This window comes from Thioalkalivibrio sp. ALE17, from assembly GCF_000425605.1.
Taxonomy (GTDB): Bacteria; Pseudomonadota; Gammaproteobacteria; order Ectothiorhodospirales; family Ectothiorhodospiraceae; genus Thioalkalivibrio.
This window is the reverse complement of the sequence record NZ_AUDT01000002.1, coordinates 226605-284275: the sequence shown is the minus strand read 5'-3', so window position 1 is coordinate 284275 and position 57671 is coordinate 226605. Positions and strand designations below refer to the sequence as shown.

Here is a 57671-nt window from a genome sequence, read left to right as displayed (position 1 = left end):
CGTGGAGGCCGACGGTGTGCGCCTGAACCTGGCGCGCGACGAACAGGGCCGCAACAACTGGGACGACCTGCTGGATCACGCCGGCGCCGCCCGCGACGAGGCCGTGGGCGCGGATGACGACGAGCGCACCGAGACCGAGACCCGTCTGGCCCTGCAGCGCATCGACGTGGCCGGGATCTCCCTGACCAACGCCCGAGTGCACTGGGATGACCGCGAGTCCGGCATGCAGGCGACCCTGGAGCCGTTCGAGCTGCAGGTCGGTCGCTTCCGCCCGGGTATCGAGACGCGCCTTGATCTGGAGGCGGTCGTGCGTGCCGAGGGCGGCGACCTGGCCGAACCGGTGGAGCTGGCCCTGGATCTGGGCGGCCTGCTCAATGTCGACCTGCTCAACGAGCGCTATTCCGTCCGCCGCCTGAACGCGACCCTGGGTCTGGATGGCGGCGGCCTGCCGCGCGCCGTCGGCATGACGCTGGAGAGCGACGTGGGGCTGGAGATGGCCGACGCCATGACCCTGCGCTTCGAACGCCTGACGCTGGGGGTTTCCGATCTGCGTCTGACCGGGTTCGCCGAGCTGTCCGATCTGGATGGCGAAGTGCCGCAGGTGCGCACCGAGATGCGTACCAACACCGTCAACCTGAAGGACGTGCTGACCGATCTGGGTCTGGAGGCGCCGCAGACCAACGACCCCGACGCCCTCGCGCGCGTCGCGTTCGATTTCTCGGCCAGCGGCAGCTTCCAGGCCCTGGAGATGTCCCCGTTCCTGGTGACCGTGGACGACACCATGCTGAGCGGATCCGCCGGCTGGGATGGCCGCGGTGAGCGCCCGAAGATCACCTTCGATGTCTCCGGCGAACGCCTGAACCTCGACCGCTACCTGCCGCCGGAGGTGGAAGAGGCGCGTACCGACAACGGCAACGGCGAACGCGATGCCGACGAGGACCTCGCCATCGAACTGCCGCTGGAGGCGCTGCGCAGCGTCGACGTGGACGGCCGCGCTGCGCTGGACCGCCTGGACGTGATGGGCATGGTCCTGCGCAACATCGAACTGCAGATCCGGGGCGAGGCGGGCGACTGGAACATCGAGCCGCTGAACGCCGCCGCCTACGACGGCGAGCTGACCAGCCGCCTGCGCCTGGACGCCCGCCACGACGCCCCGCGCTACGAACTGGCCGCCGACCTGCAGGGCCTGGATATTGGCGCCCTGCTGGAGGACTTCCAGGGCGACGACGCGCGGTTGATGGGTACCGGCAACCTGGAGCTGGACATCAGCACCCGCGGCGAGCTGCTGAGCGAGCTGAAAGGGGCCCTGAACGGCTCCGGCAACATGCGCTTCGAGGACGGCGCGGTGCGCGGTATCAACGTGGCCCAGATCATCCGCCGCGCCGAGGCGCGGCTGCGCGGCGAACAGCTGGAAGAGGACGAGCCCAACCAGACCGACTTCAGCGAACTCGCCGGCAGCTTCACCATTCGCGACGGCGTAGTCCGCAACGACGACCTCGCCGCCAGCTCGCCCCTGCTGCGGGTGCGCGGCGAAGGCCAGGCCGACCTGAACGACGACACCCTCGACTACCGCGTGAACACGACAGTGGTAGGCACGCTGGAAGGCCAGGGCGGCCGTGAACTGGACGACCTGCGCGGCGTGACCCTGCCCATCCGCATCAGCGGGACCTTCACCGACCCGAGCTTCCGTCTCGACCTGGAGGACGCCCTGCGCGGTCGCTACGAGGACGAGGCCCGCGAGCGGGTGCGCGAGGAAGAGGAACGCGTCCGCGAACGCCTGGACGAGGAAGAAGAGCGCGCCCGCGAGCGCATCGAACGGGAGTCCGACCGGCTCCTGGACCGCTTCCGCAGCCGCTGATCACCGCCGGTGCCCGCCTCCCGGGCGGGCGCCGCCATGCCCGGCCCATCCATGAACGCCTTCGCCGAGCGACTGCTGGCCTGGTTCGACCGCCACGGCCGCCAGGATCTGCCGTGGCAGCACCCGCGCACGCCGTATCGGGTGTGGGTCTCCGAGATCATGCTGCAGCAGACCCGGGTGGAGACCGTCGTCCCCTACTTCCTCCGTTTCATGGAGCGCTTCCCCGACGTGCAGAGCCTCGCGGCGGCGCCGCAGGATGCCGTGCTGCACCAGTGGTCGGGGCTTGGCTACTACGCCCGCGCGCGCAACCTGCACCGGGCCGCGCAGGTGGTGGTCGCGGAGCACGGGGGTGTCTTCCCCGCTCGCCGCGAGGGTCTGGAGGCATTGCCCGGGATCGGCCGCTCCACCGCCGCCGCGATCATCGCCCAGGCGCATGATGCCCCCGAGGCCATCCTGGACGGCAATGCCAAGCGCGTGCTCGCGCGCCACGCGGCGATCCACGGCTGGCCCGGCAGCCCGGCCGTCCAGCGCGAGCTGTGGGCCGAGGCCGAGGCGCGCACCCCGACTACGCGCTGTGCCGACTACACCCAGGCCATCATGGACCTGGGCGCCCTGCTCTGTACCCGCAGCCGGCCCGACTGCGACGCCTGCCCCGTCCATCAGGACTGTGGTGCCGCGCAGCAGGGCCTGACCGCTACGCTGCCCTCGCCCCGGCCACGCCGCGACCTGCCCACCCGCACCCGCTGGGCCGCCTGCCTGCGCGCGCCAGAGGGCATCGCCCTGGTGCAGCGCGGGCAGGACGGCATCTGGGGCGGGCTCTACAGCCTGCCCGAGGCGGAAACCCCCGAGGCCCTGGAGGACTGGGTGCTGGCCCAGTGGCCCGGCGCCGTGCCGGCCGCCACCGATCACGGCCTGCAGCACAGCTTCAGCCACTACCGCCTGGATCTGCGCATCCGCCCCTTCGACCTCCCGGCTGGCGCGTGTGGGATCATGGAAGGCGACAGGGTGATTTGGTATAAACCCGGCACATCACGGGCGGTCGGCATCCCGGCCCCCATCCAGCGTTATCTGCACGACGACAAGGATCCCGGCAATGGCACGAACCGTTAACTGCGTAAAACTCGGGCAAGAGGCCGAAGGCCTGGACTTCCCGCCCTATCCCGGCGAGATGGGCAAGAAGATCTACCTGAACGTGTCCAAGGAGGCCTGGCAGGCCTGGCTGAGCCACCAGACCATGCTGATCAACGAATACCGCCTGACCCCGGTCGATCCCAAGGCGCGCAAGTTCCTGGAAGAGGAAATGGAAAAGTTCCTGTTCGGCGAAGGCTCCGAGAAGCCGGAAGGCTTCGTCGACCCGAACGCCTCCTGATATCCGGGCTTTTCCGCGGCGACCGGCCCGGCATGCTTGACGTGGCGGCGCCGGGCCGCTTTAATACCGCCCTTCGTCCGCAGGACGAATCCCCCCGCAGTATGGCCGGGTAGCTCAGTTGGTAGAGCAGGGGATTGAAAATCCCCGTGTCGGCGGTTCGATTCCGTCCCCGGCCACCATTATCTTTCCCGTAGCACCATCCTCCCCATCAACAAGCGTTGGCCGTGTCTGCGTATGGGCCGCCCGACCTGTGTCGCGTCTGCGACCTGGTGCCCTGCTGACTTTGCGTGTTCCCGAATGGCTTGATGGCTATGCGGCCGATTCATGCTCGACATCCCAGCCGGGGAATACGAGTACGGCGGGGTGGCAGCGCAATGCCCTTGCCAGGACCTTGGCACGATCAACACCGAGACGTACACGGTCATTCTCGATGGCCGAAATGGTCGACTGGGGGATCCCGGAGGCATTCGCCAGATCGTTCTGGCTCATTTCCTGAAGCTCACGCAGGATCCGGACCGATTCGCCAACCGAAACCTCAACCCTCTTCTTGGCCTTGCGATAATTACTCATGTCACGCCCTCCCGTAATCGTGGGAGTTACCTTCTCGACTTCAACGAGCACCTTGTCTTTCTCCACCCGGTAAATGACGCGGTACTGGATATTCAGTCGAGACGATCGGAAGCCTTTCCACTTGCCGGACAAGGCTTCGTCGTTGAAGCCCCGAATATGCCGCAACCCCTGCGGACCGGAGATGGTGACGATGTCCTTCCACTTCTCGTACCGCTTCTGAACTTCTGGAGGGGCGGCCGCCAGGCTCTTTTCTACCCTCTTGTGTTCAAAGATCTCCCACATACCAAATAGAGTATGCATACTGAATATGGTATATCAAGGTCGGACTCCTGACGCGGGCGCCGAGTACGGCTAGGCGGCAGCCAGAAAGATGGGTGTCTTCCTCATCGCACAGCCGATAACCCCATCTGGGCAACGTCCTGTTTCAGCGTTCCTCTCCGGCAGGTATCCCCGTACCAACGTCAGCCTCGGCTTCGTGGCACCATCCTTCCCATGAGCGTCCGCCGTATCCTGCCCGTGGATACCGTGATCTGCGTCGTATCTGCGACGCCGCACCGTATCCGTCGCTCGCGGTCGTGGACAATCAGGGTGTTTCTTTTTGTCGGTAGTGATTGACTTCTACCGGCATAACGGAACAGCATGCCGGCATGGGCAATAGCGCAGAAGCCATCCTCGATCTCGCGCGCAAACGCGGACTGATCCGGTCGCGCGACCTGGAACCACTGGGCCTGCCAAGAGTTGCGCTGACGCGTCTCGTCCGTCAGGGCATGCTCACGCGGGTTGCGCGCGGCCTCTATGCGCTGCCGGACCGTCCTGTCTCGGAACACACCGCGCTGGCCGAGACCGCGCGCAAGCATCCGCGAGCCGTGGTGTGCCTGCTCTCGGCACTGCGTTTCCATAATCTCACCACCCAGTCGCCATTCGAGGTCTGGCTTGCCATCCCCAACAAGGCCCGCGCTCCCCGGATCGACTACCCGGCCCTGCGTATTGTCCGCTTTTCCGATCCTCTTCTTGCCGAAGGCGTCGAGGAACACTTGATCGAAGGGGTTCCGGTACGCGTCACCGGTATTGCCAGGACGGTCGCGGACTGTTTCAAGTACCGCAACAAGATTGGCCTGGATGTCGCTCTGGAGGCCCTGCGCGAGGCCTGGAGTGAGAAGCGGGTGCGCATGGACGAACTCTGGCGGTTTGCCAGGCTGTGCCGGGTCGGCAATGTCATGCGCCCTTATCTGGAGAGCCTGACGTGAGTCCCAAAAACCCCGCCGCCTCGGTGCGTGCCCGACTGCTCGAAAACGCCCGAAACCACAAGCAGGACTACAACCTCGTACCAGGGAAACCCTGGTCCATGTACACGCTCGCGCTCGAGTCGCTTTTGCGTGCGAACAAGGCGCGGCGACTGCCGTGCAGTCATTCTGCACAAGGGAGCCGCAACGCCGTTCCCGCGCAAAAGCGGCCGAGCCCCTCGGGGTTGGCACCCCAGGTTCCCCGATCCTGCATTACGCCGCTTGCGGGTAGAGCCACTACCGGCTGCGCACCGCGCCTTGTCTCGGAAAACCTGGGACACCAACGCGAGCGTGTACATGGATCAGGGTTTCCCTAACCCGCTATGCCCTTGAACGGTTCCTGTATCGCCTGAGCACCTCCTCCCATGCAGACCAGTTCCTTCTCAAGGGCGCTTTGCTGTTCGATCTGTGGTTCGACATCCCGCACCGTCCGACGCGTGATGCCGATCTCCTGGGCTTCGGGTCAGCCGAGCTGCCGCATATTGAGGCTGTGTTTCGGGATGTCTGTTCGGTGGAGCAGGACGATGGAATCCGTTTTCAGGCCGACTCGGTACGCGCGGAGGCGATTCGCAAGGAGGCCAGCTACTCCGGTGTGCGGATCACGTTGATAGGGCTGCTGGACGGTGCGCGCTGCCACACGCAGATCGACGTGGGTTTTGGCGATGCCGTGACACCAGGCCCCGACGCCGTCGAGTTCCCGGTGATATTGCCGGCCATGCCTGCCCCCCGGCTTCGCGCCTATCCCCGCGCGACCGTTGTCGCCGAAAAGCTGGAGGCACTGGTGTCGCTCGGCATCGCCAACAGTCGTATGAAGGATTACTTCGATCTCTGGGTCTTGTCGCGTTATGCCGATTTCGAAGGCGAAATTCTGTACCAGGCCATTCACGCGACATTCGAACGCCGCATGACACCGCTGCCGGAAGGTACCCCGTTCGGCCTTAGCGACGACTTCGCACAGGACCGATCGAAGCAGATCCAGTGGCACGCATTTCTGAAGAAAAACACCCTGGCACACCTCCCGCTTTCCGATGTAGTAACGGATCTGCGAGCGTTCCTGTCGCGTCCGCTGCGCGCGGTCAAACAACGTGCGGTGTTTCGGGAAACCTGGCATGCCGGGCATGGCTGGACGCCTTCCAGCTAACACGCGATTCCATCGCGCATCTCCCGCAGCAGCGGAAGATGCGGCGCCGTGGCACCATCGTTTCCATGAGCATTCGCCGTATTCTGCGCATGGGGCACCCCGATCTGCGTCGCGTCTGCGACCCGGTACCCGACTCGGACTTTGACAGCCCTGGGCTGCACGCCCTGGTGGACGACCTCGTCGATACCATGCACGCCAGCGAAGGCCTCGGCCTGGCTGCTGCCCAGATCGGCGTTCCGCTACGCGTAGCCGTGATCGAGATCCAGCCGGGCAATACCCGTTACCCCGGAGCCGTGCCGACCGGCCGCTTGGTCCTCGTCAACCCGACCGTGACCGTGCTGGACCCAACCCCGCAACGCTACTGGGAAGGCTGCCTGTCCGTACCCGGGCTGCGCGGGGAGGTTGCCCGGCCGCGCCACATCGCCGTGGACTACTACGAGCCCGACGGCACGCCCCGCCACCTGGAACCCGAAGGGTTCCTCGCCACCGTCTTCCAGCACGAGATCGACCACCTCGATGGCACCCTGTTCATCGACCGCGTCACCGACACCACCCGCCTCGCCTTCCTCGACGAATACCGCGAGTTCCACGCGGCACCCTCGTCAAAGCCCACGTAAGCCCGCCCCTGCTGGCCATCCGAATGGGCCCGACTTCCTCCGGCTACTAGGACGGTACCGTCGATCGCCGATACAGGATGCGTCGGTAGTCGACCTCGCACTTAATAGTGATATCGGCAGGAGATGATCGTGATAGACGAATCCTCCACCGCATACACAAGTCGATTGGTGTCATCAATTCGACGCGACCAGAAACCCGCCAGGTTCTCCTTGAGGGCTTCCGGCTTGCCAATGCCTTCCAATGGGGACCGTTTCGCGTCTTCTATCAACTTGTTGATCCGCTTCAGGGTCTTTTTGTCCTGGCGTTGCCAGTAGAGGTAGTCGGTCCATGCTTCGTCGGTCCAGCAAAGCAACCGACTACTCATCCCCACCTACCAGCGCACGCTCGGTTGCCTTTCCGGCCTTGTATTGCGTAATGGACCTGTTGAGGTGCTCTGCATTGGCAGGGGAACGCAAAAGATGCACCGTTTCCATCAGGCTGTTGTAGTGATCAAGCGACATGACCACTGCATCCTCCGAATCACGGCGCGTAATCACCGTGGTGTCGGCATCGTTGACCACCCCATCCAGTACGGCCTTGAGACCGTTGCGAGCCTCGGTGAATGAAACAATCTTCATGGCGCCTCCTGTACCTTGACTTGTACAAGTATAGGCCGGCCGGCCCACATGTACAACCAACTGTGCAGGTTGTGCTATCGCGTCGCCGAGTGAAATACCGGTTACCTGACAGCCACTCGCCTGACGCCGGTGGACCCCGTGTTCACCGCGCGGGGCGCGAGCCAGCTGCCTAGGGCCACCTCGACGGTACCCTGTTCATCGATCGCGTCACCGAAACTACCCGCCTCGCCTTCCTCGGCGAATACCGCGAGTTCCACGCGGAGCAGTAGTGCTCATGGCCCGTGGAGGCGCGGCCAGGCGTTGCGCACCACCTCCGCCCCCAGCGCGTCCAGCAGCGGATGGGCCGCCAGACCGAGCAGGCCATCGGTCAGGGGATTCTCCTCGCCGCAGCGCACGGCCAGTTCCAGATGCGTGCCGCGCGCGCTCGGCGTCAGCCGGTAGCAGCCCTCGCAGGAGAGCCCGGCCAGCGCGCGCCAGCCGAGCAGGCGTGGCGGGACGGCGACCAGCACTTCCACGTCGAACGTCAGCGGCACCCCGGCCACCCGCACACGCCAGCGGTAGAGTTCGGGCCCGACGCGGGTGATGGAGTCAATGGCCTCGCTGTAGGCGGCGAACGCCTCCACCCGGGCCATCAGCTCGAACACCGCCTCCGGAGCGGCGTCGATCTCCATCTCGTGGTGGATCACCGACATCGGCCACCGCTCCAGGTTGCAGGGTCGCCGCCGGTCGGGCCGGCGGCGCAGGCCCGATCAGTCGTGCACGATGCTGCGGGAGCCGGCGGCGTCGATATCCACGCGGGAGCTGGAGTAGGCGCAGGCCTGCGCGATGTCCTCCAGTCCCGGCATGTCATTAAGCTTCGCCAGCCGATGCAGCAGGCTGCCGCCTTCACAGTCGCGCGGCATACCGTTCTCGTCCAGCGTGCAGCCAAACTCGCCGCCATTCACCGACCAGTCCATGTCGGCCGGCATATTCAGCACCACCGGTTCCTCGTGCATCACCTGGAACTTCGCCCGCATGGCGTTCCTGCCGTTTTCCCAGTCCAGGGCCGGCATGTTGTCTACGCTGCGCATGGTGTGCCTCCTTCGCGATTCCGCGAGGTCGCAACGGATTTACCGGAGCCTTTCCCTGCCCCTCTCCTTTGACGCTAGACCCACCCCTCGCAACCGTCAAAGACGGGCCACCCATTCGGTGACGGCCGCCGCACCCTGCGCTCCCCGACCGGCGCCCGCGCGGGCCCGCGGGCTCAGGCCTGCGCAGCCTCCCCGATGCGGCGGAGGAAGGGGGCCTGCGGCGGGCCGGTGACGATCAGCTCGTCCATGGCCCGGGTCATGGCCACGTAGAGCAGGCGGGCCTCTTCGGCCTCGCGCTCCTCGGCGGTATCCATCTCGCCCAGGCCGGTCAGGGCCACCACCGGAAACTCCAGGCCCTTGCTGGAGTGCATGGTCACCATCTTGACCGTGTCGGCCGGGGTGGCCGACTTCTGACGATTGCGGTCCCCGAGGTTTTCCAGCGGGATGCCCGCGCGCTCGAACACCGCGCGGATCTTGCCGGCGGCGGGCACGCGGCGGTGCAGCACGGCCATCTCGCTCCAGGGGCGACCCTGTTCGTGCAGCCGCTTGAAGTGCCCGGCGATGTATTCGATCTCCTGCGGCTGGGCGGGCAGGGGGATGATCGCGGGCTCCGGGCCTTCGCGGCCCGCGCTTTCCGGCGGCACGAGTGGAATGCCGTCTTCCTCGGCCTCCTGCGGGTCCAGCAGTTCGCGGGCGAAACGGGTGGCCAGGTCCAGCACCTGGCGGGTGTTGCGGTAATTCACCCGCAGGATGGTGGTGCGCCCGCGGGCCTCCACGCCCACGCTGGAGAAGCTGAACCGGCTCTGGCTGCGGCCGTAGATCGACTGGGCGTCGTCGTACAGCACCAGCACCGAGTTGGTGTCCGGATCGACCATCTGCGTGGCCAGCCGGAACCAGTGCGGTTCGAAGTCGTGGCCCTCGTCGATCATCACCGCGCCGTACTGCCCACCGGGGATCTGCCCCTGGTCGACGCCGCCGATCACCTGCTGCACCAGCTGGTCGAAGAACGCCCGCTTGTCCGTGTTATTCGGCGGGGGCGGCACGTTGTAGGTGCGCAGCTGCGCGTGGCACCAGCGATGGAAGTTGTACACCACCACCTGGTCGCCCGCGCCCTTCTCCGCCAGGATGGCCTGCAGGCGGTCGGCCAGGGTGCGGTTGTAGCACAGCACCAGGATCGGCTTGCGCAGGGCCCGCGCCAGATGCAGGCAGCGGTAGACCAGGATCAGCGTCTTGCCCGCGCCGGCCGCGCCATGGATCACCCGGTGCCCGGTTCCCAGGCTGCGCGCCAGCTGCTCCTGCTGCAGGTCCATCACCCGCATCAGGTCCGGGAGCACATCGGCCGGGGATTCGGTGTCGTCCGCGTCGGGCGCATCGTCGAACAGACTGCCCTGGCGGATGCGGATCTCGGGGAACAGGTGACCGCGGATGCGGTCGATCTGCGGCAGCGACAACCGGTGCGGGAACTGCACGGTGAACATGTCCCACAGCCGCTTCTGGAAATCCTCCGGATCCTGGGACTCCGTCATCTCGTCGCGACAGATGACCCGATTGGCCGGAATCACCTCGCCCAGCTCCTGCTGCTCGAACTGCGCGCGGGTAATATTGGCCAGCACCACCCCGTGCCCGAACGGCAGCATCAGCCGGCCCTGCAGCGAAGACCCCGGCGGATGCACCAGCTGCGCATCGCGCTCCAGTGGCTTGATGACCTGATAGGCATACTGCCGCGCCTGCTCCAGCGGGTTGGGCACCACCTTCAGGCCCCGGTCCGTCAGGATGGTCGCCTCCTGGCGATCGATCTGCCGGATGGTCTCCAGCCGCCAGTCCTTCACCTCCAGGATCAGCAGACCCCGCTGCGGATGCAGCACGATGAAATCCGGATGCTCCGACCGCCCGCCCACCGGCACGTCGTACCAGCACAGGTAGTCATCCTCCAGGAACTGCTCCAGGCGCCGCGCAAAGCGCTTCTCGCCCGACGTCATCCGCGGCAGGCAGCTGTTCAGCGAAGGTATTAGCGTGGTCATCCTCCGAACCCTACCAGCGTGGATCACGCCGAGTTAAGCAGTGAAGCGGTTCTGGCGCGGCAATTGCGCCAGCAATTGGCGTGACAGGTTCCTTCATCCGCTTCAACGACTTGTTAGGCACCGTCTTGATAGTATGCGCGCCACCAACTCCGCTGACGGAATGCGATGCTTTTTAAAAGCGTTGCAGCGTCTGCAGGAAAGCACCAAGTTCGCAGGATCTTTTGATCCGTAGCTCAATGAAGGAACCTTCTTGCCGAATTGGCCCCGCATCCCCCGCAGTTCTTTGTTAAAAACATTCGTCTTTAGAGGTATAAGGTGATCAAACATGGGCATACGGTGCATAACGTTTAAAATCACCGGCGCTGCGCGGCTTTATCGCGCAGCGTCCGGTGCATTGCAGGGTTGGGCGTCGCCGCAAAGTCGCGCGAGCTCGCGCTCCAGCGCATCTAGTAAGCCGGCGGGAACGCATACGGACTTTCGGCCTGACAAATTAGCGAGTGATGGCGGAATATCAAGGTCGTTAGGAATTTCAGCGACAACTTCCGCTGGAATGCTAGATAGATCGTAGCTCACTTGAGGCGCGAAGCCGCTTGAACTGTTGCTGTGAATTCTTTCGATAGTAAAGAGACGGGCTAGCTCTTGAAGTCGCTTCTCGTGAGTAGCCACATATGCAATGCAAAGCTCGGCAGGCGTCTCTGAAAATAGCATCTCTGGAAAACGGAGTAGGAACATATCCCAGGCAGTCGACCGCACAGTGCCCAATGCTTTCTTGACAGAGGTGTTTGCCTGAATTCCCAGCAGCTTCCCTGTTCGATCACAGAAATAGTGCAGTGCTAAGTGAGCCTCTCGTGCAAGCATGATTCCGAGGTCCTCACGCAGAAACCTAATGAATTCCTCATGCTTTTTGGCAGGCGACGCTTTGGGCTGTTCGAACTTGTGAAGTAGAACCATCTTAATTAGCGCGATTTGCGTTGCTTCAATAATTCCAGCGAGCGCCTGCCGTTCGTAATCGTTCGCAAAGGATGTAACTCGTTGCTCTGCGACTTCCCGCAACGTTTTTGCTCCTGCTTCGCTGGTGTAATGCGCAACAGCCTCTGGATTTGGAATTACTTCTCCGGTCGCGAAAAAGTGGTCTTCATTCATGGAGTGAAGACGCAATAGTGCTTCCGTGCGTCTAATGGCATTGGGCAAAAAGTCACCCTGAGATGATTTTGCCAAGTGTTCCATGTAATAGAACATGGGGCTAAAGTCCCAGCCCTTTTCCGTCACAAAACGAAGGAAACCCTCAAGGCCGTCCGACACGCCCTTTCCGGAAACTCGCTTGTCGATGGCATCCAGAATGTTTGAGTCGAGCAATGCACTCGGATACATCCCAAACGTAATTTCCCCGTTTGACAAAAATTCGTCGTTAAGAAGCACAGGGCGTTTTCCCTCAAACTGATCGACCAAGTAGAGCGGCAATGACTCACCGAATTGACGTGTCCCCGTCAAGAATTGCGAAGGATAGGGGGAGTGCTGCACCTCCCACAAGAACGTTCCACTATGCATATTCAGAGTTCATCCAGTAGTTTGATTGCGACGCCCAACGCATAAGGTAACCGGGCGCATTGGAGCGACAGCGGAAATGCGGTCCGGTTGGCCGACTGGTTATACCGTTGAATATTGCTCGAACAACTGCTCCGGACCCAGAATATCGAACTTCAAATCAATAAACCCGTCGTCACTGATGTATAGCTTCTTCGGCCTCAGAACTAGTTTATCACCGACCTTTGCATCCGCTATCTGTGAAGCTATCTCGGCCGGGACATGGCCCACTTTCTTCTCTACGCGGCCAAAGAAAGACTTGCGAGATGCCAGTATCGCTATAGCGTTGGGGTCATGTCGGTTTCCAGGTTCTGTTTGCATCCGGAACTCCACATTGCCTTTCTTGACGGCCTTAAAGAAATTGTCTTTGTAGTGCTGAACGCCTGCAATTGAAAACTCCCGCTCAAAGATCCGGTAACCCGCTGGGATCTCGACCTTCCATCGTCCGTTGACTGGCATCTCTACATGGCCTCCTCGGCGGTATAACGCCTGAGTTCACCGGCATTTGAGGCGATGCCTGTTTTTTGCGGCAGCAAAAATGGGCAGCGGGTCAAATGTCCAGTGCAACGATTTGTTAGCCGTCATTTGCACCAGACTCCTTACGCGAATTTGGGTGCCTATAGATCGTGTCAGCTACGTTTACCGAGCCTGCGCCCGCAGGTGCTCCATAGACTAAATGCTGTAAAGGATGACCGTGTATTGCTTCTGGGGAATTTAGCGATGCCCCGGGTGTGTTGTCCTGGATCTGTTTAAGATGATGATGAACGCTATTTGCTAGGACATCCGCCGCGAGCGTCAACAAGTTGTCATCACATTCAATCTCGTATGTGATCCCAGAAAAATCACCTAAGGCGTCATGGCCTGAAACCACACTCGTTTCAATTGCCCCTCTAACTATTTCCTTTTTTTCTGTATCGAAGCCAGTTACCTCAGTGCGATCCGGCTGCCCTACATTTAAGAGCTGACCAGCTTGGGCTTCAAATTTTTTGAGAAGTGGCGCATCCACCCGATCCGTTAATACTTTCAGGTGGACCGGTGATCCTATGTAATCCATGGTCAACGCCAACCCTGACCCGAATGCGCCAAGAAATAGCTCCCCGTGAAGTGACTCCTTGGTTGGGTTCGAGGACAATTTCACAGCTGATCGACGAGCACCCAACGCTTCTTCAACAAGCTGTTTTCCTCGGCCATGAGCTTCGTGAAAGCCTTGAACGTAAACTGCCTCGTAGAACCAGAGGGCGCGACACTCAGAAAAATACTCAAACAGACGCTGACGAAGCGTTTCCTGTGCCTCTGGTTCGAGATCGGTTATGTGCAGCTTTCCGTCAGTGGCAAATGACTGGACTATGTCAGACAATCCACTGACAAAGGCCTCCGCCTTGGACTCGGGCAAAGCAAACCCCGCCATGACGCCGAATTCGCCTTGATGCTGCTCTTTGTTGTTGTCGTAGCCTTTGGCTCCCGACTCGTCCAATACCAGCAGCACCGTTTCCACAGGACTCTCCATGATGGCCAACGTCTAAGCTAAGCGGCGCGGCGTTAGCCGCGTCCGGTGGAGCGCGAAGCGCGGAACGAACTTGAGCGACTTGTTAGAGCAAATAGCACGGTACCGGGATTGGTGGTAGAGCACGACCGGACTGGAACTTGTTGCCAAGAACGTCGCATTTGGATTTCAGTGAAGCTAAGAACCTTGATTCTCATTTCAATCGCCACTCAATTCTGGATTGAGCAGGTCCTTCAAATGACGTGGCCGTGCCACTGAATTCATGGCGCAGATACTCACCAGGTTTTAATGCTTTGGGATTAGTAGCATCTACTCGCCTATAGCCTTTCGCCTTTAGCTCTCCCTCCAATCTATCAATTTCCTTTGGATCGCCTTGTTTGGCACTGGATTGCATTATTTTCTCCCTTTGCTCTAACAGTAGATTAGACAGAATCTGTGATATTGGTGATATACAGATTCTGCATATCATCCTGGCGTTCTCCTCTCGGTGGCACACCGCCACAGATAAACCATGCTTTTATCATGGTAGTGGCCGTCGCGTCGAGTGGCATGGCGGCTCACGCGCTGGGACGAGAACTTTGCGGCGCTTGTTCAAGGTCTTACAGCGGCTCACCAGCCCAAGAGAGCGGAGACGGAGGGGCCGACCTTAAAGGCTTGGGGTTGGACTGATTCGGGGCGAGAGGTGGAAGGCGGCGGCTCGGGCGTGACAGAGCGCGGTGCTATACAGAATCGGTATATCACCGTTAGCGCAGGGTGGGGTGATGGGAGGAGGCACCACGCGTGGGGCGAGAATCGGGCTTCCGGCGGGAGCCGTGGCGGCGTTCCCTGGTACGATCCGGCCAGAGGTTAACGGAGAGCCGGTGTTGGAAACGCTCATAGAAGCGAATCAGGCGGTGGTGGTCTGCGGCATTCTGGAGGACGCGCAGGGGCGGATCTTTCTGGCGCGTCGTGGGGCCGATCAGGCGCTGGCGAGGTATTGGGAATTTCCCGGTGGCAAGGCGGAACCGGGTGAGAGCCTGGAGGCCGCGTTGTGCCGCGAATTTCGCGAGGAGCTGGCGCTGGAGCTGCGGGTGGGGGAAGAGATCGGTCGTACGCCGATTCCGGGTAACGGTAGCCTTGAGTTGGTGGCGCTGCGGGCGTGGACGGATGACGAGAGCCCGGTGCTGACGGTGCACGATCGCTGGTGCTGGGTGTCGCCGGCGGAGGCGCGCGGGCTCGAACTCGCGCCCGCGGACATCCCGTTGCTCGAAGCCTTTGTTGCGGGGCGTTCCGTATGAGCCGGGATAGCGCCGCCAAGTCCCTGCCCGGGGCCGAATGGGTCGGCCTGCATGAACGGCTGGATACGCCGCGGGTGCGGCAGGCGCTGGCGGCCCTGGGGCTGGAGGACTACGCCCGCTGGAGCCAGGGGCTGGAGGGTGACGACCTGGCGATGACGCTGGCCGCCGAACTGGCCCAGCGGCTGGCGGAGCGGGCCGGGGAGCTGCGCGAGAAGGGGCATGAGGATTGGACCCGGGCCGTGCAGATCCTGGCGGATGCGCTGGCGGCGGCCGGGCATCCGCTGTCGGGCATTGAGGAGGACCTGCCCCACCCGCCGTTTCGGCAATTGTTGGAGGTGCGCTCTCCGACCGCCGACCAGGTGGGGCAACAGGAGACACCGCGGCCGGATATTCCGTTGGCGCTGTCCAGCCTGCTCACGGGGTCCGATCGCACACCGAGCCTGGTCACGCAGATCGAGAAGGAACTGGCCAGTGCGGAGCGGGCGGACTGGCTCGTTTCGTTCATCAAGTGGAGCGGCATTCGCGCCCTGCGCGAGACGCTGAAGCGCTTTACCGAGACCCCGACGGCCGATGGTTCGCCCAAGCTACGGATCGCGACGACCTCGTACCTCGGGGCCACGGATCTCAAGGCGATCGAGTTTCTGCTGGGCCTGCCGAACACCGAGATTCGGGTCTCGTACGACACGCACCGCACGCGCCTGCATGCCAAGGCTTACTTGTTCCATCGGAGCACGGGGTTCGGCAGTGCCTACATCGGCTCGGCGAATGTCTCGCGGGTGGCGATGGATGAGGGGCTGGAGTGGACGGCCAAGGTCAGCGAATACGAGCTGCCGCATATGTGGCGCCAGATCCAGACCTCGTTCGAGGCGCATTGGGCAGACCCGGCGGAGTTTGAACCGCTCACGACGGATAACCTACCCCGCCTGCAGCAGGCGCTGGAGTCGGAAGCCAGCTCGGGCCCTGGGGCGCAGAAAGACGCCACCGCGTTCTTCGATCTGCGGCCTTACGCTTTTCAGCAGGAGATCCTCGAGGACATCCAGCGCGAACGCCGTTCGGGGATCGACCGCCATCTGGTGATCGCGGCCACTGGGACCGGCAAGACCATGATCGCGGCGTTCGACTATCGGCGCTTTGCGCGCGAGCAGGCGGATAAGGGGCGGCCGTCGCTGCTGTTCATCGCCCACCGCGAGGAGATCCTGCGCCAGGCGATGATGACCTTCCGTCAGGTCCTGCACGACCGCGAGTTTGGCGAAGTGCTGGTGGGCGGGGCGCGTCCGAGTCAGGATCGCCACCTGTTTTGTACGGTGCAGAGCTGGAATGCGCGGGACCTCGACCGGCTGGCTCCGGAGCATTTCGATTACGTGGTGCTGGATGAGGCGCATCACAGTACCGCCGGCAGCTACCAGCGCATCCTGGAGCATGTGCGGCCCAAGTGCCTGCTGGGCCTGACCGCGACGCCGGAGCGCACGGATGCCGACGATATCCGCCAGCACTTCGGCCAACGCTTCACCCATGAGATCCGCCTGCCGGATGCGATTGAGCGGCGCTTGCTGGTGCCGTTCCATTACTTCGGTGTGGCCGACCATGAATCCGTGGATCTGAGCCGGGTGAGCTGGAAGCGCGGGGGCTATGACGCCGACGAACTGGAAGGGGTGTTCACCGGCAACCGGGCGCGCGCTGATTGGGTGCTGCAGCAGGCCCATGAGCACGCGACGGATCTCGGCTCGGTTCGCGGGTTGGGCTTTTGCATCAGTCGCGCCCATGCGCGGTTCATGGCCGAGCATTTCTCGGCCAAGCAGGTGCCCAGCGCGGTGCTGACTGGCGAAAGCCCGGATCACGAGCGGAAGTCGGTACAGCGCGATCTGCGCGAGGGGCGCATCCGCTTCATCTTCACGGTGGATCTCTACAACGAAGGCGTGGACCTGCCGGAGGTGGACACCGTTTTGCTGCTGCGCCCGACCGAGAGTCTCACGGTCTACCTGCAGCAGATTGGCCGCGGCCTGCGGTTGCACGAGGGCAAGCCGCACCTGACCGTGCTGGATTTCGTGGCGCCGCAGGATCGGCGTTTTCGTTATGCCGCTCGGTTCCGGGCCTTGAGCGCGCGGCCGGAGAAGCGGGTGGATCACCAGATCCAGGAAGGCTTCCCTTGGTTGCCCAGCGGCTGCCTGATCCACCTCGACCGCCTGGCTACCCAGCACGTCCTCGACAACATCCGTGCGCAGATCAACCGCCAGCGACCGCAGATCGTGGCCGAGTTGAAAGATTGTTTCCGGGAGGACATCGACTCCGCCAGCCTTGCCAAGATGCTCGACTGCCTGCATATGGATGATGCGGAAGACCTGCTGCGCAAGGACCTGCCCTCCCGGCTACGCGCGGACTGCGGAGGCGAATCGACCGAAGCGCTGGGACCCTATGCCAGAGGCCTCAAACGCGGGCTGCAGCGTTTGGCGCGGTGTGACGATCACCAGTTGCTGGAAACCCTGCAGACCCATCTGGCGCAGCCGGCCGCGAACGTGGAGCAGCTTGCCGAAGAAGATCGGCTCCGGTTGGCCCTCGTCCACAGCACCCTATGGGGCAAGACGCGGCCGGGGGACGGGGACCTAACCGCCGTGGACGCCTTCGTCCGCGAACAGCGCCCCCTTTACCGGGATCTCCAGGAAGTCGCCGCCTGGAGACACGAGCGTATCGTCCCCGCCAGCGGCATCACCTTCCCGGAGCAGACGGGGCCACTGGAACTGCACGCGTCCTACACCCGCGAGCAGATCCTGCTGGCGCTGGGACTTGGCAGCCTGGAGAAGCCGATCACCCAGCAGGAGGGTGTGCGGCACGTACCGGAGCGGCGGGTGGATGCGTTGTTCGTCACCCTGGAGAAATCCGAGCAGGAGTTCTCCCCCACCACTATGTACGAGGACTACGCCCTCAACGAGCGTCGGTTCCACTGGCAGTCACAGTCCGGCACCTCCCCCACCTCGGAAACCGGGCAGCGCTACATCCACCACGAGGCACGTGGCTACACCCCCATGCTGTTCATTCGGCGGGCTAAGCGTGATGCGACGGGCCTCAGCGAGCCATTCACCTTCTGCGGCCCGGTGCGTTACCAGCACCACGAGGGCAGCAAGCCGATGAGCATCATCTGGGCGCTGGAGTACGAACTGCCCGCCCGGCTCCTGCACCTCGCCCGCCGCACGGTCCTGTAACGCGGCTGGGGAAACGCGGGTCAGGCGGTCTGAAGCGCGGTCTTCTGTTCCCAGGCGAGGGCGTGGCGGACGATCTGGTCGAGGTCGGCGTATTGCGGTTCCCAGGCGAGGGTCTGGCGGATGCGGCGGGCGTCGGCCATCAGGGCGGGCGGGTCGCCTTCGCGGCGCGGGCCGAGGCTGACGGGGAAGTCCACGCCACTGGCGCGTTTCACGGCGTCGATCACCTCGAGCACGCTGTAGGCGTGACCGTAGCCGCAGTTGAGTACCTGGGAGTCGCCGCCGCCGTCGAGGTGTTCCAGGGCGCGGACGTGGGCGGCGGCCAGGTCTTCCACGTGGATGTAGTCGCGCTCGCAGGTGCCGTCGCGGGTGGCGTAGTCGGTGCCGAATACGGTGATGCCGTCGCGCTGGCCGGTGGCGGCCTGGCAGGCGACCTTGATCAGGTGGGTGGCGTCGGGCGTGGCCTGCCCCAGGTGGCCGTCGGGGGCGGCGCCGGCCACGTTGAAGTAACGCAGGCTGACGTAGCGCAGGTCCGAGGCGGCGCCCAGGTCCATCAGCATGCGCTCGGACATCATCTTGGAGGCGCCGTAGGGGTTGATCGGCTGCAGCGGTGCGTCCTCCGCAACCGAGACGGTGTCGGGGATGCCGTAGACCGCGGCGGTGGAGGAGAACACGAAATGGCGCACGCCGGTATCCGCACAGGCCTGCAGCAGATTGAGGGTGTTGCGGGTGTTGTTGCCGTAGTACTTGAGCGGATCGGCGACCGATTCGGGCACGACGATATGCGCGGCGAAGTGGAGCACGCCGTCGAACCCGCGTTCTAGGGTGTCGCGCAGGCCTTCGGTATCGGCCAGGTCGCCGACCACCAGCTCGGCATCCCCCACGGCCCAGGCGTGGCCGGTACTGAGGTTGTCGTAGACGGTGACCGTGTGCCCCGCCCTGCGCAGGTGCTGCAGGACATGGCTGCCGATATAGCCGGCCCCGCCCGTTACCAGCAGTTTCATCCATCGCCCCCGGTCGCTGTGGGTTGGGGCTGGCGGGGCGCGTCAGGGGTCGGGTGGTGCCGGGTGACGGCCGTATTGCCAGCGATACCACAGAATACCGAGGTACTCGTGCATGGCGAGCCAGCTCGTGCGCATGGCGTTAGCCTGGGGTTTGAAGGCGCCTAACGACAGCCGCGTGTCATGCGCGACGAACGCCCCGGTTGGCGCCGGGATGGGCTCCAGCCCGGCGCGTTCGAACGCGGCCGTGGCGCGCGGCAGGTGGTGGGCATGGGTGACCAGCAGCACGCGTTGCAGGCCGTGTTCCTGCAGCAGCGCGGCCGAGTGGCGGGCATTGCCCTGCGTGTCGCGCGCCTGAGGTTCCTGCCACACCGGCGATACCCCGAACTCCTCCAGCACCTCGGCCATCCAGCGGGCCTCCGGTTCCCGATCGTCCGGGCCGCCGCCGGTGGCGACCACCGGCAGGCCGGTGCGCCGGTGCAGGGCCGCGGCATAGCGCAGGCGCACCAGGGCCAGGTCGTTCACCGTCTCGCCGGAGAACTCGACGGCGCCGCTGCGGTAGCCGGCGCCGAGCACGACGATCGCCTCGGCGCGTTCCAGTGCCGCCGCGTCGGGGGGTGACCAGGGCGCCTGCAACGGGGCCATCAGGGCGTGGCTGACGGGTGGGAGGCTGAAGGCGTAGGTCAGCAGGAGCCCGGTGATCAGCAGCGCCTTGCCCGCGAGGGTGCGCATCAGCAGCAGGCCCGCCAGGGCCAGCAGCAGCGGCCCGCTGGGCGGGAGCAGCAGCCAGTCGGCCAGAAAACGCAGCGACAGAAAATCCACGGGGCACCCTTGTTGGCGGTAGCAGGACGGCCCGGCGGCGCCGTAACGCGAACGTTAGTCAGGAGCCGCCGGGAATGAAGGCCTTACGTGGACTCTGTTCACAACCGGGGCCTAACATCAAGTTGCTTGTGGAATCCGGTATTCCCGGTAAGCGTAGCCAGGTATCGCGGCCTTCGGGGTGCGGTGCGGGCCCGGTTCCCGGTCGGGTGAAGCCTCCAAACAACCGCCAGAAATGTCCAAGGGGGAGTCGCGATGTCCCTGATCCATGCTTCAAAGGTCGGGCCGAAGTTCGGGTTCGCCTTCCTGCTGCCGGCCCTGATCCTGGGTGGCTGCGCCACGACCGATTTTCCGGATGCCCCGACCTCCATCGAGCGCACGGTGATCGAGCAGTACATCATCGGTCCCGGGGACTCCCTGCAGGTGTCTGTGCGTGGCAATCCGGATCTCTCCACCGGCGTATCCGTACGCCCGGACGGGCAGATCACCACCCCGCTGGTCGAGGATGTCCAGGCCAGCGGCCAGACGCCCACCGAACTGGCGCGGGCGATGGAGGAGGAGCTCTCCCGGTTCCTGCGCGATCCGATCGTCACGGTGATGGTGACCGGCTTCGCCGGGCCCTACAGCCGCCAGATCCGGGTGATCGGGCAGGCTGCGGAGCCGCAGGCGCTGCAGTACCGCGAGGAGATGAGCGTGATGGACGTGATGATCGCGGTGGGCGGTATCACCGACTTCGCGGCCGGCAATCGCGCGGTGATCGTGCGCAACGAGGACGGCGAGCGCAAGCAGTACCGGGTGCGCCTGGACGACCTGGTGAATGGCGGCGACATCTCGGCCAACGTGGACATGCTGCCCGGCGACACGCTGATCATTCCGGAACGACGCTTCTGACGAGCCCGGGGCGCGACGGGCGGGTTCCGGGCGCGCGGCGCTGAGGCGCCGCCGGGGAATCGTCGCCGCCACGCTGCGGGATCGGGGACGGTAGACATGGACCCCCTGACAAGGACGCACAACCCCGCTGCGCAAGCGCCTCGGCGAGAGGGCTAGTCGTGCGCATCTTCGGCCACTACATACGCCGCCGCGTGCTGATGCTCGCGACCGCGGAACTGCTGGTGGCGTATCTGTGCCTGTACCTGGTGCTGAGCCTGCCACCCTTTCAGCCGGAGGCCCTCAGCCTGCTGGACCCGGAGCTGGTGGCGGCGACGCTGGTCGTCCTGCTGGTGCTCACCCTGGCGGGCCTGTACGAGTCGGACTATCTGGCCACCCGCAGCACGCTGCGCTCCCTGTTGCGCCTGGTGCCGGCGCTGCTGTTCGTGGGCGGGCTGCTGCTCCTGTATGGGGCCCTGGTGCCGGCGGCACTGTTTTCGCCAACGGCGGTCGGCGGCGGGGTGCTGCTGTTGCTGACCGGGCTGGTTGCCGAGCGCACCCTCTGGTGCAATTTCTCCGACGCCGACGCCTTCAAGCGCCGCATCCTGGTGCTGGGTACCGGCAGCCGGGCCCGCGCGATCGAGACGGTCCACCCGGACAAGGCCCCGGACGACCTGCCGTTCCGGGTGCTGGGCTACATCGCCACCGAGGGCGAGAAGGACTGCCCGCAGGATCCGGCGCGCCAGTTACAGCTGGGCTGCGATGCGAGCCTGCTGGAGATGGCGCGCGAGTTTCGGGCCCACGAGATCGTGGTCGCCATCCGCGACCGACGGGGCAACCTGCCCGTCCGGCAGCTGCTCGAGTGCAAGCTGAACGGGGTGGCTGTCACCGATGTGTCCAGTTTCTTCGAGCGCGAACAGCAGCGGGTGCAACTGGACTCGCTGAACGCCAGCTGGCTGATCTTCGGCGAGGGATTCCGCCAGCACTGGTCCCGCAACGCCATCAAGCGGACCTTCGACGTGCTGGCCAGTTCGATGCTACTGCTGGCCACCCTGCCGGTGATGCTGGTCACCGCCCTGGCCATCAAGCTGGAAAGCCGCGGCCCGGTGTTCTACTGGCAGACGCGCGTGGGGCTGGGGAATGTGCCATTCGAGGTCTGCAAGTTCCGCAGCATGCGCGAAGACGCCGAAGTCGATGGCGTGGCGCGCTGGGCGGTGCGCGACGACGACCGCGTGACCCGCGTGGGGCGCATCATCCGCAAGCTGCGTATCGACGAGCTGCCGCAGGTGATCAACGTATTTCAGGGCAGCATGTCGTTCGTCGGGCCGCGCCCGGAGCGGCCCGTGTTCGTCGAACAGCTGACCGAGCAGATCCCCTATTTCCCGGCGCGCCACTCGATCCGCCCCGGCATTACCGGCTGGGCGCAGGTGCGCTACCCCTACGGGGCCTCGGTCGAGGACGCGCGGCAGAAGCTGCAGTACGACCTGTACTACGTGAAGAATCACACCCTGTTCCTGGATGTCCTGATCCTGATCGAGACGGTCAAGGTCGTCCTGTTCGGCCGCGGCGCGCGCTGATCCCGTAATGACCAGTGTTCCCCTGGCCGCGATCGGCTACCTGACAGCGGCACTGGCGTTCCTGGTGCTGGCGGTGGTGACCCTGGTGCGCTGGCGCAACCGGCCCTCGGGCCTGTGGGTGGTCCTGGCCGCGTTGCTGTCGGTGGGCTGGGCGGGCTACCTCGGTTTTCTCGCCTGGCAGTACGGGACCAGCGCGGCGATCTCCGGCGGCGTGATGGAGGTGGCCCGCAATGCCGGCTGGTTCGCGCTCCTGCTGGCGTTGCTCGCGGGCAGTGGAAGCCGCCCGGGGGTCGATCCGCGCGCCCTGCGCTGGTGGGCCAGTGGTGTTGCGGCCTTTCTGCTGTTCATCCTGGTGCCGATGCTGTGGCCGCAGTTGCTGGGCGCGATCTGGCCGGGGCTGGCCACATTGCTGATGGCGATCGCCGGGCTGGTGCTGGTGGAGCAGGTCTACCGCAATACGCCGCCGCAGAACCGCTGGGAGATCAAGTTCCTGTGCCTGGGTCTGGGCGGCCTGTTCGCCTTCGACCTGTTCCTGTTCGCGGACCTGGTGCTGTTCCAGACCATCGACAGCCCGTCCTGGCAGGCCCGCGGGTTCGTGAATGCGCTGGTGGTCCCGCTACTGGCAATTTCGGTGAGCCGGCGCCTGCCGCAGCGCGAGGGGCCCACGGTTTCGCGCCACCTGCTGTTTCACACCGCGTCGCTGATCGGGGCCGGGCTGTACCTGCTGGCGGTCGGCGGCGCGGGCTACTACCTGCGCCACCACGGCGGCGACCTGGGTGCCCTGCTGCAGGTGACTCTCCTGTTCGGGGCGGTGCTGCTGCTGGCGGTGGTGCTCTTCTCCGGCAGCGTCCGCGCCCAGCTGCGGGTATGGCTGGCCAAGCACTTCTTCAACTACCGCTACGACTACCGCCAGGAATGGCTGCGCTTTACCGGAACCCTCGCGCAGACCGATGACGAGACCCCGTTCCGGCAGCGGGCGATCCAGGCCATCGGCGAGCTGGTCGAGAGCCCCGGTGGCCTGCTCTGGGTCCATCGCGACGACGGCCGCTTTGCCCTCGACGGCGTGCTGAACCTGGGCGAGCCGGAGTACCCGGCGCTGGAACCGGACGATCCCCTGGTGGCATTCCTGATGCGCTCCGGCTGGGTGATCGACATCGACGAGTTCCGCCGCGATCCGGCGTTCTATCACGGGCTGGAGCTGCCGGCCTGGCTGGTGGACAACCCGCGCCACTGGGCCGTGGTGCCGCTGCTGAAAAGCGATGGCCTGGAGGGGTTTGTCGTGCTGGCCCAGCCACGTGCGCGGCATCGCATCGACTGGGAGGAGCGCGACCTGCTGAAGACCGCGGGCCGCCAGCTCGCCGTGTACGTGGCGCTGGTCCAGACCGACGAGGCCCTGCTGGAGGCGCGCCAGTTCGAGACCTTCCATCGGCTGGCGGCGTTCCTGGTCCACGATCTCAAGAACGTCTCTGCCCAGTTGTCCCTGATCAGCGCCAACGCCGAGCGCCACCGCGACAATCCCGAGTTCGTGGCGGATGCCTTCCGCACCGTCGGCAATGCCCGTGAGCGCCTGGAGCGCACCCTGGCCCAGCTGCGCAAGGCCCAGCCGGGGGCCGACAGCCCGCGTCAGGCGATCGAGGTGGACGCCCTGCTGGAGGAGGTCGCGCACGACAGCCGCGAGGTTCGGCCGGTGCCCCGGGTCACGGTCGAGGCCAGCGCCGGAGTCCTCGGAAACCGCGACGCACTGCGGAATGTGCTGCTGCACCTGGTGCGGAATGCACAGGAGGCCACGCCGGATAACGGCGATATAACCATGACCCTGAAAACCCGGGATCAATGGGCCATCATCGAAATCGAGGACAACGGGGCGGGCATGGACGAGGACTTCGTCCGGCGGCGGCTCTTCCGCCCCTTCCAGACCACCAAGGGAAACGCCGGCATGGGCATTGGCCTGTACGAGGCCCGGGACCTGGTGGTCCGGATGGGTGGGCGGATCGATGTATCCAGCCGCGTTGGCGAGGGGACCGCCTTCACGCTGCGTCTGCCACGGTACGGCACATGAGGCGTCTTCGTGCCGTTCACCATCACGTCCTCCCGGGGCCGGGTGCAAAGTAATGGAGTCGATGCTCAAGCTGCTGATTGTCGAGGATGACGCCGGCCTGCAAAGCCAGTTGCGCTGGTGCCTGGACGGCTACGAGATCCTGCAGGCCCAGGATCGCGCGAGCGCGATGGCGCATATGCGCCGGCACGAGCCCGAGCTGGTCACCCTGGACCTCGGCCTGCCCCCCGACCCGGCCAACGCCACCGAGGGCCTCGCGCTGCTGGAGGAGATCCTGGCGTTCAACCCCGGGGTCAAGGTGATCGTGGTCACCGGCAATGACGATCGCGAGAACGCGCTGAAGGCCGTCGCCCTGGGGGCCTACGATTTCTACATCAAGCCCGTGGATGCCGAGCTCCTGCGCCTGATCGTGGACCGTGCCGCCCGGCTGTACGAACTCGAGGAGGAGAACCGCCGGCTGGCCCGCGGCAGCACCTCTTCGCTGTCCGGGATCATCACCTCGGATCCGCAAATGCTGCAGGTCTGCCGCATGGTGGAGCGCGTGGCGCCCTCCGACGCGACCGTCCTGCTGCTGGGCGACAGCGGGACCGGCAAAGAGGTCCTGGCGCGCGCCGTCCACGACCTCAGCAACCGCGCGAAGGAGCGCTTCGTCGCGATCAACTGCGCCGCGATCCCGGAGAACCTCCTGGAGAGCGAACTGTTCGGCTACGAGAAAGGTGCCTTCACCGGCGCGACGCGCCAGACCATCGGCAAGATCGAGCATGCCGACAAGGGCACGCTGTTCCTCGACGAGATTGGCGACCTGCCGCAGAGCCTGCAGGCCAAGCTGCTGCGCTTCCTGCAGGAGCGCACGGTCGAGCGCCTCGGCGGGCGCAACGAGATCCCGGTGGACGTCCGCATCATCGGCGCCACCAACCAGGACCTCCAGGCCCTGATCCGGGCGGGCGACTTCCGCGAAGACCTGTTCTATCGCATCAGCGAGATCAGTATCGACATCCCGCCGGTGCGCGAACGCCAGGGGGATGCGACCCTGCTGGCCCACGCCCTGCTGGAGCGCTTCGCGCGCGAGCAGGGCAAGCCGCGCCGCGGCTTTACCGCCGACGCGCTGCGCGCGATCGAGGGCCACCCCTGGCCCGGCAATGTGCGCGAGATGGAAAACCTGATCCGGCGCGCCGTGATCATGGCCGACGGCAACCTGGTGACCGCGGAGGACCTCGGGCTCGAGGACCACGACCAGGAAGCGCCGCCGGAGCGTCTGCGCGAGGCCCGCGACCGGGCCGAATACCAGTCCGTGATCAAGGCGATGGGCCGCTGCAACGGCAACATCGCCCAGGCGGCCGATACCCTCGGCATTACCCGTCCAACGCTCTACGGCCTGCTCGACAAGTACGGGCTCAGATGAGGCACACCATGGTGACTACCCGATACACGAAACAAGCATCCGGCCCGGCCCGGTCCCGTCACAATGGGATACTGCCGGGACGCCTGAAGCCGCTGGCACTGGCGGTGGTCCTGGCCACCGGCGTGGGCCTGGCGGGCTGTGACCAGATCGGGACGGCCAGCGAACAGGACTACCTCGACCGTGCCCAGGCCCTGCAGGAACAGGGGGACTACCGGGGCGCCCGCATCGAGTATCGCAACGCCCTGCAACTGAACACCGATGCCCCGGCCACGCGCCGCAGTCTCGGCGTGGTGTATCTGCAGCTGGACAACCCGGAGGAGGCCCGCCGCCAGCTGGAACGGGCGCAGTCGCTCGGTATCCCGGAGGCGCAGGTGGCGCTGCCGCTGGCCGAGGCGTGGTTCGCGACCGACCGCTTCGCGCGGATCCGGGCGCAGTCGGTGCCGGAGGATCTCGCCGCCGAGGAGCGGCCACGGCTGCACGCGCTGCGGGCGGTCGCCTTTGCCGCCGTGGGCGAGCGCGACGCCGCGGAGGCCGAGCTGGCACAGGTCGAAGCGTCCGAGCAGGCGCCGCTGCAGGCCCTGGCGCATGCCCATCTGGCGATGGCCGAGGGTGATGCCGAGCGGGCGATGGCGTCCCTCGAACAGGCGCTCGATCAGGACCCCGAGCTGGCGCATGCCTGGAGCCTGCTGGGCGAGTACCGCCGTATCACCGGCGATTCCGAGGGCGCGGAAGAGGCCTTCACCCGGGCCATCGAGGTGCGCCCGGCTTCCGGACGTGACTACATGGCGCGCGCGATGGTGCGCCTGAATGCCGGCGATTATGAAGGGGCGCGGGCGGACGTCGACGGCCTGATGCAGGGTGGCTCGTCGCATCCCGGCGTGCATTACCTGGACGGGATGCTCCTGATGCAGGAGGAACGCTACAGCGACGCGCGCGCGAGTTTCGAACGGGCCGTGGCCGGCAATCGCACCTACAGCCCCGCATTGCTGGGGCTTGGCCTGGCGCATCGCAGCCTGGGCAATCTGGAGCAGGCCGAGCACAACCTGAACCGGCATGTGCAGGAGAGCCCGGGATCGCTGCAGGGCATCCGTACCCTGACGGCGATCTATCTGGAACAGGATCGGGTGGAGGATGCGCTGCGGTTCGTGGACCGGGTCAGCCGCGACTACACCGGCGATCCCGCCGACATGGCGGAGCTGCGCGGGCGCCTGCTGCTGGTGGCCGGCGACTCCGAAGCCGGGATCGAAGCCTTGCGCGATGCCGTGGCCGCGAGCCCCGGCTCTCAGGGCCTGCAGGAACTCCTGGCGGTGGCGCTGCTCCGGGGTGGCGAGACCGAGGAAGGCCTGGACGTGATGCGTGCCGCCGGTGGCGGCGAGGTTACGGCGCAACAGGTCGATACCACCATGGTGCTCTACCTGTTGCAGGCGGGTCGCTATGACGAGGCGCTGGAACGCGCCCAGCGCCTGCAGGAGCTGCAGCCGGAGGCCGCCGGCCCGCTGAGTCTCCAGGGCGCCGCCCTGATGGGACTGGGCCGGACCGACGAGGCGCGCGCCGCGTTCCGCGAAGGGGTCGAACGTGACCCGGACGATATCTCCGTGGCGATGAACCTTGCCAGCCTGGAATTGCAGGCCGGCAACCGTGGCGCGGCACGGGAGGTCCTGGAAGCGATTCAGGATCGCCACCCCGGGCATGCCCGCTCCGCGCAGCGCCTGGCCAATCTGAGTCTCCAGGACGGGGACCAGCAGGGCGCCGCCCGCTGGTTTCGGGTGGCGATCGAGTCACAGCCCGAGATGCTGCCACCGCATCTCGCGCTGGCCCAGATCCAGCTCCAGGGCGGCCGCCCCGAGCAGGCCCTGGAGACGCTCGAGGCCGCGAGTGAACATCATCCGGACAATCCCGACCTGCTGTATGCGCTGGCCGATGTCCAGCAGACGCTCAATCGGCCCGATGCCGCGGTCGCCAGTCTCGAGGCGGCCGTCGAGCAGGCGCCGGACAATGTGAACCTTCGGCTTGCCCTGGCCCGCGCGCATGCGCAGGCCGGTGACGAGGCCGCCACCGAGGCCACGCTGCGCGAGCTGCTGGAACGCCAGCCGGAACATTACCGGGCCCGCGTGCTGCTGGCTCGAGGGCTGGTCAACCAGGAGCGCACGGAGGACGCCCGGCCGCATCTGCAGCGGCTGGAAGAACGCTTCGAGGATCGCAGCGAGGTCCAGGCCCTGCTGGGACGTGCGGCCCTGCAGCGGGATGATCCCGCGGCCGCCGCGCGGCATTACCGGGCCGCGCTGGCGGACCCGGGCGCCCAGCGCCGGGACTGGGTCCATGAACTGGCCCGAGCGCAACGGGAATCCGGCGAGTTCGAGGCCGGCCAGGCCACGCTGGAAGACTGGCTCGACGAGCACCCGCAGGACCTGGCCACCCGGCACATCTATGCGGCGCAGCAAATGGCAACGGGCGACGAGTCGGGCGCCGTGGCCTCGTACCGCCGCATCGTCGAGCAGGATGCGGACGACGTGATTGCCCTCAACAACCTGGCCTGGACCCTGCGTGAACGCGAGACCGAAGAGGCGCTCGGACACGCGCGCCGGGCCGCCGAACTCGCTCCGGAGGCGCCCCCGGTGCTGGACACGCTGGCCGTGGTGCTGATCCACGCGGGCGAGCCGGCCGAGGCCGCGGATATCCTGGGTCGCGCGCACGAGCTGGCTCCGGAGGATCCGGGCATCCAGTACCACCTGGCCTGGGCGGAAAGCGAACAGGGCGCACGCGACGCCGCCGCCGACCGCCTGCGGCAACTGCTGGATGCGCACGACGCCTTCCCGCAACGGGCCGACGCCGAGGCCTTGCTCGACCGCCTGTAAGCCCGAAGAGGTCCGACGTTCGAAGGGGCTGCCACAGGCAGCCCCTTTTTTCATGCCTGCCCGTACGCCTGCACGGCCGGGATGACGGTGTGTGGGGGTATGAGGCCGGGAATCTGGATGGCCTGTTCCGCCCCCTGTAGGAGCCTGCTCGCAGGCGAATGCCCCTGCCCGCGTCCGGCTCTGGCAGGAGCTTCGCCTGCAAGCAGGCTCCCACAAGGATGTTTCCACCGCGCACCCCTCTGTCGTCATCCCGGAGACCGCGCAGCGGTTATCCGGGATCTGCCGGGATCTGCCGGGATCTGCCGGGATCTGCCGGGGGCTGCCGGGGGCTGGCGCGGCGTCGGTGGCGGGGGTGGGAGATCCCGGCTCTTCGCTTCGCTACGGCCGGGATGGCGGAGTGTGGGGGAGTGCAGCGGTGGGGAATCCGGATGTCCTGATGTGACCCCTTGACCCCTGTGGGAGCCTGCTTGCAGGCGAATGCTCCTGCCCGTGCCCGACTCTGGCAGGGGCTTCGCCTGCAAGCAGGCTCCTACAAGGATGTTTCCACCGCGCACCTCCCTGTTCGTCATCCCGGAAACCGCGTAGCGGGTATCCGGGATCTTCAGGGCTGGCGCGGCGTTGGTGGCAGCGTCGGGAGATCCTGGCTCTTCGCTTTGCTGCGGCTGGGATGACGAGGTGTGGGGGAGCGCTGGACCTGGGGTGACGCGGGTGTGTGGGGGCGTGGTGTCCGGGGCGGATTGAAGGGCGTGGGGGAAGGCTCTGACTGGGGTGTGGATGATGGTGGTGCGTGATGGTTGGTATGCCCAGGGCTGGGCGTGGGTTGCCGTATGGGCCGGGGTCGGGCAGAAAAAAGGGCTCCGCGGAGGGAGCCCTTAACTCGGTGACCCCACAGGGGGGAGTGGGTCACCAAGGCTGTTGGTGGTGCGTGTTATGCGGCCTGGCGGTGGGTGCTGTTGGAGCGGCGGCGCATGCCACCGACCCCGATGAAGCCCGCCAGGATCAGCAGGGACAGGCCCATCAGCGCCAGGGTACCCGGCTCCGGCACCGCGAAGCGCAGGCTGCCGTCGTGGGTGGACTGAGTTTCGCTGAAGAGGGTTTGCCCTTCGCGGTCGTCGCCGTAGACGTTGTTGGCGTCTTGGCCGAAGAAGGTCTCGGGGGGCGGTGTTTGGATTGTGCCGGCGCTGGCGAAGGCCGAGACGATGAACGTCGGGGCGCCTTCCTCGTCCTCGAGCAGATCGGCGAAGTCGATGCCGTCAGAGGTGAACCAGAAGCCCGGCAGGACGTTCACGACCTGAAATTCGAAGGTGAAGGTCCCTTCGACGAAGGCACCGCCTGCGCTTTCAAACTCCAGGATGCTGTTCCCGGCATTCAGGGCCAGCTCCATCACCTGCTCGCCGGCGCTGTAGTGGGCCGCCGCCGCTTCATAGTTCTGACCGAAGCCGGGATTCGTATCGGAGATGAAGAGCTGGAAGTTGTCGTTGCCCACCGATGTGTAATTAGCGGTCACGCCGAAATTGCCGTTATCCAGGGTGCCAGAGCCCGTCACCACGCCGCGGAGCTCATCCCAGAGGAGCCCCATGGAGTAGTCCTCACCCAATCGGTCCCCGGTCCGAGGCGCAGCGGTATTGAGCGAGGTGCGGAACCCCGATGCATCGCCGTAGCCGCGGTCATAGAAGACATCGCCGACCTGAACCGGGCTGTCCGGGTCCTGAACGTACTGGAAGGTCTGGGTGTTCAGGTCGAACTGGATGCGGCGGACGTTTTCGACCGAACCGCTGTAGTCCGCGGTGGCGCCGAGGTTGATGTCGAAGTCGATGATCTCTGCCGCTGTCGCCGTGCTCGCGCCGGCGGCGAACATGCCGACAAAGAGCGAAGCGAGAAGTACTTTTTTCGCGTTCATGGGGCTCTCCTGATGCTCAATTTACAGCGATTCAACCATCGCCGGGGTCTGGCCTGGTGGCCGTGTCTGTTGCTTTCGGTTGAATACAAAGCAGGCTCCGTGCCAATTTCCGGTCTCGGAGTGGATGGCGCGCAGGGCATTGAAAATAAGGGAGAAAATTGGGTGGCAGCTGCTGAGCCATGGATCGATTGATCGCAGGAGGGGCTTGTGGCCGGGGAACTGTAAAGGGTGTCGACGAGCGGGCCGGCTGGATTCCGCCGTCAGGACGCCCGAAACCGGAGAAACCGGTAAAAATGTTTCAAAAACCGATGGTTGTGCGGATTGTTTGGCTTGTAAAGCATCTCGACAGGCCGGCCGCCAGAGGCGCGGCCGGGGGCTCGGTCAGGCCGCGCGGGCCCGCGCGAGCCGGTGCCCGACGACCAGCAGGGCCGGGAGGACCAGCAGGTCGAACAGCAGCGCCGCGATTAGCCCGAAGGCCGTCAGCCAGCCAAAGGCGGCCGTGGGCTGGAAGTCGGACAGGGCCAGCAGCAGGAACTGGCCCACCAGCACGATGGTGGTGGCGGTGATCGCGCGCCCGCTGCGGCGGAAGCTGCGGGCGAGCGCCCAGGCAACCGGGCTGCCCCGCCCGCGCCGCTGGCGATAGTTGTGCAGGACGTGGATGGTGTCGTCCACGGCGATCCCGATGGCGACACTGGCAATCATGGCCGTGGCCATGTCCAGCCAGATGCCGAGCAGGCCCATCAGGGCGAAGATCATCGCCACCGGTGCCAGGTTGGGGATCATGCTGAGCAGCGTCAGCGGGATCGAGCGCCACATCAGCAGCATCAGCAGCGTGATCATCGCGGCCACGGCATACAGGCTGTGCAGCTGCCCTTCGATCAGTAACCGCTCCTGGTCTGCGAACAGTCGGGCCATCCCGGCCATGTCCCATTCCAGGTCGGCCGGCGGGTTGGCTTCCAGGTGGTCGCGCAGGTCGTCCATCAGTGCGTTGATGGCCCGCGCCCCGTGGGCGTTCAGGTTGAGCAGGATGCGGCTGCGTTCGAAGTCGCGGTCTACGGCATCGAACAGGTCGCGGCCGTCGTAGATGAACAGGTACTGGGCGACCAGGTTGGGGTCGTCCGGGATGCGCCGGAAGGCCGGGTCTTCCTCGTTGAAGGCCCAGTGCATCTCGGCGACGAGATCCGGCAGGGACAGGCTGTAGTCCACCTCGGGGCGCTGGTCCAGCCAGTCCTGCACGCGCTGGATGGCCAGCATGCGATCCGGATCCTGCAGGCTGTCCCAGTCCGGCCCGTCGAACACCACCTCCAGCGCCATTACCCCGGAGAGTTCGCGCTCCACCGCGCGGGTCGCCTGGGTGATCGAGTGGTCGTCGTCGAAGAAGGCGTAGAGATCGGTCTCGACCTCGACCTGCCGGATCTGCGGGATCGCCAGGGCCACCAGGATGGCGGTGGCCAGCAGGACCCAGCCGGCCCGACGGATCGCCAGGTGTGCCGCCAGCGCGGTGAAGCGGTCGAGCAGGCGCAGGCCGCGCTGCGGGGCGAGCCAGTCGCCGCGATCCCAGCGCACCATGATCGCCGGCAGGAGCAGCAGTACGACCGCCGCGGCGAGGAGCACGCCGAAGGCCCCGATCAGACCGAAGGTCTCGATCGGCCGGATGCTGCTGACCTGCAGCGACGCCAGCCCCGCCGCGGTGGTCAGCGCCATGAACGCGGTGGGACGGGCCACGGCGGCCAGCGCCGCCTCCACGCGCGCGCGCCCCCGGTGGCCGCGCTGCGCGGCATGCAGCAGGGCGTTGAAGAAGTGCATCAGCATCGCCACCGTCAATGCGGTCAGCAGGGGCGGCAGGATGGCGGAGATCAGTGTGAACGGCCGGTCGAGCAGGATCAGCAGGGCGATCGCGGGCCCGGTGACCGCGCTGATCGTGGCAGCGGACAGCACGACCACCAGCGGGCGCCGGAACAGCCACCACAGCAGCAGGAGGCTGATGGTCATGGTGCCCGGAACCAGGAAGGCGAGGTCCTTGACCATCGCCCGGAGCTGCGCGACATCCAGGGCGATATGGCCGGCGATGGCGGTCAGATCGCCTTCCAGGTCGTGCTCGGCGATCCGGTCGCGGAGCAGGCGTTCCAGCTGCAGGCGCTGCAGGCTGTTTTCCAGCGCGTGCGGGCGCACGACCACCGCCAGCGCCTCGCCGCCGGGGCCGGCTACCAGGCCGGGGGCGAAGCGGTCACGCAAGACCCGCTCGCGCCATTCATCGGCCGTGCGTTCGTCCAGCGCGCGGCCGTCCACCAGGCGGTCCACGGTGAAGCCGTCGGTCGTGGCCCGGATGTGGTCCAGGGTGGTGACCGACAGGACCCGTTCGACGCTCGGATCGGCCTCCATGTCGCGCACCAGCGCGTCGATGCGTTGCAGGAAATCGGCCTCGAACAGCTCGCTGCCGGTAAACAGGCCGACCAGTACCTGATCCTGAGGGAAGCGTTCGCGCAGTTCGCGATCGAAGGTGACGGCCGCGGCGTCCTCGGGGAAATAGGACTCGGGGGCGTTATCCAGGTTGACCTGCAGGAGAACCGGGCCGGGCAGGAAGAGCAGCAGGGCCAGGATGCCCAGTGCCAGTCGCGGGCGCCCCAGCAGCCAGCGCATCAGAACTGCCCCCGCCAGCCGGTGACGAGCATGCGGTTATCACGATAGAAGCCCCCGGCCGTGCCCTCGGCCCCGTCCAGCCAGTGCAGGCCGATATAGAATTCCATGGGTTCGCGGGCGATCCATGCCAGTTCCGGGTTCAGGTAGACGTCGCGGCGGTTGAGCCCGATCGAATAGCGCAGGCGGGCCCGCCAGTTGTAGTCGGCAAACGGGCTCTCCAGTTCTCCGGTCAGGAAGTAGCTTTCGCGCGCATCCAGCATGTTGCCGGCGTTCAGCAGGTGCTGGCCCGCCAGCTGGGTGGTCATGCGGAAGTCCCCGTCTCCGGGGAAGCCCTCGGCGCCGACCACCCAGTCGACCCCCTCCACCGTGGTCTGGCGCAGGTCATCCGCGCGGGTCACCGGCACGTCGCTCAGCCAGGCGGCCTCGGCGCGCCAGGTCCAGGCGCCGGTGGCAAAGGCGGTGTCGCCGCCCACCACCCAGGTGCGCGGGTGGACGGCCTCCAGCGTCGGGTCCCCGGGTGGCTGGCCGGCGAGGATGGCCTGGCGGGTGTCGGTATCGAAGCGGTAGTAGGGCTGCGAATGCCGGGCCCGCTGGACGGTGACGGCGAAATCGGCGCCGCGGCCGGAGCGCCCCAGGCGCACGCCGGCGCCGCCGTTGCCGGAGACATCGTCGTCCAGCGCGGCCTGCTGGATCACCGACGCCAGCGCCGGGTCCTGTGGCAGCCCCAGCAGGCGTCCCCGGTTGCGGTCCACCGGGTGCCAGAGGCTGTCACGGTCAGGCAGCTCCGCCGGCCGGAACAGGGGCAGGAAGACCAGGTCCGCATGCCACGGCCCCTGGAAGAATTCCGCGCGGATCGCCGGGTTCGCGCGGCGCCGTTCGCCGTATGGGTCCAGGCCGAAGCGGGTCAGGTCCTTGGTGCTGAGCCGGTCGGTGGGCGGGATCTCGTCCACCCGTCCCCACAGGATGCGCTGGGTGCCCACGGTGACGCGCGTACGATCGCCCCGGTAGCGCAGGAAATTTTCGTCATAGTCGGCGCGTGTGCGGGTGGTGCTTGGGTAGTCGCCGCCCTGCTGGGCCAGGATGTCCGCGCGCGCCCCCAGGCGCAGCTCCCAGGCCTCGTTCAGGTCGCGGCGGGCACTGACCACGCCGCGACCGTGCTGCACATGGTCCACGGGACGCCCGGATGTGCCCAGCACGCCCAGTTCGATGCGGGCGTCCTCTACCCGCAGGTCCCAGGCGGCGGCGCCGGTCTGGGTGTCCGCGTTCGCATCCTCGGCCGACTCCTCGCCGAATACGAACGCGCGCTGTGCTTCGTCTTCGGCATCACCGTTTGGGGTGTCGCGCGACGGTGCCGGAGTGTCAGGCGCGGCGTCGCTCGCGGGAGCGGAGGATGCCTCAGCGACGGCGACGGGCGCAGCGGCGGGCCCAGCCGTGGGCATGTCCGGGACCTGCAGCACCGCGCCGGCGCGCAGGGTATGCACGTCGCCGTCGAAGGCGTGCGGATTGTGTTCGAACAGGCGCTGGACCATCTCCCGAGTGGGGATGCGCGGGTCCGGGCGCAGGCGCTCGGCCACGCTCCACAGGGTGTCGCTGGCGCGCACCGTGTAGTGGTTGCCGGCGCTCGGGATGGGCGCGGGTTCGGTGCGCGCAAGCTCGTCCGGCGCGGGCGGCTGGAGCGTCGCCCCGGCCTTCAGGCCCTCGGGCCCGCCGTCAAAGGCATCCGGGTTGCGGGCATACAGCGCCTGCGCCATGGCCTGGATGCGGACGGACGGGTCGGGCCGCAGATCGCGGGCGATGCTCCAGAGGGTGTCGCCCGGCTGCACGGTATAGGGGGCCGGCGCCGCGGCGGCCAGCGGCATTGGCCCCAGCACCAGCAGCCCGGCGAGCACCGTGGCGCGCCATCCCCCGGGCCGGGGCGTGGGCGCTTCATGGGCGATAGGGGCGCGCAAGGCTCGGGTCCGACAGGCCGCGGAGGGTGAATAGCTCGTCCGGGAGACCGCTGTTGTAGGTCACGTCCTCGACCTCGAGGATGGTGGTGCGACCGCTGGCAAGATCGGTCATGGAGCTGCGGGTTACCGTCCAGTAGCCCTGGATCTCCTCGATCCGCTGTACCTCCAGGCGCTTCGCGGGCTCTTCGCCCCCTTCGTACAGGTCGATACGCAGCGGCAGGAGGGTCTCCTCGTGGATCCAGCTGACCCGCTTGCTGTAGACGGAGTTGCCGCTGTCCACGGGCACGCTCTCGAGCACGGTGACCGGGGTGCCCTCGTAGGTATCCTCGCCCAGGATGCGGTGGTGGTCCTTGTGCGGTTCGCGGTCTTCCAGGTCCTCGAAGTAGAGTTCGGACTGCACGAAGCTGCCGCCCCGGTTCTCGCTGCTGATGCGGCGCTCGCGCTGGATCGCGGGCAGGTAGAGCCACTGGTCGACATCGCCGCCCGGGTGGTTGTGGACCAGGATGGCCGTGTCGGCAATGTTGCGCGGCGACGTAAAGCGAATGAGGTTGCGGCTGGCACCGGGCTCGTCGCCATCCAGGCGGTACTCGTAGCTTTCGCGTACCCGCTCGCGGCGGCCGCCGCCGGTGAGTGTCATGATCCCCCGGGTGACGGCATCGTCCCCGTCCGGGCGCTCGTGGACGGCGCGGGCCAGCTCGCGCGCCGCGGATTCCTCCGCCAGCGCCGTGGCGGGCAGGGTGGCCACCGCGAGCAGGAGGCCCGCGCCGAGGAACATGGCGGTCCGGTTCATCATGGCGTCATTGTACCTCCGGGTTCGCGGCCCGCTGGTGCGCGCGCTGGGCGCGCAGTCGCCGGCGGGCGATCCGGATCAGCAGGCGGTGGAGCGGGTTGCGATTGCCCCCGGGGCGCCAGGTGCGGGCGAGGCGCTGGCGGTAGGCGTCGAAGTGCACGCCCCGCGGGGCCCAGGTCAGCGTACCGCGCCCCAGCAGCAGTTTGAGCACCTCGGTGCCCATGACCCCGGCGCACAGGTCGCAGGCCATCGGGGTGGAGGGGCCGCGGCGCGCCGCCAGGTCGACGGCTGTCGGGTCGGCCAGGTAGCCCATCTGCAGCATCGCGGGCGCCAGGCCGATCATGAATCGCAGGGCCAGTTCCTCGTCGTCCAGGTCGTCGTGCAGGTCGAAGTAGGCGTCGAAGCTCATCCCGTCGGGGCGGAAGTTCAGCAGGGCGGCCCCCATGCCGAGCGGGGCCACCGTGACGGCGGGAATGCCGCGTTCGGCGCAGGCCCGGAAGACCTGGCGCCGGATGTCGAAGGCGAAGAAGTCGAGGCCGTCCACGTAGACATCCACGCCGTCGAGGAAGGCCGCCAGGTTGTCCGCGTGGACGCCCTGCGCAAAGGCGTCGATCTCGAGTTCCGGGTTGATGTCCCGGGCCATCTCCTCCAGCACCTCGACCTTGGGGCGGTCCAGCCGCGACAGGGCCGCGCCGACCTGGCGGTTCATGTTGTGCAGCTCGAAGATGTCGGGGTCGGCGATGCGGAAATGGCCGATCCCGAGGCGCACCAGGGTCAGCAGGTGGGCGCCGCCGACCCCGCCAAGACCGGCGATCGCGATGCGGGCGCCGCGCAGCCGTTGCAGTTCGGCCGGCGTCACCCAGCCAACCGTTCGGGCGAAGGCCGTCTGGTAGTCGAACCCGGAACTCAATGCGCCAACCCGTTGAGTCCCGGTTGCGAGCGTGCCGGTAGCGGCAGGCGTGTCCGGCCGCTCGGGTGGACGACAGGGCGCCCGGGCGCGCCCGGGAAGCGGAGCATCTTCGCGGATGTCACCGCCGGGGAAACACGCGGGGCGCGCAGCAAGGTCGACTCCACGTGCCGGCACAGCTCGCTCAGGGCGCTCGATCGCTGGATGCTTTCGTGTGCCTCGCCGGAGTCGATGTAGAACGCCGCGCGTTTGCCATGATAGTGCACGACCTCGCCGATCTGGGTGAACTCCAGCCCGGTATGCCGCAGGATGCGGGCGAGGGCCGGCTCCATCATCGCGAAGGCATGCTGCTTGCGGTAGTGCACGCAGAGCAGGGTTGCGGCCACGAACAGGCTGACCGCGAGGATCGGGAACACGCGGATCTGGTCGGGCGAGAGTTTCAGGGCCTCGATGTCCCCGATGGGGGTGGCGGCCTCGCCGTTGCGGCGGCGGAACATGCTGTGCACGGCGAGCCGGGACACCTCGCAGACGTTGTCGCGCTCCAGCCGGTCCGGGCGCCAGGGGGTGTCGAAAAAGCTGTCGTGGCAATGGCGCTCCATGGGCAGCTGTCCGATCGGGTCCCGGGTGTCGACATGCACTACGCGCACACAGCCGGCGGCCATCCCGCTGGGCTTGTGCTCCAGCAGGCAGTGCCAGGCCTGGGCGTCGTACGCGTCGACCTCCTTGTGGCCCGGGCAATCCTCCTCCCGCTCGAAGCCGAACTCCTTGCAGTACACCTGGTAGCGAAGATGCTGGATATCCTCCAGGTGTTCCCCGCTGCGCTGGGAGAGATCGAAGTACCGCTTGAAACCGCTGACGATCGAGTCGCTTTCCACGACTAGTTTCCTCCTGCTGCAAGCCCCGCCACGTCCGGTGGCGGCCCCCACGCGGCGGGCACCTCCGTCGGATGCGGCGCCCCGCCCGTGGCGGGCTCTTCCCACGCAGTGTAGTGGGGAATCTCCGCCGCTGCCGGGAGTTGCAGGCGCTCTCGCCAGGCGCGCAGGGCCGTGCCCGCGGCCTCGGTGTGCGCGAGGCACGGGATGCGGGTGCCACGATGACGGTGGGGGGCGCCGCACACCTCGATGGGCAGGCCGTGGCGTCGCAGCAGTCGCACGAGTGCCGGGCGCACCAGGAAGAACATCCGGCGGTAGCCGTGGCGCCGCGCGTACTCCTGCGAGGCCTGGCACAGGTGATAGAGCACCTCGGGCGAAGCCCCGCGCACGATCAGGCGCGACACCTCCAGTGCGGGTTCCCGGGACTGGGCTGCCACCTCGGGAAACAGCCGGCAGTTCGCCGTGGTCGGCAGGGGTTGGTTCCCCGGCAGGATCAGGCGCATGGCGCCCACCCAGCGAGCGTCCGGCGGGCGGCCTTCGTGGCTGATCAGGAAATGCTCGGCATGCTCGTCGTAGGCATCGCGCTCGATGCCTTCCGGGTGCTGTTCGGCGGGTTCGAAACCGGTTTCGCGGCAGTACACCTCGTAGCGCAGGCGGAAATGGATCCGTCGGGCGGCCTCCGAGCGTGCGAGATAGGCGCGGAACCGTCCGGCCCTATTCACGCGCAGAGCCGCATCCGGAACCGGATGCGGCGGGCGGTCGAGGGGGTGTGTCTGTACTTCGGTTGGGTGTCGAGTCCGTATTCGGATAATGCATGTTTCTGCTCCCATGGTCCGAGATTGAATGCCGCACCGTTCAGTGCGCGGCATTCGCGAACTGCAGACCGACCCCGCGCGGACTGGAAAACACCACCACGCCGTCGCGCACGCTGCCCTCCGCCACCATGACCCGGATGGGCGTTCCCGGGGGCAGTCGCGGCTGGTAGCGCAGCGGCATGACGCGTGCGCCGTAGCGCGAGATGTCCACCAGCCGGCAGCGCGCCGGTCGTCCCTGCACCCACATCTCGGTGAGTCGGTTGACGATCTCGCGCGGCCAGCGCCGCCGTTCCTCAGGCATCGGGGTGGTTGCCCCGTCGTCCTGTCCCTCGCCGAACTGCCATGCCATGGCCGCGCCCCAGTGCCGTTCCTCCGACGAGCTGGCGTAGATCTGTGCCTGCGCCGGATGCGTGATCGGGGGTGACCCCAGTCGGTCGATCAAGGCCGCCACGAAGCTGGCGGAGACCTGTTCATACTCGCCGACGGTCTCCAGATCCTGATACAGCTGGCCGTGGACTTCGTCCAGGATGCGCAGGCGTTCCTCCCAGGGTTGATCCGCGATCGCCGGGAACCAGAAGTCCGCGAGCTCCAGTGCCAACTTTTCGTGACTCATCAGCGATCCTTGAGGGTCGGTGCAGGGGCCGCTGCAGGCTTACGACTCTACCCAGTGACCCGGTAGCAAACCCTGTACCAGTTCACAGAACCGCCCGGGATTCATTCGCCTTCGTGCGATCGCCCGCGCCGTGATCTGCGCGTCAGTTCGCCGTGTGTAAACAATCCCGACATCTGTGGACAGGTGTGCGCAAACCCACTTGAATGAACCTGGGATTTCCCCAAACCCGGCGGGACCGGCACGACGGTGCCAGAGCCGGGTGGTCCCGGCGCAACGCAGGCGCGTCCGGGGGACAGGTATTCGCTGCAGATCGGCCCGCGGGCGCTCCCATGCGCCAGTGCGGTCGGCGGGAAGCTGGGCCGTATGGAAAAGATCGTTCAAGAGCTCTGGCAGCATGTGCGGGGCACCTGGCGCAAGCGCTGGTGGATCCTGCCGATTGCCTGGCTGGTCTGTATCGGTGGCTGGGCCTACGCCCACAACCTGCCGGATACCTACCAGGCGGATGCCCGGATCTACGTGAACACCCAGTCGGTGCTGGATCCGCTGCTGCGCGGGATGACGGTACGCCCGAACACCGAGCAGCGCCTGCGCATGATTACCCGTACCCTGCTCAGTCGCGACAACCTCGAGGAAATCGCCCGCGAGAGCGATCTCGATGTGCTGACCGGGAACGCCAGCCTGGATGCCCAGGTGGCATTGCTGCGTTCGCGGCTGACGCTGGAGGGGGGCGAGCGCGACAACATCTACAGCGTCCGCTTCCGCCACAGCAACCCCGAGGTCGCCTACCGTGTGGTCCGGGAGACGGTTGACCTGTTCATGGCCCGCGGCATGGGCGACTCGCGCCTCGACCTCACCACTTCGCAGCAGTTCATCGAGCGTCAGCTGGAGAACTACGAACAGCAGCTGCAGGAGAAGGAGGCCGAGATCGAGCAGTTCAAGCGCGACAACGCGCGCTTCCTCAGTGGCGATGGCAACTTCTACTCGCGGCTCGAGCGCACCCGTGACCAGCTGCAGCAGGCCCGGCTGCAGCGCCGCGAGGCCGAGAGCCGGTTGCAGACACTGGAGCGGCGGGCCCGTGAAGGCCGGGCCAGTGGCCTGGGGGGCTACGAGAACTCGGAACTGGACCGGCGCATCAGCGAATTGCAGGAGAACATCGACGCGATGCGGCTGCGCTACACCGATGAACACCCGGACGTGGTGTCGTCGCGCCGCATCCTCGTCGAGCTGGAGGAGCGCCGGGAACGGGAGGCGCAGGAGTTCGCGCGCAACCCGCAGGCCATCCAGCGCCCGGGCAGCAGCAACGAGGCGCTGCAGAACGCGATCTCCGAAACCGAAAGCGAGATCGCCTCGCTGACCACCCGCATTGCCGAGTTCGAGGAGCGGGTGGCGCGGCTGGAGGGCGATGTGGACCGCGCGCCGGCGGTGGAGTCCGAGCTGACTTCCCTGACCCGCAACTACGACGTGCTGCGCAATTCCTACCGCCAGCTGCAGGACCGTCGCGAGCAGGCGGTGATGTCCGAGGCCGTGGAGAGCCAGACCGACGCGGTCGATTTCCGGGTGCTGGAGCCACCGCGCCAGCCCACGGCGCCGGCCTCGCCGGATCGGCCCATGCTGGCCACCGCCGTCCTGCTGGTCGGCCTGGGGGCGGGCACCGGATTTGCCTTCCTGCTGTCGCAGCTGCGGCGAACCATCAGCAGCAGCCAGCAGCTGGCGGCGGTGACCGGCCGCCCGGTCCTCGGCAGTGTCTCGCGCGTGCGCACCCCGATGACCCGGCACCGGCGGTTGTCCGAGCTGGCCGTGTTTGCGGCGGCGCTGGGGACCCTGGTGCTGGTCTATGCCGTGGTCATGGGGCTCTACGCGACGGGGTCCGAGTTCCTTCTGGACGAGCTCATGGGATGGCTGCGATGAGGGTGCCGGGCGGGTTCGCCGGGCACGTTTCCGGTCATCGCCGGGCGCACCGACTATCTTTCAGGGAACGGGCCGATTCGACGCAATCGGTTGCCGGCAGGGGGCAGACAGCGCGATGAGCATTATCGAGAAGGCACTGGACAAGAACCGGGCGCGACAGCCGGTCCCCGAAGCCAGGGCGGAACAGGCGCCGGCCCCCGAAACCCCGACGCCCGAGCCCGAACTTCAACGGGCACCGGTATCACAGGAAGTCAGCATCGATTTTGCCTGGCTGCGCAAGCAGGGGCTCATCGTGCCCGGGGATCAACGCTCCAGCGTGGCGGAAGAGTTCCGCATGATGAAGCGCCCGTTGCTGAACAACGCCTTCGGGCGCCACGCGGCAATGCGCGTGCCCCGTGGTCGGCTGATCATGATCACCAGCGCCCTGCCAGGGGAAGGCAAGACCTTCACCAGCGTGAACCTGGCGCTCAGCATGGCGATGGAGCTGGAACGCACGGTGCTGCTGGTGGATGCCGACGTGGCGCGACCGGCGATCCCCCGCACGCTGGGTTTCAAGGCCGACCTTGGACTGATGGATGTCCTCAGCGAGCCGGATATCCAGATCCCCGATGTGCTGCTGCGCACCAACGTGGAGAACCTGACCGTTCTGCCCGCGGGCCGTCCGCACGGGCGTTCGACCGAGATCCTGGCGAGCGACGTGATGCGGGATCTGGTCGATGACCTGCACGATCGCTACGAGGACCGGATCATCCTGTTCGACTCCCCGCCCCTGCTGGCGACCAGCGAGCCGGGCGTGCTGGCGACTCACATGGGACAGGTGGTGATGGTGGTCGAGGCCGATCGCACGCCGGCCACCACGGTGGAGCGGGCCATGCATCAACTGGATTCCTGCGGGGTCGTGCTCACCTCTCTCAACCGCGCGACGCCCGGTATCGGCATGGGGGGGCAGTACTACGGGGGCAGCTACTATGGCAGCGAGCGTGATCATGTCGCCGGCGCCCCGTCGCGCTAGGCCCCGGGGCCCGGCGGTGGCCCGTCGGTGGTGGATCGGCGCGGCCGCGGTCGTGCTGGCGGTGCCCGGTAGTGCGCAGGCCGTCGACTGGACGTTCACCCCCCGGGTCACGGTATCCGCGGAGGTGACTGACAACGCCCGCCTGGCCCCGCGGGGGCAGGAGGAGGCCGACCTGATCGGCACGGTCGCGCCCGGGTTCACGCTGCGCGGCGAAGGCGCGCGCAGCGACACCCGCATCGACTACCGCATGAACTCGCGCTTCTATGCCGACGATACACGCCAGGACCGCACGACCCACACCCTGCGCGGCCGCACGAACTGGGAGCTGGTGGACGACACCTTTTTCGTCGACGCCGGGGCCTCGCGTACCGAGCAGGCGGCCTCGATCCTCGGGCCGGTCGGGATCGGGGGCAGTACCCCGCGCGAGAACCTGCAGGAGACCACCACCTACAGCGTCTCGCCGATGCTGCGCACCCGCTACGGCAGTTTCGCCACGCAGGAGATCCGCTACACCTACGGCGAGAACCTCTACCACCGCAGCAACCGCCAGGACAGCGACTTCCACCGGGGTGAATACGTCCTCGACAGCGGGGCCGCCTTCAACCGTCCCTTCTGGCAGCTCGCCGGGTTCTACGAGAAAGAGCGCTTCGAGGATGGCCTGGAGGGCGAGTTCGGACAGGTCAGCGGGACCCTGGGCTACCGGTTCGGGCGGTCCCTGCGCCTGTTCGGCGTGGTCGGCGAAGAGTTCAACGACTATGCGACCACCCGCGAGGACGATGACGGCGGCTTCTGGCAGGTGGGGGCGGGCTGGGCCCCGACGAGGGTCACCAACATCGAGGCCCGCTACGGCGAACGCTACTTCGGCAAGAACCGGTCGTTGGCGGTCGACCACCGCAGCCGCCGCGCCACCTATCGCCTCAGCTACAACGAGGGCGTGAGTTCGACCCGGCAGCGGCGCGACGGGCCCTTTGCCCAGCTCGCGGAGGACATCCAGTTCATGTCCGTCGATGAACTTCTGGACAACTACTCCCCGGAAGAGATCTTCCTGTTTCTGCTGAACCCGGAGCTGGGCGACGAGGCATTCGTGGAAGGCTTCTACCTGACCCGAACCTGGCGCGCCGGCTGGAGTTACGACACCGGTCGCAGTGTGTTCGGCGTCAACCTGATCCAGACCGAGCGCGAATCCGAGACTCAGACCAACGTCGGCCTGTTCGAGGACAACCGCACCCAGCGCGGGGCCAGCGCGTTCTGGCAATGGCGCTACGGTCCGCGCACGACGACCCTGCTGACCACCGGCATCAGCCGGACCGACTTCACCGACAGCGATCGCGAGGATGACCTCTGGTTCCTGCGCGCCAGCGTCAGTCGTCAGCTGACGCCGGATACCAGCGCCAGCCTGGCCTACCGGCACCAGCGCCGGGATTCGAACGCCGCGGCCAACGAGTACCGCGAGAACGCGATCATCGGCACGCTGACACGGGAGTTCTGAGGCATGTACGAGGAATTCTATGGTTTCACCGGCCGGCCCTTCGCGCTGAGCCCCGATCCGCGGTTCTTCTACGCGAGCAAGGGCCACAGCCGGGCGATGGCCTATCTCGAATACGGCGTGCAGCTGGAGGAAGGCTTCATCGTCATCACCGGCGAGGTCGGGGCCGGCAAGACCACCCTGGTGCGCAGCCTGTTCGAGACCCTGAGCGACAAGCCCCTGGTGGCGGCCCAGCTGGTGAGTACACAGCTGGACGCCGAGGACCTGCTGCGCTCGGTCTGCCTCGCCTTTGGGCTGGAGGATGCCCCGAATCACAAGGCCGGGCAGCTGCGCCGCCTGGAGTCCTTCCTGCACGACACGCGGGCCCGGGGCCAGCGCGCGCTGCTGGTGGTCGACGAGGCACAGAACCTGGGCCCCGACGCCGTGGAAGAACTGCGCATGCTGTCCAACTTCCAGGGCGAGGACGGCCCCCTGCTGCAGAGCTTTCTGCTCGGTCAGCCGGAGTTCCGGCGCCTGCTGCGCAGCGAGAACATGCAGCAGCTGCGCCAGCGGGTGATCGCGACCTACCACCTCGGCCCGATGGACGAGGACGATACGCGCGCCTACGTCGAGCACCGGCTCGCGCGGGTGGGCTGGAATGGAAGACCGCATTTCGACGACGACATCTGGCCGCGCATCCACGACTACACCAGCGGCATCCCGCGCAAGGTGAATACCTTCTGCGATCGCCTGTTGCTGATGGGTTACCTGGAGGAATGCCCGGATCTGGATGCGGCGCGCGCGCAGCAGGTGATCGACGAGATCGAGGAGGATCTGGAGGGAGTGCTGCTGGACGAGACGCCCCCCGCCGCCGGTTCATCGGGGCCGCGCCGGGAGGCGCACGCGGGCACGGACGACCAGGGCGACCCGGGCGACCCGGATCAGGCCGTCGCCAGCCAGGTCTCGATGCTGCGCATCGAACAGGACATCGAGGCGCTGGAAGAACGCCTCCAGCGGATCGAACGCAACCTCCTGGTCAACTTCCGCGTGACCCAGGAGGTGCTCAAAATCGTGCGCGACGAGGGCTACGAGCCGGAGTCCTTGTCCCCGGTTCCCAGCGCCGTACGGTCGTAGGGGCGGAGCCTCGTCATGCAGCCGAAAAACGCCCATCGGCCCAATGCTCTGACCGTCGATGTCGAAGACTACTTCCAGGTCTCCGCGCTGGCGCCGCAGATCCCGCGCGACTCCTGGGATTGTCGTGAGTGCCGTATTGAGCGGAACCTCGATCGCATCCTCGACCTGTTCGAGCGCCGTGGGGCGCACGCCACCTTCTTTACCCTGGGCTGGATTGCCGAACGTTACCCTCAGGCCATCCGGCGTATCGTCGAGGCCGGGCACGAACTCGCCAGCCATGGCTATGGCCACCAGCGGGTAACCGACCTCAGTCCCGAAGCCTTCCGCGCTGACGTTACCCGCGCGCGCGGGATACTGGAGGATCTTTCCGGTTCCCCCATCCGGGGCTATCGCGCGCCGAGCTTTTCCATTGGGGAGGGCAACCTGTGGGCGCTCAGAATTCTGGACGAGACAGGGCATGACTACAGCTCGAGCATTTATCCGGTTCGCCACGACCACTACGGCATGCCGGACGCCCCGCGCGAGCCCCATCGCCCGTTGGAAGGCGGTATCCTGGAACTGCCGCCCGCCACCCTGCGCATGGGCGGCCGAAATCTGCCGGCGGCCGGCGGCGGTTACTTTCGTCTCCTGCCCTACGCCATCTCGCGGCGCGCCCTGCGTCGGATCGAGCAGGTGGATGCGATGCCCGCGGTGTTCTATTTCCACCCCTGGGAGATCGACCCCGGCCAGCCGCGTATTCCCGGCATTACCGCCAAGACGCGTTTCCGGCACTACGTGAATCTGCACCGTATGGAGGCGCGTCTGGATCGCCTGCTGCAGGACTTCACCTGGGATCGAATGGATCGCGTATTCGCTGTCCCCCTCGATTTGCAGGCCCCCGCCCTGACGTCCTCGGAGGGCGCCCGTGTATCAGTCGCCTGAAGACCAGGAACGGATGGCGGCTACGCTGCCCATGCAAGTGTGCACACTCGACGCGACCGGGCATGGGCGCTGGGATGCCTTCGTCGATGGCTGCCCGCAGGCCACGTTCTTCCACCGCGCCGGCTGGGCAACGGTCATGCAGCGCGCCTTCGGGCATCCCGTCTGGTTTTTCTACGCGGAACAGAACGGGGTTATCCAGGGCGTGCTGCCGCTGGTGCGGGTGCGCTCGCGCCTGTTTGGCGATGCCCTGGCCTCGATCCCGTTCGGCGTTTACGGCGGCATTGCCGCGCAGACGCCCACGGCCTTCGAGGCCCTGGATCGGCGTGCCCGGGCGCTTGCCGAAGAGCTAGGGGTGGATTATCTCGAATACCGTCACCTGGAACCGCAGCACCCGGACTGGCCAACCAAGGACGATCTCTATTTCACCTTCCGCAAGGTCATGGAGCCGGAGGTCGAGGCCAACATGAATGCGATCCCCCGCAAGCAGCGCCGCATGGTGCGCAAGGGGATCAAGGCCGGGCTGACCAGTGAATTCGAGTCCGATATCGAGCGCTTCTACCCGATTTTCGCGGCCAATGTGCGCCGCATGGGGACGCCGGTCTTCAGTCGTCGCTACTTCGAGACTCTGCTCGACGTGTTCGGCGACGAATGCCGGGTGCTCACGGCGCTGCACGACGGTGATCCGGTCGCCAGCGTCGTGACCTTTTTCTTCCGCGAAGAGGTGCTGCCGTACTACGGCGCAGGTACGCCCGAGGCGCGCCAGGTCGCGGGCTATGACTTTCTCTACTGGGAGCTGATGCGCCACGCCTGCGAGGACGGTTACCGCATCTACGACTTCGGTCGCAGCAAGCGCGATACCGGCTCGTTCAGTTTCAAGAAGAACTGGGGCTTCGAGCCGCAGCCGCTGTACTACGAGTATCACCTGGTGCGAGCGCGCGAGATGCCCGACGTAAACCCGCTCAACCCCAAGTACCGCTATTTCATCAAGGCCTGGCAGCGCCTGCCACAGCCCGTCGCCAACTGGCTCGGCCCCAAACTCTCCCGCTCCCTCGGTTGAAGGGCCTTCCCGCCACCGAGGCCACAGCCAACACCGAGCAGGTCAAGGTCAAGGGCGGATTCACCACGAAGAACACGAAGACACGAAGGCATGCCAAGGCAAGTTCAAATGCAGAGCAGGGCTTGCCACCGGGGCCATGGGGCACACGGAGAGCGGCGACTGCAAGAGCGGGTTGACCGCGAAGGCACGAAGGGAAACCAGAAAGTGATTATGGGGGAGAAATGGAATTCGACCCGCTATCGAAGAAGGCCATTGGATTGGCGATCGAGGTACATCGCGAGCTTGGGCCGGGGCTCTTGGAGTCGGTTTACGAGAAATGCCTGGTGCACGAAATGCTGGAATCCGGCCTGTACTGCGTGTCCCAGGTTCCGATCCCGGTCACGTACAAAGGGCAGGAGCTGGATTGTGGCTACCGTATCGACATCCTGGTCGAGGACAGACTGATGCTGGAGCTGAAAAGCGTGGACGCCCTGCAAAGGATTCACGAGGCCCAAACCCTCACATACATGAAGCTCGCGAATGTTCCGCAAGCGCTGTTGATCAACTTCAACAATGTGCGCCTGAAAGACGGTCTCAAACGACTAGTCCTTTGAAGTGAAGGCCCTTCTTCGTGCCTTCGTGACCTTCGTGGTGAATACGCCCTATGGATGATCTTCTTTATCTGGTGCATCGGATTCCGTGGCCGCCGAACAAGGGCGACAAGATTCGTTCGCACCACATCCTGCGCTATCTGGCGCAGCACTATCGTGTGCACCTGGGTACGTTCATCGATGACCCGGCGGATGCGGCGTATCTGCCCGAGCTCAAGCGCATTTGCACGACGGTCTGTGCCCGTCCGCTGCCGCGCCGGCGGGCCCAGTTGCGCGCGCTGACCGGCTTCCTGAGCGGCGAGCCGCTGACGGTGCCGTGGTATCGCGACCGCGAACTGGCACGTTGGGTTAGGACCACGCTGACCCGCCAGCCGGTCGCCTGTGCCGTGGCCTTTTCCTCGGCGATGGCCCAGTACCTGCCGGAAGGGGGCGGGCGAACCCGGGTGGTCGACTTCGTGGACGTCGATTCCGACAAGTGGACGCAGTACGCCCCGACGCGGCGCTGGCCCATGAGCGCGGTGTATCGGCGCGAGGGCCGCCGGCTGCTGGACTACGAGCGCCAGGTCGCGCAGGCCAGCGATGCCAGTCTGTTCGTGTCGCCGGCCGAAGCAGACAGCTTCCGCCAGCGCGCCCCGGAGGCGGCGGACCGGGTGCATGCGCTGAACAATGGCGTCGATGCCGCCTTCTTCGCACCCGAGGCGGTGGCGGGTTCGAACCCCTATGTCGCCGGCGCCCGCACCATCGTGTTTTCGGGCGCGATGGATTACTGGCCCAACGTCGATGCGGTGGTGTGGTTCGCCGATCACGTCCTGCCCGGCTTGCGTGCGGAACACCCGGGTGTGGAGTTCTGCATCGTCGGCAGCCGGCCGGCGCCCGAGGTGGCGGCCCTGGCGGCCCGGCCCGGCGTGACGGTGACCGGCTTCGTGGACGACGTGCGTCCCTGGATCGCGCACGCCACGCTCGCGGTCGCGCCGCTGCGCATCGCGCGTGGCGTGCAGAACAAGGTCCTGGAGGCGATGGCGCTGGGGCGTCCGGTCGTGGCCAGCCCGCAGGCCCTGGAGGGGCTGACCGCGACCCCCGGGCACGAGGTCGTCGCGGCGGACGCCGAGCCGCTCGCGTTCCTGGAGGCCGTCTCCGGGTACCTGCGCGCCCCGGACCCGGCGCTGGGGCAGGCGGCCCGCGCCCGGGTGCTGGCGGACTACGACTGGGCGCGCAATCTCGCGCACCTGGGCGAGATCCTGCGGCGTCGCCCGGGCCGCGTGTCGGGTACGGTGTCGATCGAGGAGGCCGCACATGGTCGCTGACGCGCTGAATTCCCGAACACGCGCCCGCGGTTCCTCCTGGTGGTTTGCCGCGCCGGTCCTGGTGCTGGGCCTGGTCGTGCTGGGGTGGATGTTCTACCCGACGTTCGCCTCCATCGTTACGATCTGGAACCGCTCGGACACCTTTGCGCACGGGTTCCTGATCGTCCCCATCGTCCTGTTCCTGCTGTTTCTCAAGCGTCAGGAGGTGCTTGCGCTGGAGCCGCGCCCATCCTGGTGGGCGTTGTTGCCCTTGGTGGGGCTGTCCCTCGTCTGGGTGGCGGGGGAGCTGGTGGATGTGGTGTCGGTGCGCCAGTTCGCGGCCGTGCTGATGATTCCCGCGCTGTTCTGGCTGGTGCTGGGCAACGCGATCACCTGGCGCCTGCAGTTCCCCCTGGCGTATCTGCTGTTCGCGGTCCCGTTCGGCGAGTTCCTGGTGCCGCCGATGATGGATCTGACCGCGGATTTCACGGTGACCGCCGTGCAGCTGACCGGGATCCCGGTCTATCGCGACGGGCTGTATTTCGATCTGCCCACCGGCCGCTGGTCGGTGATCGAGGCCTGCAGTGGCGTGCGCTACCTGATCGCGTCGGTCGCGCTGGGCACGCTGTATGCCTATCTCATGTACCGCAGTCCCTGGCGGCGGATCGTGTTTGTCGGCGTGTCGATCGTGGTCCCGATCGTTGCCAACGGCCTGCGCGCCTACATGATCGTGATGATCGGCCACCTGAGCGACATGGAGCATGCGGCCGGGGTGGATCACCTGATCTATGGCTGGATCTTCTTCGGCGTGGTCATCGCGCTGATGTTCGCGATCGGTGCGTTGTGGCGCGAGGACATGGAGCCGTTGCCGACCCCGACGGTGCCTCCCGCGCAACCCGGGCGCTCCGCGCAGGCGGGTTCGTTCGTTGCCGCCGCGGTGCTGACGGTCGTCCTGGCCAGTGCGGCGCCGCTGTATGCCGAGTGGATGAACCAGCGTGATCTCGGCCCCGTGGCGGGCCTGGGTACGGGCCCGCTGGCACCAGCAGGCTGGCAGGTCCTGGAGGAACAGGATGCCGCCTGGGAGCCGGGGTATCGTGGCGCCCGCGACGGTCGCGGCGGCCTGGTGACGGCCGCCGACGGCGGCGAGCCGGTGGGTATGCATGTGCTGTTCTACCGCGAGCAGTACCGGCACGGGAACATGGTGGGCTGGAGCAATACCCTGGCCGGGCGCGATCGGGCGCTGGAATGGTCGCAGTCGCGTCGCGGCCGGGCCATGCTGGAGGGATACCCCAACCCGGAACGCTTCCTGCTGAACGGTCCCGGGCAGCAGGTGCTGGTGTGGCGCTGGTACTGGGTGGATGGCCGCCTGACCACCCGCCCGCATGAGGTCAAGGCGCGGGAGGCGCTGAACCGGTTATTCGGTGGTCGGGACGATGCCGCGCTGGTGGTGCTCTATGCGCCGCTTGAGTTCGACAACGGCACCGATGCGGCGGAGGCGGCATTGCGGACCTACGCCGCGGATGCCCTGCCCGAGCTGCTCGAACAGCTCGACCACGTCGCGCGGCAGTGACGGGCGCCTCCGTACCCGTGGCCCGGGAGGGTGATCAGCGCCCCTGTGTGGCGCACATCATCCATCGCCTGGATATCGGCGGGATGGAGAACGGGCTGGTCAACCTGATCAATCACATGCCGGCCGATCGCTTCCGCCACGCGATCATCTGCATGACGGACTACACCGACTTTCGCCGACGCCTCGAGCGGGATGATGTCAGCCTGCACGCCCTGCACAAGCGCGAAGGCAAGGATCCGCGGGTGCACCTCCGCCTGTGGCGGCTGCTGCGCCGCCTGCAACCGGACATCGTGCATACCCGCAACTTCGGCACGCTGGAGGCGCAGGTGACCGCCGCGCTCGCCGGGGTGCGGGCGCGGGTGCACGGCGAGCATGGCTGGGATGTCGGGGACCTCGACGGCACGCGTGACCGCAACCGCCGCCTGCGTCGCCTGGTGCGGCCACTGGTGGGGCATTACATCGCCCTGTCGCAGCACCAGAAGGGCTATCTGCGGGAGGCCATCGCGGTACCGGCGGCGCGTCTGTCGCACATCTTCAATGGTGTGGATACCGGCCGCTTCGCGCCGCCGCACGAGGGCTTTGTGTCCCCGTTGCCGCAGGCATTTCGGGACCCCGGCACGTTCGTGATCGGTTCGGTCATGCGCATGCAGGCGGTCAAGGCGCCACTGGATCTGGCGCGGGCCTTTGTCGCGCTGCGCGAGCTCCTGCCGGAGGCCTTTCCGCGCCTGCGCCTGGTGATGATCGGGGATGGGCCTTTGCGTGCCGAGGTCGTTCAGTTCCTGGAGCAGGCCGGGGTCGCGGACCAGGCCTGGCTCCCCGGCGCCCGGGAAGACGTCGCCGACTGCCTGCGGGCGCTGGACCTGTTCGTGTTGCCGTCGCTGGCCGAGGGCATCTGCAACACCATCCTCGAGGCGATGGCGACCGGCCTGCCGGTGGTCGCGACGGATGTCGGGGGCAACCCCGATCTGGTACAGCCCGGGGTGACCGGGGCACTGGTGCCGGCGGGGGATCCCGACGCGATGGCCCGCGCGCTGATGGCCTATCCCGCCGATCCCGCGCGGACCGCACGCGAGGGACAGGCCGCCCGCGCCCGGGCTGAGGCGGCGTTCAGCATGGAGGCGATGGTCACGGGCTACATGGCGGTATACGACCGGGTACTGGCCCGGCGTTAGTTGTGGCGCTAACGCCAGCCGCCCCACGGCGCGAATCGCGGGCGCTCGGTGGCGGGGTTGTCGTTTATTCTGGATTTTCCGTGATGGTGCGAGGGCCCGGCCCGAACCGGTGTCCGCCCGGCGGCACCGCCCAGTGTCGACCTGGCCGTGGATCGCCCGAATTCGACCGACGCCCAGGCAAGGAAGCAATCAGGACCCCTACATGTGCGGTATTACCGGCATCTTCGATCTGCGCGACCGGCGGCCGGTCAATCGGTCCCTGCTGGAGGCGATGAACGAGACCCAGTTTCACCGCGGTCCGGACGAGGGCGGCGTGCATCTGGAACCGGGTGTGGGGCTGGCGCACCGGCGCCTGTCGATCATCGATCTGGCGAGCGGGCAGCAGCCGCTGTTCAACGAGGACGAGACCGTCGTCGTGACCTACAACGGCGAGATCTACAACTTCCCCGAGTTGACCGCCGAGCTGCAGCAGGCAGGCCATCGCTTCCGCTCGCATTGCGATACCGAGGTGATCGTGCATGCCTGGGAGGAGTGGGGCGAGGCCTGCGTGCAGCGCTTTCGCGGCATGTTTGCCTTCGCCGTCTGGGACCGCAACCGGGATACCCTGTTCCTGGCCCGCGATCGCCTCGGGATCAAGCCCCTTTATTACAGCGCGCTGGCCGACGGGCACCTGATCTTCGGCTCGGAGCTCAAGGCGCTGATGGCGCATCCGGGGCTGCCCCGGCGCATGGATCCGCATGCGGTGGAGGACTACTTCGCCTTCGGCTACGTGCCGGAGCCGCGCAGCATCTTTCGCGGCGTGCACAAGCTGCCGCCCGGCCACACGCTGACCGTGCATCGCGGGCAGGGCAACCTGAACGAACCGCGCGAATACTGGGACGTGCCGTTCGCGGATAACGGCGTCACGCACCTCGACACCGCCGCCGAGGAACTCACCGCCCGCCTGCGCGAGGCGGTGGACATCCGCATGGTGGCGGACGTCCCGCTGGGTGCGTTTCTCTCCGGCGGGGTCGACTCCAGTGCGGTGGTCGCGATGATGGCGGGGCTGTCCGACGACCCGGTGCGCACCAGTTCCATCGGCTTTGCCGATCCGGCCTACGACGAGTCCCGCTACGCCCAGATGGTGGCCGAGCGCTACCACACCGATCACCACACGCAGGAGGTCGATCCCGATGACTTCGCGCTGCTGGACCGGCTGAGCGGGCTGTACGACGAACCGTTTGCCGACAGCTCCGCGCTGCCGACCTACCGCGTCTGCGAGCAGGCGCGCCGGCAGGTGGTGGTGGCCCTGTCGGGGGATGGCGGCGACGAGAACCTGGCGGGCTACCGCCGCTATCGCCACCATCTCGCCGAGGAGCGTCTGCGCGCACCGTTGCCGCTGGGGCTGCGGCGCCCGCTGTTCGGCACACTCGCGCATCTCTATCCCAAGGCGGATTGGGCCCCGCGTCCACTGCGCGCCAAGGCCACCTTTCAGGCCCTGTCCAGGGATTCGATCGAAGGCTACTTCCAGGGCGTCTCCATCCTGCGCGATGACCTCCGCGCCCACCTGTTTTCGCCGACGTTCCGGCGCTCGCTGCAGGGCTACGGCGCAGTGGAGGTCCTGCGCCGGCACGCGGAACGCGCGCCCACCGAACACCCCCTGTCCCTGGTGCAGTACCTGGACATGAAGACCTACCTGCCCGGCGACATCCTGACCAAGGTCGACCGTGCCAGCATGGCGCATGCACTGGAGGTGCGCGTCCCGATCCTCGACCACCAGCTGGTCGAGTGGATATCGGGCTTGCCGCCGGAGCTCAAGCTGCATGGGGCGGAGGGCAAGTATGTATTCAAGAAGGCCATGGAGCCCTACCTGCCGGAGGAGATTCTCTACCGCCGCAAGAAGGGGTTCTCCGTCCCGGTGGCGGAGTGGTTCCGGGGGCCGCTGCGCGAGCGCATGCAGGCTCAGGTACTGGGCCCGCGCATCGGCGACTCCGGCATCTTCGACATGGACTTCCTCAAGACCCTCGTGAACCAGCACGTCAGCGGCGCCCGCGACCACAGCCCGGCGCTGTGGTCCGTGCTGATGTTCGAGGGCTTCCTGCGCCAGCACGTCGAAACCGCCGATAAGGATGACTGAACCGTCCGTTTCAGACGCTCGTGCCGGTGGGGCGGCGCCGCTGCTACCGCAGCCCGACTGGCCGCTGCGCATGCCGCAACGGCTGGCGGGGCGGGTGCTCTGGCCGCTGCACGAGCGCCTGCGTGGTCGGGAAACGGCCGCTCATTTGAAGGCCCTGCAGCAAGGTGAGCAGGCCGGGGCCGCCGCTCTCGGGCGCTTGCATCAATCACGCATAGAGGCCCTGCTGGCGCATTGCGCGGAGCACGTGCCCTGGTACCGGGAAGCCCTGGCAGGCCCTGCTCCCGAGCTGGAGGACTTTCCGATTCTCGAACGCGATACCGTGCGCGAGAACGGGCGTGCCCTGGTGGCCGACAACGCTACGGGGCCGCTATTGCCCTCCAGCACCGGGGGCTCGACCGGGCGGCCCCTGGTTTTCTGGACGGATCGCGTCAAGGAGGCGCGCCACAACGCGCAGAAGCTCCGGTTTCGGGGCTGGTTCGGCATCCGTCCGGGCGATCGTCAGGTCGACTTCTGGGGTTCCCCCATCGAGCTCGGCAAGGCGTCGCGCTTGCGCGTGATCAAGGATCGCTACCTCCTGAACCAGGTCGTGCTCTCGGCCCACGATCTCACCCCCGAGCGTCTGCGCGCCTATGCCGGGTTCCTCGGGCGCTTTCGACCGCGCCTGGTCTATGGCTACCCCACCGTGATCGTGCGTGTCGCGCAGACCCTGCGCGAGCACCCGGAACTCGCGCGCGGCTGGCGGCCTCAGGCCGTGGTGTGTACTTCCGAGATGTTGTATCCGCAGGTGCGCGACACCATTGGCGAGATCCTGCAGTGTCCGGTCGCCAACGAATACGGATCGCGCGATGCGGGACTGATCGCCCACGAATGCCCGCACGGTCGCCTGCATATCGCGAGCGAACACGTGCACGTGGAGGTCGACGAACCGGACGCCGATGGGATCGGGGATCTGCTCGTCACCAACCTCGATGGGTATGCGATGCCGTTCGTGCGCTATCGCGTCGGCGACCGCGGCCGGTTGGGCGAGGCCGGTACCTGCCCCTGCGGCTCGCCGTTGCCGACGCTCGATCGACTGGAGGGGCGGCGCAATGACTTCCTGGTAGGCGCCGAGGGGCGGCGGGTTCACGGCTCTGCCGCCAACTACGTGATGCGCGAGTTGCCGCAGGTCGCTCAGTACCGGCTGGTGCAGCGTGCGGACCTCTCCCTCGATATCGAGGTAATCGCCAACGGGGCCTGGGGCGAGGCGCAGACCCGCACGGTTACCGAAGGGATGCACCGCATCCTGCATGCCGATGTGCCTGTGCGCCTGGAGCTGGTCGAGTCCATCGCGCCGTCGCCTTCGGGCAAGTATCGCTGGGTCGAGAGCGAGGCGCTGGAGACGTGAAGATCCTTTACCACCATCGCACTCGCGGCGAGGATGCCCAGGGCATTCATATCCAGTCCCTGTGCGACGCCTTCCGTGAGCTGGGCCATGAGGTCCACATGGTGGCGCCCCTGCAGCGCAGGGCCGAGGCGAGCAATACGCCAGTGCCCGCCAGGAACGAGGAAGGGGACGGGGATGCGAGGCCCACGCTGAAGGGCGTGCCGATCCCCTTCTGGTTCTACGAACTGCTTTCGCTGGCCTACAACGGGCCCGCCTTCGTATTGTTGCTGTGGGCGGTGCTGCGCCACCGGCCGGCCTTCATCTACGAGCGCTACAGCCTGTTCAGCTTTTCCGGTCGGCTGGTGGCCTGGCTGACCCGGCGTCCTCTCGTGCTGGAGGTGAACGCCCCGCTCAGCCTGGAACTGCAAACGCACGGGGATCTCGTGTTGCGGCGGCTGGCCCAGCGCATCGAGGACTGGCTTTGCCGCAGTGCCACCCGCACCATCGTCGTCACCCAGGCCATGGCAGATATCTTTGCCGCGCGTGGCGTCCCGCGCGAACGCCTGATGGTGATGCCCAATGGCGTGGACGGGGCCCGTTTCAACCCCCAGGTGGACGGTCGTTCCGTACGCGAGCGTTACGTACCCGCGGATGCCCGGGTGGTGGGTTTTGTCGGGTGGATCCGGCCCTGGCACGGCGTGGACGGGCTGATCCACGCCTGCGCGGCGCTAACGGGTGTGCACCCCAGCCTGCACCTGCTCATTGTGGGGGATGGCCCCGCCGTTCCTGCTCTCCAGAAGCTGGTAGCGGATCTGGGTCTTGCCGAACGCGTCCATTTCACCGGGCCGGTGGAGCGCGACGCCATCCCGACCCATATCGCGGCGCTGGATATTGCCGTACAGCCGGATGTCACCGACTACGCATCCCCGATCAAGCTATTCGAGTATCTGGCGCTGGGTCGCGCCGTGGTCGCTCCGGACAAACCGAACATCCGGGAAGTCGTGCGCCACGACTATAGCGCCCTGTTGTTCCCGCCGCGCGATTGGGGTGCTCTCGCCGAGCGCGTGGATGCCTTGCTGGCGGACGATGCGGCCCGCGTGCGGCTGGGTCGTCAGGCCGCGACCCTGGTGGAGGAGCTTGGCTATACCTGGCAGGCCAATGCGCGACATGTAATCGCCAGCGTCTGCCCGGCGGATGCGTCGGCACGGGATACGGCATGAAGCTCCTCGTCCTGTCGCGGGTGTTCCCCAATGCCGTGCAGTCCACCTACGGGGTGTTCGTGCGCGAGCGCATGTTCCGCGTGGCGCGTCACATCCCGCTGGTGGTGGTCGCACCGGTTGCCTGGTTTCCCGGTCAGGGACTGATCCGCCGTTTCTGGAATCCGCACTACCGGCCCCCGGTGCCCTATCACGAGGTGCAGGACGGGATCGACGTCTATCACCCTCGCTTCCTGTGCATCCCCGGCATCATGAAGTGGACCGACGGTCCGCTGCTCGCGCTCAGCCTCCTGCGGCTGGTGCGGCAGCTCAAGCGGGACGAGGGTGTCACCGCCATCGATGCTCACTTCATCTACCCGGATGGCGTGGCCGCATGGCTGCTGGGTCGATGGCTGGGCCTGACCCACACCATCACCCTTCGCGGAACCATCCTGCGCATATCGCGCACACGGCTGTCGCGCTGGATGTCCGCGCGCGCGATGCACGCCGCCGCCCGTGTGTTCTCCGTCTCCGGCGATCTGCGCCGCGTCGCGCTGGGCATGGGCATTGCCGAGAATCAGGTGCAGGTGATGCCCAATGGCATCAACCTCGACTACTTCTACCCCGAGGACCGGGTGACCTGCCGCCAGGAACTTGGCCTCCCGAAGGACGCAAAGGTCCTGATCACCGTCGGCGGGCTCAACGAGCGCAAGGGCTTTCATCGGGTGATTGAGCAGATGCCGGCCTTGTTACGGCGTTTCCCCAACCTCCATTACCTCTGCGTCGGCGGTGGCGGACCGGACGGTAACGGCCAGGCCTGGCTGGAGGGCCTCGCGCGTGAGCAGGGTGTGCAGGATCACGTGCACTTCACCGGTGCCGTGGCCCCGGAGCGCCTGCGGTTCTACTACTCTGCCGCCGATGTGTTCGTGCTGGCCACCCGCTTCGAGGGCTGGGCGAACGTCTTCCTCGAGGCGGCTGCCTGCGGCCTGCCCACGGTGACCACGCGCGTGGGGGGCAACCCGGAAGTCATCTGCTCGGATTCACTGGGCACACTGGTCGAGCTGGGCGATGGCGATGCCCTGCGCCGCGCCATCGAGGACGCGCTTACAACCGACTGGGACCGCGCGGCGATCCAGGCCTACGCCCGCGAGAACCGCTGGGAGGCCCGCATCCCGATACTGGTGGATGCCCTGCGCTCCGCCCATTCCGCACAACCGCCAGCCCACTGAACAAGGCCAGGGCGTTTTCACCACAGAGGACACGGAGCACACAGAGGTGAAAGATTGGATTCACCACGAAGCTCACGAAGGCACGAAGACGAGCTTGTTCACAGGAAGCGCGGGAAGAAGGGAAGATTTGTGAGGGTGGTGACGTGGCATGCCGGGTGATCGGGGTAACCCCAGCGCGGCGGATGCAGGCGACCACCGAAGCCCACAAGGACCTGAGTCCGCACTCCGCCGCCCAGATGAGGGGAGATGGAAACCGGTGCAGACGGGTGAGTTCCAGGCAGTCGACGCCGAGTCATTTCAGCCTGAGCCTTCCCTCTCTTCCCGTCTTCCTGTGACCCGCCCTTGCGGCGAACCTGGCTCAGGCAGTCTGTTTCCACGAACTGAATTCGCGGATTTGTTCCAGATCGGCCTGTTCCGACTGCTGCGCTTTGAATAAATCCCAGCGCACCTGAAGGTTCAACCAGAAGTCGGGCGACATGCCGAAAA

48 protein-coding genes, 1 tRNA gene and 2 pseudogenes (2 of these 51 cut by a window edge) are annotated in these 57671 nt (G+C 66.5%); 29 read left to right on the top strand and 22 right to left on the bottom strand.

From position 1 onward, the window contains the following. The 4 genes from H609_RS0102935 to H609_RS0102920 form a co-directional block, all read left to right on the top strand. A protein-coding gene (locus H609_RS0102935; RefSeq protein WP_028484289.1) for an AsmA family protein crosses the window boundary here: on the top strand, positions 1-1858 show its 3' portion. 323 nt of this gene lie to the left of the window's left edge; only the last 1858 of its 2181 coding nucleotides appear in the window; its start codon lies beyond the left edge, outside the window; its stop codon occupies positions 1856-1858. Positions 1859-1909: 51 nt separating this feature from the next. Beyond that, positions 1910-2968, top strand: a complete 1059-nt coding sequence (gene mutY / locus H609_RS0102930; protein ID WP_028484288.1) for an A/G-specific adenine glycosylase — start codon at positions 1910-1912, stop codon at positions 2966-2968. After that, complete coding sequence (locus H609_RS0102925) at positions 2952-3227, top strand: oxidative damage protection protein (protein WP_018866575.1); 276 nt, start codon at positions 2952-2954, stop codon at positions 3225-3227. The genes mutY and H609_RS0102925 overlap by 17 nt, the downstream gene beginning before the upstream one ends. A gap of 103 nt (positions 3228-3330) precedes the next feature. Beyond that, positions 3331-3406, top strand: a tRNA-Phe gene (locus tag H609_RS0102920). A 130-nt stretch (positions 3407-3536) separates the two neighbouring features. Here H609_RS0102920 and H609_RS14285 read toward each other — a convergent pair. Together H609_RS14285 and H609_RS14280 are read right to left on the bottom strand one after the other, a co-directional pair. Next, on the bottom strand, positions 3537-3797 hold the full coding sequence (locus H609_RS14285; RefSeq protein WP_028484287.1) for a helix-turn-helix domain-containing protein: 261 nt from the start codon (positions 3795-3797) through the stop codon (positions 3537-3539). A gap of 1 nt (position 3798) precedes the next feature. Further along, positions 3799-4079: pseudogene (locus tag H609_RS14280) on the bottom strand (type II toxin-antitoxin system YafQ family toxin). A gap of 365 nt (positions 4080-4444) precedes the next feature. Between H609_RS14280 and H609_RS0102905 the strand changes: the two are divergent. The 3 genes from H609_RS0102905 to def all read left to right on the top strand — a co-directional run bounded on the left by H609_RS0102905 (position 4445) and on the right by def (position 6838). Next, positions 4445-5044: a type IV toxin-antitoxin system AbiEi family antitoxin domain-containing protein gene (locus tag H609_RS0102905; protein WP_028484286.1), complete on the top strand. Its 600-nt coding sequence runs from the start codon at positions 4445-4447 to the stop codon at positions 5042-5044. 280 nt (positions 5045-5324) lie between these two features. Further along, positions 5325-6221 (top strand): nucleotidyl transferase AbiEii/AbiGii toxin family protein, encoded by an 897-nt coding sequence (locus H609_RS0102900; RefSeq protein ID WP_196800889.1) that lies wholly within the window; start codon positions 5325-5327, stop codon positions 6219-6221. 65 nt (positions 6222-6286) lie between these two features. After that, the gene (gene def, locus H609_RS0102895; protein ID WP_026280342.1) at positions 6287-6838 is read left to right on the top strand and encodes a peptide deformylase; all 552 of its coding nucleotides are present in this window, start codon (positions 6287-6289) and stop codon (positions 6836-6838) included. Positions 6839-6939: 101 nt separating this feature from the next. Here def and H609_RS0102890 read toward each other — a convergent pair whose 3' ends face one another. Next, positions 6940-7203 (bottom strand): Txe/YoeB family addiction module toxin, encoded by a 264-nt coding sequence (locus H609_RS0102890; protein ID WP_028484284.1) that lies wholly within the window; start codon positions 7201-7203, stop codon positions 6940-6942. Further along, positions 7196-7456, bottom strand: coding sequence for a type II toxin-antitoxin system Phd/YefM family antitoxin (locus H609_RS0102885; RefSeq protein ID WP_018866580.1), 261 nt, complete (start codon positions 7454-7456; stop codon positions 7196-7198). Before H609_RS0102885 ends, H609_RS0102890 begins: the two co-directional genes overlap by 8 nt. 176 nt (positions 7457-7632) lie before the next feature. Here H609_RS0102885 and H609_RS14175 point away from each other — a divergent pair. After that, positions 7633-7725, top strand: a pseudogene (locus H609_RS14175) (peptide deformylase); the annotation flags it as partial. A 3-nt stretch (positions 7726-7728) separates the two neighbouring features. Here the strand turns inward: H609_RS14175 and H609_RS0102875 are convergent. The 7 genes from H609_RS0102875 to H609_RS14160 form a co-directional block, all read right to left on the bottom strand. Then, a complete protein-coding gene (locus H609_RS0102875) occupies positions 7729-8148 on the bottom strand; it encodes an SRPBCC family protein (RefSeq protein ID WP_028484283.1) in 420 nt (139 codons plus the stop codon). Between the two features lie 57 nt (positions 8149-8205). Next, a complete protein-coding gene (locus tag H609_RS0102870) occupies positions 8206-8526 on the bottom strand; it encodes a hypothetical protein (RefSeq protein ID WP_028484282.1) in 321 nt (106 codons plus the stop codon). A 173-nt stretch (positions 8527-8699) separates the two neighbouring features. Continuing rightward, positions 8700-10505 carry a DEAD/DEAH box helicase gene (locus tag H609_RS0102865; RefSeq protein ID WP_028484281.1) on the bottom strand — a complete coding sequence of 602 codons (1806 nt, stop codon included), beginning with the start codon at positions 10503-10505 and terminating at the stop codon, positions 8700-8702. A 414-nt stretch (positions 10506-10919) separates the two neighbouring features. Next, on the bottom strand, positions 10920-12095 hold the full coding sequence (locus tag H609_RS14170) for a hypothetical protein (protein ID WP_155988715.1): 1176 nt from the start codon (positions 12093-12095) through the stop codon (positions 10920-10922). Positions 12096-12194: 99 nt separating this feature from the next. Then, the gene (locus H609_RS0102860; protein ID WP_028484280.1) at positions 12195-12590 is read right to left on the bottom strand and encodes an HIRAN domain-containing protein; all 396 of its coding nucleotides are present in this window, start codon (positions 12588-12590) and stop codon (positions 12195-12197) included. A 115-nt stretch (positions 12591-12705) separates the two neighbouring features. After that, on the bottom strand, positions 12706-13626 hold the full coding sequence (locus tag H609_RS14165) for a hypothetical protein (RefSeq protein ID WP_155988714.1): 921 nt from the start codon (positions 13624-13626) through the stop codon (positions 12706-12708). A 202-nt stretch (positions 13627-13828) separates the two neighbouring features. Next, complete coding sequence (locus H609_RS14160) at positions 13829-14029, bottom strand: hypothetical protein (protein WP_155988713.1); 201 nt, start codon at positions 14027-14029, stop codon at positions 13829-13831. Between the two features lie 469 nt (positions 14030-14498). Between H609_RS14160 and H609_RS0102850 the strand changes: the two genes are divergently transcribed. Together H609_RS0102850 and H609_RS0102845 are read left to right on the top strand one after the other, a co-directional pair. Next, positions 14499-14912: a (deoxy)nucleoside triphosphate pyrophosphohydrolase gene (locus H609_RS0102850; RefSeq protein ID WP_081659414.1), complete on the top strand. Its 414-nt coding sequence runs from the start codon at positions 14499-14501 to the stop codon at positions 14910-14912. Next, entirely contained in the window at positions 14909-18109 is a 3201-nt protein-coding gene (locus H609_RS0102845; protein WP_028484278.1) for a DUF3427 domain-containing protein, read from the top strand. Before H609_RS0102850 ends, H609_RS0102845 begins: the two co-directional genes overlap by 4 nt. A gap of 20 nt (positions 18110-18129) precedes the next feature. Here the strand turns inward: H609_RS0102845 and galE are convergent, their stop codons facing one another. After that, positions 18130-19110 (bottom strand): UDP-glucose 4-epimerase GalE, encoded by a 981-nt coding sequence (gene galE, locus H609_RS0102840; RefSeq protein ID WP_028484277.1) that lies wholly within the window; start codon positions 19108-19110, stop codon positions 18130-18132. Positions 19111-19152: 42 nt separating this feature from the next. Then, positions 19153-19929: a YdcF family protein gene (locus H609_RS0102835; protein WP_018880991.1), complete on the bottom strand. Its 777-nt coding sequence runs from the start codon at positions 19927-19929 to the stop codon at positions 19153-19155. A 252-nt stretch (positions 19930-20181) separates the two neighbouring features. Here H609_RS0102835 and H609_RS0102830 point away from each other — a divergent pair, with 252 nt between their 5' ends. The 5 genes from H609_RS0102830 (at position 20182) to prsT (ending at position 28683) form a co-directional block, all read left to right on the top strand. After that, positions 20182-20817: an XrtA/PEP-CTERM system exopolysaccharide export protein gene (locus H609_RS0102830; protein WP_018866590.1), complete on the top strand. Its 636-nt coding sequence runs from the start codon at positions 20182-20184 to the stop codon at positions 20815-20817. 158 nt (positions 20818-20975) lie between these two features. Continuing rightward, the gene (locus tag H609_RS0102825) at positions 20976-22370 is read left to right on the top strand and encodes a TIGR03013 family XrtA/PEP-CTERM system glycosyltransferase (RefSeq protein ID WP_018866591.1); all 1395 of its coding nucleotides are present in this window, start codon (positions 20976-20978) and stop codon (positions 22368-22370) included. Between the two features lie 7 nt (positions 22371-22377). Next, on the top strand, positions 22378-24429 hold the full coding sequence (gene prsK, locus H609_RS0102820) for an XrtA/PEP-CTERM system histidine kinase PrsK (protein WP_028484276.1): 2052 nt from the start codon (positions 22378-22380) through the stop codon (positions 24427-24429). Positions 24430-24490: 61 nt separating this feature from the next. Then, on the top strand, positions 24491-25828 hold the full coding sequence (prsR, locus tag H609_RS0102815; RefSeq protein WP_018876712.1) for a PEP-CTERM-box response regulator transcription factor: 1338 nt from the start codon (positions 24491-24493) through the stop codon (positions 25826-25828). A gap of 8 nt (positions 25829-25836) precedes the next feature. Continuing rightward, positions 25837-28683 (top strand): XrtA/PEP-CTERM system TPR-repeat protein PrsT, encoded by a 2847-nt coding sequence (gene prsT, locus H609_RS0102810; protein WP_231369952.1) that lies wholly within the window; start codon positions 25837-25839, stop codon positions 28681-28683. A gap of 928 nt (positions 28684-29611) precedes the next feature. On the opposite strand, the gene H609_RS0102805 is transcribed toward prsT, so the two are convergent. The 8 genes from H609_RS0102805 to H609_RS0102770 all read right to left on the bottom strand — a co-directional run bounded on the left by H609_RS0102805 (position 29612) and on the right by H609_RS0102770 (position 39169). Continuing rightward, positions 29612-30583, bottom strand: coding sequence for a PEP-CTERM sorting domain-containing protein (locus H609_RS0102805; protein ID WP_028484274.1), 972 nt, complete (start codon positions 30581-30583; stop codon positions 29612-29614). Positions 30584-30964: 381 nt separating this feature from the next. Then, complete coding sequence (locus H609_RS0102800) at positions 30965-33223, bottom strand: RND family transporter (protein ID WP_028484273.1); 2259 nt, start codon at positions 33221-33223, stop codon at positions 30965-30967. Next, positions 33223-35112, bottom strand: coding sequence for a LysM peptidoglycan-binding domain-containing protein (locus H609_RS0102795; protein WP_028484272.1), 1890 nt, complete (start codon positions 35110-35112; stop codon positions 33223-33225). Before H609_RS0102795 ends, H609_RS0102800 begins: the two co-directional genes overlap by 1 nt. Positions 35113-35149: 37 nt before the next feature. Next, the gene (locus H609_RS0102790; RefSeq protein WP_018866598.1) at positions 35150-35965 is read right to left on the bottom strand and encodes an outer membrane lipoprotein-sorting protein; all 816 of its coding nucleotides are present in this window, start codon (positions 35963-35965) and stop codon (positions 35150-35152) included. Between the two features lie 4 nt (positions 35966-35969). After that, positions 35970-36872, bottom strand: a complete 903-nt coding sequence (locus H609_RS0102785) for a ThiF family adenylyltransferase (protein ID WP_018880998.1) — start codon at positions 36870-36872, stop codon at positions 35970-35972. After that, the gene (locus tag H609_RS0102780) at positions 36869-37744 is read right to left on the bottom strand and encodes a PEP-CTERM/exosortase system-associated acyltransferase (protein ID WP_018880999.1); all 876 of its coding nucleotides are present in this window, start codon (positions 37742-37744) and stop codon (positions 36869-36871) included. The genes H609_RS0102785 and H609_RS0102780 overlap by 4 nt, the downstream gene beginning before the upstream one ends. 2 nt (positions 37745-37746) lie before the next feature. Then, positions 37747-38463 (bottom strand): acyl-homoserine-lactone synthase, encoded by a 717-nt coding sequence (locus H609_RS0102775; RefSeq protein ID WP_018880168.1) that lies wholly within the window; start codon positions 38461-38463, stop codon positions 37747-37749. Between the two features lie 133 nt (positions 38464-38596). Then, positions 38597-39169: a PilZ domain-containing protein gene (locus H609_RS0102770; RefSeq protein WP_018881921.1), complete on the bottom strand. Its 573-nt coding sequence runs from the start codon at positions 39167-39169 to the stop codon at positions 38597-38599. Between the two features lie 363 nt (positions 39170-39532). Here H609_RS0102770 and H609_RS0102765 point away from each other — a divergent pair, with 363 nt between their 5' ends. The 14 genes from H609_RS0102765 (at position 39533) to H609_RS0102700 (ending at position 57185) form a co-directional block, all read left to right on the top strand. Continuing rightward, positions 39533-41077 (top strand): XrtA system polysaccharide chain length determinant, encoded by a 1545-nt coding sequence (locus H609_RS0102765; protein WP_018866603.1) that lies wholly within the window; start codon positions 39533-39535, stop codon positions 41075-41077. A 115-nt stretch (positions 41078-41192) separates the two neighbouring features. Next, positions 41193-42089 carry an XrtA-associated tyrosine autokinase gene (locus tag H609_RS0102760; RefSeq protein ID WP_028484271.1) on the top strand — a complete coding sequence of 299 codons (897 nt, stop codon included), beginning with the start codon at positions 41193-41195 and terminating at the stop codon, positions 42087-42089. 16 nt (positions 42090-42105) lie between these two features. Beyond that, on the top strand, positions 42106-43578 hold the full coding sequence (locus H609_RS0102755) for a TIGR03016 family PEP-CTERM system-associated outer membrane protein (protein WP_028484270.1): 1473 nt from the start codon (positions 42106-42108) through the stop codon (positions 43576-43578). A 3-nt stretch (positions 43579-43581) separates the two neighbouring features. Then, the gene (locus H609_RS0102750) at positions 43582-44688 is read left to right on the top strand and encodes an XrtA/PEP-CTERM system-associated ATPase (RefSeq protein WP_028484269.1); all 1107 of its coding nucleotides are present in this window, start codon (positions 43582-43584) and stop codon (positions 44686-44688) included. Positions 44689-44703: 15 nt separating this feature from the next. Continuing rightward, a complete protein-coding gene (locus tag H609_RS0102745) occupies positions 44704-45609 on the top strand; it encodes an XrtA system polysaccharide deacetylase (RefSeq protein WP_018866607.1) in 906 nt (301 codons plus the stop codon). Between the two features lie 31 nt (positions 45610-45640). Next, positions 45641-46666 (top strand): FemAB family XrtA/PEP-CTERM system-associated protein, encoded by a 1026-nt coding sequence (locus tag H609_RS0102740; protein ID WP_018881005.1) that lies wholly within the window; start codon positions 45641-45643, stop codon positions 46664-46666. 221 nt (positions 46667-46887) lie between these two features. Then, positions 46888-47259, top strand: coding sequence for a GxxExxY protein (locus H609_RS0102735; RefSeq protein ID WP_028484267.1), 372 nt, complete (start codon positions 46888-46890; stop codon positions 47257-47259). A gap of 50 nt (positions 47260-47309) precedes the next feature. Further along, entirely contained in the window at positions 47310-48560 is a 1251-nt protein-coding gene (locus H609_RS0102730; RefSeq protein WP_028484266.1) for a TIGR03087 family PEP-CTERM/XrtA system glycosyltransferase, read from the top strand. Further along, entirely contained in the window at positions 48550-50109 is a 1560-nt protein-coding gene (gene xrtA / locus H609_RS0102725) for an exosortase A (protein WP_018866611.1), read from the top strand. The genes H609_RS0102730 and xrtA overlap by 11 nt, the downstream gene beginning before the upstream one ends. 47 nt (positions 50110-50156) lie before the next feature. Then, positions 50157-51281 carry a TIGR03088 family PEP-CTERM/XrtA system glycosyltransferase gene (locus H609_RS0102720; RefSeq protein ID WP_028484265.1) on the top strand — a complete coding sequence of 375 codons (1125 nt, stop codon included), beginning with the start codon at positions 50157-50159 and terminating at the stop codon, positions 51279-51281. A gap of 202 nt (positions 51282-51483) precedes the next feature. Then, positions 51484-53397, top strand: coding sequence for an XrtA/PEP-CTERM system amidotransferase (locus tag H609_RS0102715; protein WP_028484264.1), 1914 nt, complete (start codon positions 51484-51486; stop codon positions 53395-53397). 70 nt (positions 53398-53467) lie between these two features. Continuing rightward, positions 53468-54781, top strand: coding sequence for a phenylacetate--CoA ligase family protein (locus H609_RS0102710; protein WP_231369951.1), 1314 nt, complete (start codon positions 53468-53470; stop codon positions 54779-54781). After that, a complete protein-coding gene (locus H609_RS0102705; RefSeq protein ID WP_028484262.1) occupies positions 54778-55980 on the top strand; it encodes a glycosyltransferase family 4 protein in 1203 nt (400 codons plus the stop codon). Before H609_RS0102710 ends, H609_RS0102705 begins: the two co-directional genes overlap by 4 nt. Next, positions 55977-57185, top strand: coding sequence for a glycosyltransferase (locus H609_RS0102700; RefSeq protein ID WP_028484261.1), 1209 nt, complete (start codon positions 55977-55979; stop codon positions 57183-57185). The genes H609_RS0102705 and H609_RS0102700 overlap by 4 nt, the downstream gene beginning before the upstream one ends. Before the next feature lie 358 nt (positions 57186-57543). Here the strand turns inward: H609_RS0102700 and H609_RS0102695 are convergent, their stop codons facing one another. Continuing rightward, positions 57544-57671, bottom strand: partial view of a HigA family addiction module antitoxin gene (locus H609_RS0102695; protein ID WP_026279226.1) — the final stretch only. The gene runs 190 nt beyond the window's last position; only the last 128 of its 318 coding nucleotides appear in the window; its start codon lies off the right edge, out of view — the gene reads right to left on this strand; the stop codon is at positions 57544-57546.

Excerpts from the sequence above, each read along its gene's own strand:
- H609_RS0102925 (WP_018866575.1), top strand. The coding sequence starts at position 2,952 with ATGGCACGAACCGTTAACTGCGTAAAACTCGGGCAAGAGGCCGAAGGC.
- H609_RS0102750 (WP_028484269.1), top strand. The coding sequence starts at position 43,582 with ATGTACGAGGAATTCTATGGTTTCACCGGCCGGCCCTTCGCGCTGAGC.
- H609_RS0102740 (WP_018881005.1), top strand. The coding sequence starts at position 45,641 with ATGCAAGTGTGCACACTCGACGCGACCGGGCATGGGCGCTGGGATGCC.
- H609_RS0102870 (WP_028484282.1), bottom strand. The coding sequence starts at position 8,526 with ATGCGCAGCGTAGACAACATGCCGGCCCTGGACTGGGAAAACGGCAGG.
- galE (WP_028484277.1), bottom strand. The coding sequence starts at position 19,110 with ATGAAACTGCTGGTAACGGGCGGGGCCGGCTATATCGGCAGCCATGTC.
- prsT (WP_231369952.1), top strand. The coding sequence starts at position 25,837 with ATGGTGACTACCCGATACACGAAACAAGCATCCGGCCCGGCCCGGTCC.
- H609_RS0102735 (WP_028484267.1), top strand. The coding sequence starts at position 46,888 with ATGGAATTCGACCCGCTATCGAAGAAGGCCATTGGATTGGCGATCGAG.
- H609_RS0102800 (WP_028484273.1), bottom strand. The coding sequence starts at position 33,223 with ATGCGCTGGCTGCTGGGGCGCCCGCGACTGGCACTGGGCATCCTGGCC.
- prsR (WP_018876712.1), top strand. The coding sequence starts at position 24,491 with ATGCTCAAGCTGCTGATTGTCGAGGATGACGCCGGCCTGCAAAGCCAG.
- mutY (WP_028484288.1), top strand. The coding sequence starts at position 1,910 with ATGAACGCCTTCGCCGAGCGACTGCTGGCCTGGTTCGACCGCCACGGC.
- H609_RS0102905 (WP_028484286.1), top strand. The coding sequence starts at position 4,445 with ATGGGCAATAGCGCAGAAGCCATCCTCGATCTCGCGCGCAAACGCGGA.
- H609_RS14285 (WP_028484287.1), bottom strand. The coding sequence starts at position 3,797 with ATGAGTAATTATCGCAAGGCCAAGAAGAGGGTTGAGGTTTCGGTTGGC.
- H609_RS0102745 (WP_018866607.1), top strand. The coding sequence starts at position 44,704 with ATGCAGCCGAAAAACGCCCATCGGCCCAATGCTCTGACCGTCGATGTC.
- H609_RS0102890 (WP_028484284.1), bottom strand. The coding sequence starts at position 7,203 with ATGAGTAGTCGGTTGCTTTGCTGGACCGACGAAGCATGGACCGACTAC.
- H609_RS0102710 (WP_231369951.1), top strand. The coding sequence starts at position 53,468 with ATGCCGCAACGGCTGGCGGGGCGGGTGCTCTGGCCGCTGCACGAGCGC.
- prsK (WP_028484276.1), top strand. The coding sequence starts at position 22,378 with ATGACCAGTGTTCCCCTGGCCGCGATCGGCTACCTGACAGCGGCACTG.
- H609_RS0102700 (WP_028484261.1), top strand. The coding sequence starts at position 55,977 with ATGAAGCTCCTCGTCCTGTCGCGGGTGTTCCCCAATGCCGTGCAGTCC.
- H609_RS0102860 (WP_028484280.1), bottom strand. The coding sequence starts at position 12,590 with ATGCCAGTCAACGGACGATGGAAGGTCGAGATCCCAGCGGGTTACCGG.
- H609_RS14170 (WP_155988715.1), bottom strand. The coding sequence starts at position 12,095 with ATGCATAGTGGAACGTTCTTGTGGGAGGTGCAGCACTCCCCCTATCCT.
- H609_RS0102865 (WP_028484281.1), bottom strand. The coding sequence starts at position 10,505 with ATGACGTCGGGCGAGAAGCGCTTTGCGCGGCGCCTGGAGCAGTTCCTG.
- H609_RS0102730 (WP_028484266.1), top strand. The coding sequence starts at position 47,310 with ATGGATGATCTTCTTTATCTGGTGCATCGGATTCCGTGGCCGCCGAAC.
- H609_RS0102760 (WP_028484271.1), top strand. The coding sequence starts at position 41,193 with ATGAGCATTATCGAGAAGGCACTGGACAAGAACCGGGCGCGACAGCCG.
- def (WP_026280342.1), top strand. The coding sequence starts at position 6,287 with ATGAGCATTCGCCGTATTCTGCGCATGGGGCACCCCGATCTGCGTCGC.
- H609_RS0102715 (WP_028484264.1), top strand. The coding sequence starts at position 51,484 with ATGTGCGGTATTACCGGCATCTTCGATCTGCGCGACCGGCGGCCGGTC.
- H609_RS0102830 (WP_018866590.1), top strand. The coding sequence starts at position 20,182 with ATGTCCCTGATCCATGCTTCAAAGGTCGGGCCGAAGTTCGGGTTCGCC.
- H609_RS0102845 (WP_028484278.1), top strand. The coding sequence starts at position 14,909 with ATGAGCCGGGATAGCGCCGCCAAGTCCCTGCCCGGGGCCGAATGGGTC.
- H609_RS0102770 (WP_018881921.1), bottom strand. The coding sequence starts at position 39,169 with ATGAGTCACGAAAAGTTGGCACTGGAGCTCGCGGACTTCTGGTTCCCG.
- H609_RS0102875 (WP_028484283.1), bottom strand. The coding sequence starts at position 8,148 with ATGTCGGTGATCCACCACGAGATGGAGATCGACGCCGCTCCGGAGGCG.
- H609_RS14160 (WP_155988713.1), bottom strand. The coding sequence starts at position 14,029 with ATGCAATCCAGTGCCAAACAAGGCGATCCAAAGGAAATTGATAGATTG.
- H609_RS0102805 (WP_028484274.1), bottom strand. The coding sequence starts at position 30,583 with ATGAACGCGAAAAAAGTACTTCTCGCTTCGCTCTTTGTCGGCATGTTC.
- xrtA (WP_018866611.1), top strand. The coding sequence starts at position 48,550 with ATGGTCGCTGACGCGCTGAATTCCCGAACACGCGCCCGCGGTTCCTCC.
- H609_RS0102790 (WP_018866598.1), bottom strand. The coding sequence starts at position 35,965 with ATGATGAACCGGACCGCCATGTTCCTCGGCGCGGGCCTCCTGCTCGCG.
- H609_RS0102765 (WP_018866603.1), top strand. The coding sequence starts at position 39,533 with ATGGAAAAGATCGTTCAAGAGCTCTGGCAGCATGTGCGGGGCACCTGG.
- H609_RS0102885 (WP_018866580.1), bottom strand. The coding sequence starts at position 7,456 with ATGAAGATTGTTTCATTCACCGAGGCTCGCAACGGTCTCAAGGCCGTA.